57 protein-coding genes, 1 pseudogene and 1 riboswitch (2 of these 59 running past the window's edge) are annotated in these 54717 nt (G+C 71.7%); of the genes and pseudogenes, 25 read left to right on the top strand and 33 right to left on the bottom strand.

From position 1 onward, the window contains the following. Positions 1 to 1098, bottom strand: the 5' portion of a protein-coding gene (locus tag ABZ928_RS29795) for a PLP-dependent aminotransferase family protein (RefSeq protein ID WP_361525477.1). It extends 342 nt beyond the left edge of the window; the window shows 1098 of its 1440 coding nt (coding positions 1–1098); its start codon is at positions 1096 to 1098; its stop codon lies beyond the left edge, outside the window. On the opposite strand from ABZ928_RS29795, the pseudogene ABZ928_RS29790 reads away from it, so the two are divergent. Continuing rightward, positions 1089 to 1982 (top strand): annotated as a pseudogene (locus ABZ928_RS29790) (DMT family transporter); the annotation flags it as partial. The gene ABZ928_RS29795 and the pseudogene ABZ928_RS29790 sit on opposite strands and share 10 nt — an antisense overlap. Positions 1983 to 2015: 33 nt before the next feature. Here ABZ928_RS29790 and ABZ928_RS29785 read toward each other — a convergent pair. Continuing rightward, positions 2016 to 2846, bottom strand: coding sequence for an alpha/beta hydrolase (locus tag ABZ928_RS29785; RefSeq protein WP_361525474.1), 831 nt, complete (start codon positions 2844 to 2846; stop codon positions 2016 to 2018). Between the two features lie 139 nt (positions 2847 to 2985). Here ABZ928_RS29785 and ABZ928_RS29780 point away from each other — a divergent pair, with 139 nt between their 5' ends. Both ABZ928_RS29780 and ABZ928_RS29775 read left to right on the top strand, forming a co-directional pair. Next, positions 2986 to 3870 carry an RNA polymerase sigma-70 factor gene (locus tag ABZ928_RS29780; protein WP_361525471.1) on the top strand — a complete coding sequence of 295 codons (885 nt, stop codon included), beginning with the start codon at positions 2986 to 2988 and terminating at the stop codon, positions 3868 to 3870. A 259-nt stretch (positions 3871 to 4129) separates the two neighbouring features. After that, complete coding sequence (locus tag ABZ928_RS29775) at positions 4130 to 4891, top strand: GntR family transcriptional regulator (RefSeq protein WP_361525469.1); 762 nt, start codon at positions 4130 to 4132, stop codon at positions 4889 to 4891. A gap of 170 nt (positions 4892 to 5061) precedes the next feature. Here ABZ928_RS29775 and ABZ928_RS29770 read toward each other — a convergent pair whose 3' ends face one another. From ABZ928_RS29770 to ABZ928_RS29760, 3 genes are all read right to left on the bottom strand, one after another. Continuing rightward, positions 5062 to 6219: an ROK family protein gene (locus ABZ928_RS29770; RefSeq protein WP_361525466.1), complete on the bottom strand. Its 1158-nt coding sequence runs from the start codon at positions 6217 to 6219 to the stop codon at positions 5062 to 5064. Between the two features lie 99 nt (positions 6220 to 6318). Continuing rightward, positions 6319 to 6981, bottom strand: coding sequence for a response regulator transcription factor (locus tag ABZ928_RS29765; protein ID WP_361525463.1), 663 nt, complete (start codon positions 6979 to 6981; stop codon positions 6319 to 6321). Positions 6982 to 6995: 14 nt separating this feature from the next. Then, positions 6996 to 8165, bottom strand: coding sequence for a histidine kinase (locus tag ABZ928_RS29760; RefSeq protein ID WP_361525460.1), 1170 nt, complete (start codon positions 8163 to 8165; stop codon positions 6996 to 6998). Between the two features lie 108 nt (positions 8166 to 8273). Between ABZ928_RS29760 and ABZ928_RS29755 the strand changes: the two genes are divergently transcribed. Genes ABZ928_RS29755 through ABZ928_RS29745 form a run of 3 tightly spaced genes read left to right on the top strand, consistent with a single transcriptional unit; the run spans position 8274 to position 10403 of the window. Beyond that, the gene (locus ABZ928_RS29755; protein ID WP_361525457.1) at positions 8274 to 9194 is read left to right on the top strand and encodes an ABC transporter ATP-binding protein; all 921 of its coding nucleotides are present in this window, start codon (positions 8274 to 8276) and stop codon (positions 9192 to 9194) included. 1 nt (position 9195) lies between these two features. Then, positions 9196 to 9975: an ABC transporter permease gene (locus ABZ928_RS29750; protein ID WP_361525455.1), complete on the top strand. Its 780-nt coding sequence runs from the start codon at positions 9196 to 9198 to the stop codon at positions 9973 to 9975. 41 nt (positions 9976 to 10016) lie between these two features. Further along, positions 10017 to 10403: a hypothetical protein gene (locus tag ABZ928_RS29745; protein WP_361525452.1), complete on the top strand. Its 387-nt coding sequence runs from the start codon at positions 10017 to 10019 to the stop codon at positions 10401 to 10403. Positions 10404 to 10407: 4 nt separating this feature from the next. Here ABZ928_RS29745 and mug read toward each other — a convergent pair whose 3' ends face one another. From mug to ABZ928_RS29700, 9 genes are all read right to left on the bottom strand, one after another. Next, complete coding sequence (mug, locus tag ABZ928_RS29740; protein ID WP_361525862.1) at positions 10408 to 10953, bottom strand: G/U mismatch-specific DNA glycosylase; 546 nt, start codon at positions 10951 to 10953, stop codon at positions 10408 to 10410. Then, the gene (purB, locus tag ABZ928_RS29735; protein ID WP_361525450.1) at positions 10950 to 12392 is read right to left on the bottom strand and encodes an adenylosuccinate lyase; all 1443 of its coding nucleotides are present in this window, start codon (positions 12390 to 12392) and stop codon (positions 10950 to 10952) included. Before purB ends, mug begins: the two co-directional genes overlap by 4 nt. A 148-nt stretch (positions 12393 to 12540) precedes the next feature. Continuing rightward, the gene (locus tag ABZ928_RS29730) at positions 12541 to 13314 is read right to left on the bottom strand and encodes an SGNH/GDSL hydrolase family protein (protein WP_361525447.1); all 774 of its coding nucleotides are present in this window, start codon (positions 13312 to 13314) and stop codon (positions 12541 to 12543) included. 82 nt (positions 13315 to 13396) lie between these two features. Beyond that, positions 13397 to 14410 carry a hemolysin family protein gene (locus ABZ928_RS29725; protein WP_361525444.1) on the bottom strand — a complete coding sequence of 338 codons (1014 nt, stop codon included), beginning with the start codon at positions 14408 to 14410 and terminating at the stop codon, positions 13397 to 13399. After that, positions 14407 to 15750: a hemolysin family protein gene (locus tag ABZ928_RS29720; protein WP_361525441.1), complete on the bottom strand. Its 1344-nt coding sequence runs from the start codon at positions 15748 to 15750 to the stop codon at positions 14407 to 14409. Before ABZ928_RS29720 ends, ABZ928_RS29725 begins: the two co-directional genes overlap by 4 nt. A gap of 165 nt (positions 15751 to 15915) precedes the next feature. Next, the gene (locus ABZ928_RS29715; protein ID WP_361525438.1) at positions 15916 to 16341 is read right to left on the bottom strand and encodes a GNAT family N-acetyltransferase; all 426 of its coding nucleotides are present in this window, start codon (positions 16339 to 16341) and stop codon (positions 15916 to 15918) included. 56 nt (positions 16342 to 16397) lie between these two features. Beyond that, positions 16398 to 17255 (bottom strand): LLM class F420-dependent oxidoreductase, encoded by an 858-nt coding sequence (locus ABZ928_RS29710; RefSeq protein ID WP_361525435.1) that lies wholly within the window; start codon positions 17253 to 17255, stop codon positions 16398 to 16400. An 88-nt stretch (positions 17256 to 17343) separates the two neighbouring features. After that, positions 17344 to 19911 carry an FtsX-like permease family protein gene (locus tag ABZ928_RS29705; protein ID WP_361525433.1) on the bottom strand — a complete coding sequence of 856 codons (2568 nt, stop codon included), beginning with the start codon at positions 19909 to 19911 and terminating at the stop codon, positions 17344 to 17346. A 4-nt stretch (positions 19912 to 19915) separates the two neighbouring features. Further along, a complete protein-coding gene (locus ABZ928_RS29700) occupies positions 19916 to 20815 on the bottom strand; it encodes an ABC transporter ATP-binding protein (RefSeq protein WP_361525430.1) in 900 nt (299 codons plus the stop codon). A gap of 200 nt (positions 20816 to 21015) precedes the next feature. Between ABZ928_RS29700 and ABZ928_RS29695 the strand changes: the two genes are divergently transcribed. After that, entirely contained in the window at positions 21016 to 21243 is a 228-nt protein-coding gene (locus ABZ928_RS29695; protein ID WP_171146238.1) for an antitoxin, read from the top strand. 43 nt (positions 21244 to 21286) lie between these two features. Further along, positions 21287 to 21625 carry a fic family toxin-antitoxin system, toxin component gene (locus tag ABZ928_RS29690; RefSeq protein WP_361525859.1) on the top strand — a complete coding sequence of 113 codons (339 nt, stop codon included), beginning with the start codon at positions 21287 to 21289 and terminating at the stop codon, positions 21623 to 21625. Between the two features lie 26 nt (positions 21626 to 21651). Here ABZ928_RS29690 and ABZ928_RS29685 read toward each other — a convergent pair whose 3' ends face one another. Continuing rightward, positions 21652 to 22335, bottom strand: a complete 684-nt coding sequence (locus tag ABZ928_RS29685) for a class I SAM-dependent methyltransferase (RefSeq protein ID WP_361525427.1) — start codon at positions 22333 to 22335, stop codon at positions 21652 to 21654. 73 nt (positions 22336 to 22408) lie between these two features. Continuing rightward, the gene (locus ABZ928_RS29680) at positions 22409 to 23095 is read right to left on the bottom strand and encodes a triacylglycerol lipase (RefSeq protein ID WP_361525424.1); all 687 of its coding nucleotides are present in this window, start codon (positions 23093 to 23095) and stop codon (positions 22409 to 22411) included. A gap of 114 nt (positions 23096 to 23209) precedes the next feature. On the opposite strand from ABZ928_RS29680, the gene ABZ928_RS29675 reads away from it, so the two are divergent. Continuing rightward, entirely contained in the window at positions 23210 to 25780 is a 2571-nt protein-coding gene (locus ABZ928_RS29675) for a LuxR C-terminal-related transcriptional regulator (RefSeq protein ID WP_361525421.1), read from the top strand. Positions 25781 to 25842: 62 nt separating this feature from the next. Here the strand turns inward: ABZ928_RS29675 and bioD are convergent, their stop codons facing one another. Genes bioD through bioB form a run of 3 tightly spaced genes read right to left on the bottom strand, consistent with a single transcriptional unit; the run spans position 25843 to position 29030 of the window. Then, complete coding sequence (bioD, locus tag ABZ928_RS29670) at positions 25843 to 26559, bottom strand: dethiobiotin synthase (protein WP_361525418.1); 717 nt, start codon at positions 26557 to 26559, stop codon at positions 25843 to 25845. A gap of 1 nt (position 26560) precedes the next feature. Beyond that, positions 26561 to 27841 (bottom strand): adenosylmethionine--8-amino-7-oxononanoate transaminase, encoded by a 1281-nt coding sequence (locus ABZ928_RS29665; RefSeq protein WP_361525415.1) that lies wholly within the window; start codon positions 27839 to 27841, stop codon positions 26561 to 26563. Beyond that, on the bottom strand, positions 27834 to 29030 hold the full coding sequence (bioB, locus tag ABZ928_RS29660; RefSeq protein WP_361525412.1) for a biotin synthase BioB: 1197 nt from the start codon (positions 29028 to 29030) through the stop codon (positions 27834 to 27836). Before bioB ends, ABZ928_RS29665 begins: the two co-directional genes overlap by 8 nt. A gap of 146 nt (positions 29031 to 29176) precedes the next feature. Here bioB and ABZ928_RS29655 point away from each other — a divergent pair, with 146 nt between their 5' ends. Beyond that, positions 29177 to 30304, top strand: coding sequence for an 8-amino-7-oxononanoate synthase (locus ABZ928_RS29655; protein ID WP_361525409.1), 1128 nt, complete (start codon positions 29177 to 29179; stop codon positions 30302 to 30304). A 36-nt stretch (positions 30305 to 30340) separates the two neighbouring features. Here the strand turns inward: ABZ928_RS29655 and ABZ928_RS29650 are convergent, their stop codons facing one another. Both ABZ928_RS29650 and ABZ928_RS29645 read right to left on the bottom strand, forming a co-directional pair. Continuing rightward, positions 30341 to 30574 (bottom strand): DUF397 domain-containing protein, encoded by a 234-nt coding sequence (locus tag ABZ928_RS29650; protein ID WP_361525406.1) that lies wholly within the window; start codon positions 30572 to 30574, stop codon positions 30341 to 30343. 9 nt (positions 30575 to 30583) lie between these two features. Continuing rightward, complete coding sequence (locus ABZ928_RS29645) at positions 30584 to 31453, bottom strand: helix-turn-helix transcriptional regulator (protein WP_361525403.1); 870 nt, start codon at positions 31451 to 31453, stop codon at positions 30584 to 30586. 212 nt (positions 31454 to 31665) lie between these two features. Here ABZ928_RS29645 and ABZ928_RS29640 point away from each other — a divergent pair, with 212 nt between their 5' ends. After that, positions 31666 to 32124, top strand: a complete 459-nt coding sequence (locus ABZ928_RS29640; RefSeq protein ID WP_361525401.1) for an ATP-binding protein — start codon at positions 31666 to 31668, stop codon at positions 32122 to 32124. Positions 32125 to 32192: 68 nt separating this feature from the next. Here the strand turns inward: ABZ928_RS29640 and ABZ928_RS29635 are convergent, their stop codons facing one another. From ABZ928_RS29635 to ABZ928_RS29625, 3 genes are all read right to left on the bottom strand, one after another. Beyond that, positions 32193 to 32666 carry a C40 family peptidase gene (locus ABZ928_RS29635; RefSeq protein ID WP_361525398.1) on the bottom strand — a complete coding sequence of 158 codons (474 nt, stop codon included), beginning with the start codon at positions 32664 to 32666 and terminating at the stop codon, positions 32193 to 32195. A 3-nt stretch (positions 32667 to 32669) separates the two neighbouring features. Then, positions 32670 to 32882, bottom strand: a riboswitch (cyclic di-AMP (ydaO/yuaA leader). Between the two features lie 278 nt (positions 32883 to 33160). Further along, positions 33161 to 33475, bottom strand: coding sequence for a hypothetical protein (locus tag ABZ928_RS29630; protein ID WP_361525395.1), 315 nt, complete (start codon positions 33473 to 33475; stop codon positions 33161 to 33163). Positions 33476 to 33482: 7 nt separating this feature from the next. Next, the gene (locus ABZ928_RS29625; RefSeq protein ID WP_361525392.1) at positions 33483 to 34118 is read right to left on the bottom strand and encodes an ATP-dependent Clp protease proteolytic subunit; all 636 of its coding nucleotides are present in this window, start codon (positions 34116 to 34118) and stop codon (positions 33483 to 33485) included. A gap of 63 nt (positions 34119 to 34181) precedes the next feature. On the opposite strand from ABZ928_RS29625, the gene ABZ928_RS29620 reads away from it, so the two are divergent. Then, positions 34182 to 34487 carry a type II toxin-antitoxin system Phd/YefM family antitoxin gene (locus tag ABZ928_RS29620; protein WP_361525389.1) on the top strand — a complete coding sequence of 102 codons (306 nt, stop codon included), beginning with the start codon at positions 34182 to 34184 and terminating at the stop codon, positions 34485 to 34487. Positions 34488 to 34492: 5 nt separating this feature from the next. Here the strand turns inward: ABZ928_RS29620 and ABZ928_RS29615 are convergent, their stop codons facing one another. Next, entirely contained in the window at positions 34493 to 35482 is a 990-nt protein-coding gene (locus ABZ928_RS29615) for an ABC transporter permease (RefSeq protein WP_361525387.1), read from the bottom strand. 118 nt (positions 35483 to 35600) lie between these two features. On the opposite strand from ABZ928_RS29615, the gene ABZ928_RS29610 reads away from it, so the two are divergent. From ABZ928_RS29610 to ABZ928_RS29570, 9 genes are all read left to right on the top strand, one after another. Beyond that, entirely contained in the window at positions 35601 to 36248 is a 648-nt protein-coding gene (locus ABZ928_RS29610) for a TetR/AcrR family transcriptional regulator (RefSeq protein ID WP_361525385.1), read from the top strand. A 111-nt stretch (positions 36249 to 36359) separates the two neighbouring features. Next, entirely contained in the window at positions 36360 to 36662 is a 303-nt protein-coding gene (locus ABZ928_RS29605) for an urease subunit gamma (protein ID WP_010355509.1), read from the top strand. Positions 36663 to 36674: 12 nt separating this feature from the next. After that, positions 36675 to 36986, top strand: a complete 312-nt coding sequence (locus tag ABZ928_RS29600; protein ID WP_361525382.1) for an urease subunit beta — start codon at positions 36675 to 36677, stop codon at positions 36984 to 36986. Then, positions 36979 to 38700 (top strand): urease subunit alpha, encoded by a 1722-nt coding sequence (locus ABZ928_RS29595; protein ID WP_361525379.1) that lies wholly within the window; start codon positions 36979 to 36981, stop codon positions 38698 to 38700. Before ABZ928_RS29600 ends, ABZ928_RS29595 begins: the two co-directional genes overlap by 8 nt. A 15-nt stretch (positions 38701 to 38715) precedes the next feature. Beyond that, a complete protein-coding gene (locus tag ABZ928_RS29590; protein ID WP_361525376.1) occupies positions 38716 to 39390 on the top strand; it encodes an urease accessory UreF family protein in 675 nt (224 codons plus the stop codon). A gap of 179 nt (positions 39391 to 39569) precedes the next feature. Continuing rightward, positions 39570 to 40247, top strand: coding sequence for an urease accessory protein UreG (ureG, locus tag ABZ928_RS29585; protein ID WP_361525374.1), 678 nt, complete (start codon positions 39570 to 39572; stop codon positions 40245 to 40247). Continuing rightward, on the top strand, positions 40244 to 41017 hold the full coding sequence (locus ABZ928_RS29580) for an urease accessory protein UreD (protein ID WP_361525857.1): 774 nt from the start codon (positions 40244 to 40246) through the stop codon (positions 41015 to 41017). Before ureG ends, ABZ928_RS29580 begins: the two co-directional genes overlap by 4 nt. A gap of 30 nt (positions 41018 to 41047) precedes the next feature. Next, positions 41048 to 41482, top strand: a complete 435-nt coding sequence (locus ABZ928_RS29575) for a VOC family protein (protein ID WP_361525371.1) — start codon at positions 41048 to 41050, stop codon at positions 41480 to 41482. A gap of 131 nt (positions 41483 to 41613) precedes the next feature. Further along, positions 41614 to 43215: an alpha/beta hydrolase gene (locus ABZ928_RS29570; protein ID WP_361525369.1), complete on the top strand. Its 1602-nt coding sequence runs from the start codon at positions 41614 to 41616 to the stop codon at positions 43213 to 43215. Between the two features lie 69 nt (positions 43216 to 43284). Here ABZ928_RS29570 and ABZ928_RS29565 read toward each other — a convergent pair whose 3' ends face one another. From ABZ928_RS29565 to ABZ928_RS29545, 5 genes are all read right to left on the bottom strand, one after another. Beyond that, entirely contained in the window at positions 43285 to 44301 is a 1017-nt protein-coding gene (locus ABZ928_RS29565) for an NAD(P)-dependent oxidoreductase (RefSeq protein WP_361525855.1), read from the bottom strand. A 73-nt stretch (positions 44302 to 44374) separates the two neighbouring features. Next, on the bottom strand, positions 44375 to 45100 hold the full coding sequence (locus tag ABZ928_RS29560) for a lysophospholipid acyltransferase family protein (RefSeq protein WP_361525366.1): 726 nt from the start codon (positions 45098 to 45100) through the stop codon (positions 44375 to 44377). Between the two features lie 344 nt (positions 45101 to 45444). Further along, complete coding sequence (gene rocD / locus ABZ928_RS29555; protein ID WP_361525364.1) at positions 45445 to 46668, bottom strand: ornithine--oxo-acid transaminase; 1224 nt, start codon at positions 46666 to 46668, stop codon at positions 45445 to 45447. Then, positions 46665 to 47477 (bottom strand): dimethylargininase, encoded by an 813-nt coding sequence (ddaH, locus tag ABZ928_RS29550; protein ID WP_361525361.1) that lies wholly within the window; start codon positions 47475 to 47477, stop codon positions 46665 to 46667. The genes rocD and ddaH overlap by 4 nt, the downstream gene beginning before the upstream one ends. 171 nt (positions 47478 to 47648) lie before the next feature. After that, positions 47649 to 48140 carry an Lrp/AsnC family transcriptional regulator gene (locus ABZ928_RS29545; protein ID WP_361525359.1) on the bottom strand — a complete coding sequence of 164 codons (492 nt, stop codon included), beginning with the start codon at positions 48138 to 48140 and terminating at the stop codon, positions 47649 to 47651. Positions 48141 to 48240: 100 nt separating this feature from the next. Between ABZ928_RS29545 and ABZ928_RS29540 the strand changes: the two genes are divergently transcribed. The 4 genes from ABZ928_RS29540 to ABZ928_RS29525 are packed head-to-tail and all read left to right on the top strand — an operon-like array spanning position 48241 to position 52351. Then, positions 48241 to 49005 (top strand): LytTR family DNA-binding domain-containing protein, encoded by a 765-nt coding sequence (locus ABZ928_RS29540; protein WP_361525356.1) that lies wholly within the window; start codon positions 48241 to 48243, stop codon positions 49003 to 49005. Next, positions 49002 to 49373, top strand: a complete 372-nt coding sequence (locus ABZ928_RS29535) for a hypothetical protein (protein WP_361525353.1) — start codon at positions 49002 to 49004, stop codon at positions 49371 to 49373. Before ABZ928_RS29540 ends, ABZ928_RS29535 begins: the two co-directional genes overlap by 4 nt. A gap of 49 nt (positions 49374 to 49422) precedes the next feature. Beyond that, entirely contained in the window at positions 49423 to 51135 is a 1713-nt protein-coding gene (locus tag ABZ928_RS29530) for a cation acetate symporter (RefSeq protein WP_361525350.1), read from the top strand. 34 nt (positions 51136 to 51169) lie between these two features. Continuing rightward, positions 51170 to 52351, top strand: coding sequence for a histidine kinase (locus ABZ928_RS29525; RefSeq protein ID WP_361525348.1), 1182 nt, complete (start codon positions 51170 to 51172; stop codon positions 52349 to 52351). A 10-nt stretch (positions 52352 to 52361) separates the two neighbouring features. Here the strand turns inward: ABZ928_RS29525 and ABZ928_RS29520 are convergent, their stop codons facing one another. The 3 genes in view from ABZ928_RS29520 to ABZ928_RS29510 are tightly spaced (at most 28 nt apart) and all read right to left on the bottom strand, a layout consistent with a single transcriptional unit that may run on beyond the window. Further along, positions 52362 to 52538 carry a hypothetical protein gene (locus ABZ928_RS29520; RefSeq protein WP_289926507.1) on the bottom strand — a complete coding sequence of 59 codons (177 nt, stop codon included), beginning with the start codon at positions 52536 to 52538 and terminating at the stop codon, positions 52362 to 52364. 13 nt (positions 52539 to 52551) lie between these two features. Continuing rightward, positions 52552 to 54480 (bottom strand): protein kinase, encoded by a 1929-nt coding sequence (locus tag ABZ928_RS29515; protein WP_361525344.1) that lies wholly within the window; start codon positions 54478 to 54480, stop codon positions 52552 to 52554. Between the two features lie 28 nt (positions 54481 to 54508). Continuing rightward, positions 54509 to 54717, bottom strand: partial view of a PASTA domain-containing protein gene (locus ABZ928_RS29510; protein WP_361525341.1) — the final stretch only. Its footprint extends 1177 nt past the window's final position; only the last 209 of its 1386 coding nucleotides appear in the window; its start codon lies beyond the right edge, outside the window; the stop codon is at positions 54509 to 54511.

Here is a 54717-nt window from a genome sequence, read left to right as displayed (position 1 = left end):
GAACCGGGCGAACAGCGCCTGGTCGAGGGTGGGATGGCCGAGGTCCATGGTCCGCTTGCGCTCGATCACCTCGTCGGCGAGCGGCTCCGGCACCAGCAGCCAGCCCAGCCGCAGCCCCGGGGCGAGGGACTTGCTGACCGAGCCCGCGTAGGCCACCCGGTCCGGATCGAGGCCCTGGAGCGCGCCGACGGGGGCGCGGTCGTAGCGGAAGTCGCCGTCGTAGTCGTCCTCCAGGACGAACCCCTCCACCGACCTGGCCCAGTCGAGCAGTTCGGTGCGGCGGTGCGCGGAGTACGCGATCCCCGTCGGGTACTGGTGGGCGGGCGTCGTCACCACGGCCCGTACGCCCGACGCCCGCAGCGGTCCGACGGCGAGCCCCTCGTCGTCCAGCGGCAAGGGGACCGTGGTGACGCCGGCCGCGGTGTACAGGTCGTCGTGCTGCGGACTGCCCGGATCCTCGACCCCCACCTCGCGCAGCCCGCGCGCGTGGAGCGCGAAACCGAGCAGGGTCGTCGCCTGTGCCACCCCGGACACCACCACGATCCGCTCCGGATCGGCGACCACACCCCGGCGGCGCGCGAGCAGTTCGGCCAGCGCGGTTCGGAGCCGGGGCAGCCCGCGCGGATCGGGATAGCCGAGTTCGTGGTGCGGCAACTCCGCCAGCACCCCGCGCTGCGCGGCGGCCCAGGCGGCGCGTGGAAACAGCGACAGGTCGGGCGTGCCGGGCACGAAGTCGGCACCGGAGCCGGGGGTACGCGGCGCGAGATCACGCGCGCGTGGCCGCGCGGCCCGTACCGCACCCCCCACCCAGGTCCCCGCACCCCGGCCGCTGCGCAGATACCCCTCCGCCGTCAACTGCTCGTACGCCTCCGTGACCAGCCCGCGCGACACACCGAGGTCACCGGCCAGATCCCGGCTCGACGGCAACCGGGTCCCCGGCGCGAGCCGCCCGGACCGCACCGCCTCCCGCAGCGCCGCCTGCAACGAACGGCCACGCGTGCGTGCGGGCGCGGAGACGGCGGGAAGGAGCAGCTCCCAGGCGGCGGAACCGGCCCGATCCGTCGGCGGTTCCCGCCGATTGGTCTCCGATGACGTCATGGAAATGGACCTTAATGCGGACCGCCGCGCTTCCTAGCGTCGCTCCCATGAACGCCACCTCGACCCGCGGCACCCTCCTCGCCGCGCTCGCCTGCGTCCTCGTGGGCGCGTCCTTCACCGCCAACAGCGTCCTCGGCGACTACCCCTACGCGGGCGGCCAGTTCCTCCGCTACGGACTGGCCTGTCTGCTCCTCCTGCCGCTGGCCGGACGCGGCACGCCGGCCCGGCTGCGGGCCCTCACAACCGGCCAGTGGGCCCGCCTCGGGCTGCTCGCGGCCGTGGGCATGGTCGGCTTCAACTCGGCCGTCATCGCCGCGGAACGTACGGCGGAGCCCGCGGTCCCGGGTGTCTTCGTGGGCTGTGCCCCGCTCGCGGTGGCCGTTCTCGTCCCGCTCCTGGACGGTCGCCGACCCCAACGCGCGGTCCTGCGCGGGGCGTTGCTCGTGGCCGTCGGCGCCTTCGTGGTCCAGGGCTGGGGGCGTACGGACGGGGCGGGGCTCGCCTTCTCCGGGTGCGCGCTGGCCGGGGAGGTCGGGTTCGCGGTGCTCGCCGTGCCCGTACTGCGTCCCCTGGGCCCGCGGTTGCTGTCGGCGACGGTGTGCGGCATCGCCGCGATCGAGTCCCTCGCGGCCGGACTGCTCGTGGACGGCACCGGGTGGCTGCGGCAGCCCGACCGCACGGAGACCGCCGCGCTGCTGTGGCAGGCGGCGGTCGTCACGGTCGTCGGCTTCGTCTGCTGGTACATGGGCATGCAGCGGATCGGCGCGGAGCGCGCCACGCTCTTCTCCGGCCTCATCCCGGTCGCCGCCGCCTGCACCGCCCCGCTCGTCGGCACCGGCTCCTACGGCGTCGCCCAGGCTGTCGGAAGCGCCCTCGTCGGCGCCGGAGTCGCCCTCGGATCGGGCGCGTGGACCAGATCAGCGGCTGCCGTCGAGGATCACGCGCGCGACGAGCGCCGGGTCGTCGCTCATCGGGCAGTGACCGCAGCCGGGCAGCCGCACGAGACGCGCCTTGGGGATGATCCGCTTGGCCCGGACGCCCTGGCGGCGCAGCAGCAGCCGGTCCTTGGTGCCCCAGGCCACGGTGACCGGGACACCGGGGACGTCGTCGACGAACTGCACGGAGCCGCCCGCGCGGAGGGTCTCGGCGAAGCCTGTCGCGTTCACCAGGGCGAGCGTCTCGGCGACGACGGCCTCGGGTGAACGGCGGCCCGGGCGGGCGTAGATGGTGCTCGTCAGCGCGGTACGGCCGGCCGCCGACCGGGACAGCCGCTCGACCATCGGCAGCGGCATCCGCAGGGCTATGCCCCGCATCGCGAGGAGCACCGTGAAGGCGTAACGCTTCTCCGCCTCCGACCAGAACCCGGCGGGGGACAGCGCGGTGACGGACCGTACGAGGTTCTCCCGGCCCAGTTCCAGGGCGAGCAGGCCGCCGAGCGAGTTGCCCGCTACATGCGGACGGTCGAGCTTCAGCGCCTCGCAGAAGGCACCGAACACGGCGGTCGTGGTGGCGAGGTCGTAGGCGAGCCCGTCCGGCAGACCGGGGGAGGTGCCGAACCCGGGCAGGTCCACGGCGATCACCTCGCGCTCGGTCGCCAGGATGTCCACGACCGGGTCCCAGGCCTGCCGGTGATGACCGATGCCGTGCAGCAGGAGCAGCGGCTCTCCGCTGCCCACGCGCGCGTAGTCGACGGTCACGGTGCGCGGGCCCTGCGCAGAGGGCACCTCGAAGGAGACGGTGGCGGCCATGGGGGTGTGCTCCTCGTCTGGAACGTGCTGACGGACGGCGTAGACAGCTTGTCAGCAATTACTACCGACGGGTAGCCCCTGGATCCGGAAGTGCTCGAACCGCCTGGACAGCACCGGATGTCTCGGATGGGATGGATCCGTGACCACCGACACGCTGACCGACGAATTCGAAGAGCACCGCCCCGTCCTGCTGGGCGTCGCCTACCGCATGCTCGGGCGGGTGGCCGACGCGGAGGACGTCGTCCAGGAGGCCTGGCTGCGCTGGTCCGGCGCGGACCGCGGCGAGGTGCGCGAACCGCGCGGCTATCTGGTGCGCATCACGACTCGCCTCGCCATCGACCGCCTGCGCCAGGTCAAGGCGCGCAATGAGGCGTACGTCGGCCCCTGGCTCCCCGAGCCGTACGTCACCGACTTCGGGGACACCGTGCCGGACACCGCGGAGCGCGCCGTGCTCGCCGACTCCGTCTCGCTCGCCGTCCTGGTCGTGCTGGAGTCCTTGTCGCCCCTGGAGCGGGCGGTGTTCGTGCTCAGGGAGGCCTTCGGCTACCCGTTCGCGGACATCGCCGCCATGCTCGACCGCGGCGAGCCGGCGGTCCGTCAGCTCGCCGGACGCGCCCGCAAGCACGTCGAGGAACGCAAACCCCGCTACGAGGTCGACCCCGCCCAGCGCAAGGACCTGACCGAACGTTTCCTCGCCGCCGCCGAGGGAGGCGACCTCGAAGCGCTCATGTCGATGCTGGCCCCCGACGTCCGTCTCGTCGGCGACAGCGGCGGCAAGTCCCGCGCGCCGCTCCGCGTCCTGGAGACGGCCGACCACGTGGGCCGCTTCATGGTCGGCGTCGCCGAGAAGGGCGTCGCGGACATGTCCTACCGGTTCCTGGAACTCAACGGCGGCCCGGCGATCCTGATCCTGACGGGCGGCAAGCCCGACTCGGTCATCCAGGTCGACATCGCCGACGGCCGGATCCAGTCGGTCTACATCGTGCGCAACCCCGACAAGCTCGTGTCGCTGGCCGCCGGATAAGCCCCTCGGCGCCGCAGCCGCCGACATCCGGACGAAGCCCCCGTTTCGCGACGGGGGCTTTGCCGTCATGTCACGAAGATCCCCCTGTGCGAACGGCTCATGAACGCTCTGCGGCACCAGCCCTGTGCGTTGGGCAAGGGATCGAGGATTGGTCTTGACCAAGGGTGGGGGCCGCCCTATGGTCGCAGAGAAGTGAAACAACCTTTAATAAACAAGGGCGCTAAAACGCCGCCGGGCCACGGCGATTGCGGAGGACAGGGTGGGGACCACGCAGCTGGAAACGGTGCCGGAACCGAAGTACTGGCATCTCAAGACCGTGCTCACTGAGGCGCTGGACTCCGAGTTCTCGGTGGGCGAGATCCTGCCCAACGAACGCGACCTCGCCGCCCGGTTCGGCGTCGCTCGCGCCACGCTCCGCCAGGCCCTGGAACAGCTGGAACTGGAAGGCCGCCTGCAACGCCGCCGCGGTGTCGGCACGACCGTCGCCCCGCCCCGCGTGGGCGTCTCCGTCGGCACCGAGCAGCACATCTGGCCCGGCACCGCCACCGACGCCTGGCAGCCCGTCGACAGCAGCCTGGAGGTCCCGCCGACGACCGTCGCCGGTGCCCTGGAAACCGGCCAGGACCAGCCCGTGCACACCGTGCGCCGCTCCCGGATGACACACGGCCAGCCCGTAGCGGCGGAGCTCCTCTACATCCCGCAGTCGTCGGTGCCGGATCTCTCCGCCATAGACGCCCCCTCCGGGACGGCACGCGCGCGTGCCGTACTCCGCGAGTTGCAGCGCCTCGAACTGGAGGGCCAGGACAGCGCCGTCGAACTCGGCTCGGCCCGCGCGGACGACGCCAGGCAACTGGACCGCCTCCCGGGCGCCCCCGTCCTCGTCGTCACCACCCGCTTCTTCGCCGACGGCCGCACCGCGGCCCTCTCCGTCGCCACCTACCGAGCCGACACCTGCCGTCTGACCTTCGGCGACTCGGGCGGAGTGGAGATCCACGAGAACCCGGAACGCCAGGCGTCCTGACGGCCGCGAGACAGCAGGTCCAGCGCCCCCGGAGCAGATCAGGGGGCGCTGGACATGTGAACCCCGGTCGGCAGAAGCGCCCCGAAAGGGGCGCGGGGAACTGCGCGACCAGCCCCCGCGGCGCCGCAGACACACGACGCCATCTCCCCGCACCGCGTCTCGCGGAGAGCTCAGCGACGTGCCGTCACCGTGCCCTCCACCGCGAACAACTGCTCCTCCACATGGTCGAGCGCCAGCCGCAACGCACCCGTGGCCACAGCCGCCTCCCCGAGCAACGACAGCGTCACCCTCGGCGGCCGCAGACAGTACCGCGCCAACTCCCGCCGCAGCGGCTCCAGTACGTCGTCCAGCCCCGTCGCCCACCCGCCGATGACGACCAGTTCGGGATCGAGGGCCAGGGAGAGCGCGGCCACGTCGTGCACGAGCCGCTGGATGAACCGGTCGACCGCCGCGCGGGCCCGCTGATCGCCCTCACGGGCCTGCGCGAAGACCTCGGCGACGGCCTGCTCGTCCAGGGGATGCAGCGGTTCGTCCGTGGTGGACAGCAGCGTCTCGGGCGTCACCTCGCGCCCGAGCAGATGCAGCGCGCCGATCTCGCCGGCCGCCCCGCCGTACCCCCGGTGCAGCCGCCCGCCGATCAGCGCGCCCGCGCCCGGACTCAGCCCGGCCAGGACGAACACGATGTCGTCGGACTCGGTGGCGGCGCCCTTCCAGTGCTCGGCGACCGCCGCGGCGTTGGCGTCGTTCTCGACCAGTACCGGGCACTTGAAGGAGCGGCTCAGCCGCTCGCCCAGCCGCAGCCCCGTCCACTCGGGCAGCGCGGCGCACAGCCGCACCGTGCCGTCCGCCTCGACGATCCCCGGCGACGCGACTCCCACGGCCCGCAGCGAGTCGCGGGACACACCGGCCCGGCGCAGCAGTTCGGCCACCGCGGTGCGCAGCCGCTCCAGGCGCTCGTCGGCCGGCGCGGACTCGTCGACGTCCTTCGCGACGGCACCGAGAACCCGGCCGTCCAGGTCGGAGAGGAGCGCCGCGACCCGGTGCGACCCGATGTCGAGGCCCAGCAGATGCCCCGCCTCGGCCCGGAACCGGAAGCGCCGCGCGGGCCGCCCCTGCCGTCGTACGACGCTCTCGTCGGCCGCCTTCTCGACGACGTACCCCGCCTCGATGAGCCCCTCGACCACGCCCTCGACCGTCGGCCGGGACAGGCCGGTCACCCGGGTGATCTCGGTGAGTGTGGCGCAGTCGGTGGCGCGCAGCGCGTGCAGCACCACCGCGGAATTGATCCTTCGCAGCAGCGAGGGATCCCCGCCGGTCAGCCGCCCCAACGTCCGTCCTCCCAGCTCGTGCGCGTGTTGGCCGGATCGTACTCGTCGGGGCGGAGCCCGGCGAGTGCGGGGACGTCAGAGATCGCTTGCTGTCCCCGGTCAGCCCGGCGCCACGAACCCCGACTCGTACGCCGCGATCACCGCCTGGGTGCGGTCTCGCGCGCCCAGTTTCCCGAGTACGGCGCTGACGTGCGACTTCACCGTCTCCGTCCCGACCACCAGCCGCGCGGCGATCTCCGCGTTCGACAGCCCACGGGCCATCAGCCGCAGCACCTCGGCCTCACGCTCCGTCAGCTGAGCCCGCTCCATCACCGCGCGGGCAGCCCGATTCCCGCCACCCTCGCCGTACTCGGCGGCGAGCTGCCGCACCGACGCCGGGAACAGCAGCGACTCGCCCTCGGCGACCAGCCGTACCGCGTGGACGATCTCGGCCGGCCGGGCCCGCTTCAGCAGGAAGCCGTCGGCCCCGGCCCGCAGCGCCTCGTAGACGTACTCGTCGTTCTCGAACGTCGTCACCACGAGGATCTTCGGCGGCTCGTCGACCGTCCGCAGCACCGCGCGCGTGGCCTCGATCCCGTCCAGCAGCGGCATCCGTACGTCCATGGCGACCACGTCGGGCCGCAGCTGCCGCACCAGCGGGATCACCGCCGCCCCGTCGGCCGCCTCCCCGACGACCTCGATGTCGGGCTGCGCCTCCAGCACGGCCCGCAGACCCGCGCGTACGAGGGGTTCGTCGTCGACGAGGAGAACGGTGACCGGCATCCGGCCAGCGTAGATCAGCGCAACGGCAGTTCTGCGTGCACCTGCCAGGCACCCTGATCCGGCCCGGTGTGCGCCCGCCCGCCCAGCAGGGCCGCGCGCTCGCGTATGCCCCGCAGCCCGCTGCCTCTGCCGGGCCCGGCTATGTCGGCGGTGAGCGGATTGCGGACCTCCAGGAGGAGCATGCCCTCGGCCACCGTGACCCGGACCCGGACCGGGACGGCCCCCGCGTGCCGCAGCACATTGGTCAGCGACTCCTGGAGGATGCGGTAGCCCTCGCGGGAGACCGGGCCGGGGACGGTGTCGAGGGGGCCGGTCATGTCGACGTCGACCTTGGCGCCCGACACCCGCGCGGACTCCAGCAGCCGATCGGCGTCGGTCAGTGTCGGACGGCTGCTGACCGGGCGCTCCGACTCGCGCAGGATGCCGAGCACGCGTTCCAGGTCCTCCAGGGCCGCCCGGCCGGTCTCCTCGATGGCCTCCAGGGCGCGGTCCGTGAAGGCCGGGTCGGCCGCCGCCCGCGCCGCGCCCGCCTGGACGACGGCGACGGTGAGGGCATGGCCGATGGAGTCGTGCAGTTCCCGCGCGATACGGGTGCGCTCCAGCAGCTGCTCCGTGCGCTCCTCCATGGCGGCCAGGCGGTCGGCGGGGGAGGGGCCGAGGAGGCGGCGGGCGAGCGTGGTGATCAGGTGCCCCGAGCCGACCACGGTGGCCGCCAGGACAGCCAGCGCCGGGAGCACCAGCAGGGCGTGCCACCAGTGGTGGCCGTCGAGCAGGAACAGCACTCCGTCGCCGGCGTCGCCGCCGAACGGGGACAGCGTCAGGTCCACCGACGCCAGCAGGAGTTGGGCGGTGAACATCGAGGTCGCACAGCCCAGCAGCAGCCGTGCCTCCAGCCACAGGACCACTCGCCCCCGGTCGCTCCAGGACGCGGACGGCGCGACGACGATCTCGGCGCTCTCACTGTCGTGCCGGTGACCGGTCAGCAACAGCCTTGCCTGGAGCCCCTCCACGGTCCGCATCGCGGGCACCAGCCCGACGGGCACGAGCACCGCGCCCGCCACCACCCAGGTCCACCACGCCTCCTCGATGAACAGCCACATGGAAGGCCACACGATCGCGATGTACAGATGCAGCAGTCGTGTGTACGTCACCGCCCTACCGAACGGGCGCAGCAAGCGGGCCATCCCGTCATCGTGCCAGCCGCCACTGACAACGGACCTCCCCCGCCCGGGGGAGACGATCTCCACCCACGGGGGAGGACCCGCCCCCGTCGCACCGGCCAGGCTGCTGCCATGACCAGCATCGAAGTCCAGAACCTGACCAAGGAGTTCGGCACCAGGCGAGCCGTGGACGATCTGACCTTCACCGTCCTCCCCGGCCGCGTCACCGGCTTCCTCGGCCCCAACGGCGCCGGAAAGTCCACCACCATGCGGCTCGCGCTCGGCCTGGACCGGCCGACCTCCGGCACCGCCACGATCGGCGGCCGCGCCTACGCCACCCTCCACGAACCCCTGCGGCACGTGGGCGCCCTCCTCGACGCACAGGCGGCGCACGGTTCCCGCACCGGCCGGAACCACCTGCGCACGCTCGCGGCGAGCAACCGCATCCCCGACCGCCGTGTCGACGCACTGCTGGAGGAGACCGGCCTGGCGACGGTGGCGGGCCGCCGGGTGAAGACGTACTCCCTCGGCATGCGCCAGCGACTCGGCATCGCCGCCGCGCTCCTCGGAGACCCCGAGGTGGTCATGCTGGACGAGCCCTCGAACGGTCTCGACCCCGAAGGCATCATCTGGATCCGCCAGTTGCTGCGCCGCCTGGCGGGGGAGGGCCGTACGGTCCTGGTCTCCAGCCACCTCATGAACGAGACCGCGTCCTTCGCCGACCACCTCGTGGTCCTCGGCCGGGGCCGGCTCCTCGCGGACACACCGATGCGGGAGTTCATCCACGCACGCGTGCAGCCGAGCGTACGTATCCGCACCGCGGACCCCGCCGCCCTCAAGGCGGTCCTCGCCGAGCATGGGCACGACGCGGCCGAACACGAGGACGGGCACTGGCGAGTGCGCCACGCACGCGTGGACGACATCGGACGCCTCGCCTCCGCCGCGGGCGTCCCCCTCCTCGAACTGACCGCCGAGGAGGGCACCTTGGAGCAGGCCTATCTGGACCTGACCTCCGGCACCGCCGAGTTCACCGCACAGCCGCAGGAGGCCTGACATGTCGTCCGCACCCACCCCCCACTCCGCACCCACCCCCTACTCCGCCCGCACCCCCCACTTCGCACCCGCCCTCCACGCCGAGTGGCTGAAGATCCGCACCCTCCCCTCGCTCCTCGGCGCCCTGCTCGCGCTGTTCGCGGCCACCACGGCGTTCTCCGCCCTCGCCGGTGTCTCGGACACGTCCGACCCGGAGTTCGACCCGCTCTTCTTCGCGCTGTCCGGGGTCGCGCCCGGGCAGATCGCCGCGATCACCTTCGGCGCCATGGCGGTGTCGTCGGAGTTCCACGGGGGTGGCCTCCGACTGTCGCTCGCCGCGGTCCCGCAGCGGGGGCGCTGGTTCGCGGCCAAGCTGACGGCCGTCGCCGTGCCCGCGCTGGCCGCGGGACTCGTCACCGCCCTCGCCGCGCTCCTCGTCGCCAAGGCGGGACTCGGCGCCGCGGCGAGCGGCCTCACCGTCGGCGAGCAGGCGCGCGGCGTCGTGGGCTGCGGTGTCTACCTCACGCTCATGGCCTTGTTCGCGGCCGGTCTCGCGGCCCTGCTGCGCAGCGGGGTGGGCGCGCTGTCCCTGCTGATCCCGTTCATCCTCGTCGTCTCGTTCGTGATCGGCGATGTCCCCGGCGGCCTCACCGACTTCATGCCCGACCGGGCGGGACAAGTGGTCTTGTACCAGTCGTACGACGGCCCGCTGGGCCCGTGGTCCGGACTGGGCGTCACCGCGCTGTGGACGGCGGCGGCGGTCCTCGCGGGGGCGTGGAGCATACGGCGCAGGGACGCCTGACGGCACGCCAGTTGTCAGTGGGGCGGGGTTTACTGGATCACATGGACATCGCGAAGGACCTCGCCCTGATCGACCTGTTGTGCGCCCGGGACTTTCCCGGGGAGCACGAGCGCTACCACACGGCGTGGTTAGGTCCGGGGCACTGGCCGGACGTCAGCGACTGCTACGCCTACGAGGTCGCTCTGGTCGAAGGGCTGACACGGCGCCATGGAGAGGCGTCGCGCTGGGGGACCGTGACACTGGAGCAGCGCATCGAGCGGGGTGAGGCCATACCCGAACCCTGGGGGACGCTCACCGCCCTGGCGATCGATGTGCGTACGTGGATCGAGCCCGTCAGCGGTCGCCGGATCACCATCGCGGTCGCCGACCGGGACGGCGAGAGCGTGCCGCAGCCCTGGCTCGCCGTTACGGAGTCCGACCCGCCGTGACCCCTCAGGCCTCCGCCGCCACCCTCAACCGCCCGAACTCCTCGGCCATGGTCGCTGCCGTCCAATGGGCGTTCAGCCCACTGGGATTGGGCAGCACCCACACGCGCGTGTCCCCGATCGTCCGCTCCTGCGGACCCACCTGGGCCTTTTTGTCGTCGAACGCCGCCCGGTAGGCCGTCACCCCCACCACCGCCAGCCAGCGCGGCCGCAACCGCCCGACCTTCAGCGCCAGTTGCCGCCCGCCCTCGCGGTACTCCTCCGCGCTCAGCTCATCGGCCCGAGCCGTCGCTCGCGCCACGACGTTCGTGATGCCGAGCCCGTGGGACAGCAACTCACCCTGTTCCGACGGCTTCAGGAGGCGAGGCGTGAATCCGGACAGATGCAGCACCGGCCAGAAGCGGTTGCCGGGGCGGGCGAAGTGATGGCCCGTCGCGGCGGTCATGAGACCGGGATTGATGCCGCAGAACAGCACGCGGAGGCCGTCCGCGACGACGTCCGGTACCAGACGGTCGCGAGCGGCCTCCAGCTCGGCCTGGGTGAAGCGGGTCAGAGGATCGCTCCCGGGGCGTAACCCGCGGCCTCCGGGTGCTGCTTCGCGATCTCCTCGATGCGGCCGACGACGACACCGACCTGGTCGGCGGCGGCGCCCGTGAAGGACAGCTTGTCGGCCATCAGCGCGTCCAGCTGGGCGCGGTCGAGCGGGATGCGCTCGTCGGCGGCCAGCTTGTCGAGGAGCTCGTTGCGCTCGGCACCCTGCTCGCGCATGGCGAGCGCGGAGGCGACGGCGTTCTCCTTGATTGCCTCGTGCGCGACCTCACGGCCGACACCCGCGCGCACCGCGCCCATCAGGACCTTGGTCGTGGCGAGGAACGGCAGGTAGCGGTCCAGCTCACGGGCCACGACCGCCGGGAAGGCGCCGAACTCGTCGAGGACCGTCAGGAACGTCTCCAGCAGACCGTCGAGCGCGAAGAACGCGTCCGGCAGCGCGACCCGGCGCACCACCGAGCAGGACACGTCGCCCTCGTTCCACTGGTCGCCCGCCAGCTCGCCCGTCATCGAGGCGTAGCCGCGCAGGATGACCATGAGGCCGTTGACGCGCTCGCAGGACCGCGTGTTCATCTTGTGCGGCATCGCGGAGGAGCCGACCTGGCCCGGCTTGAAGCCCTCGGTCACCAGCTCGTGCCCGGCCATGAGCCGGATGGTCTTGGCGAGCGAGGACGGCGCGGCGGCGAGCTGCACCAGCGCGGTGACGACCTCGTAGTCGAGGGAGCGGGGGTAGACCTGGCCGACGGAGGTGAAGGCCTGCGAGAAGCCCAGGTGACCGGCGATCCGGTCCTCCAGGTCCGCCAGCTTCGCGGGGTCCCCGCCCAACAGGTCCAGCATGTCCTGCGCGGTGCCGACCGGGCCCTTGATGCCGCGCAGCGGGTAGCGGCCGAGCAGCTCCTCGACCCGCCCGTACGCCACCAGCAGCTCGTCGGCGGCGGTCGCGAAACGCTTGCCCAGCGTCGTGGCCTGCGCGGCGACGTTGTGGGAGCGGCCGGCCATGACCAGCTCGCCGTACTCCCCGGCCAGCTTGCCGAGACGCGCCAGCACGGCCACCGTACGGTCGCGCACCAGCTCCAGCGAGAGCCGGATCTGGAGCTGCTCCACGTTCTCGGTGAGGTCGCGCGAGGTCATGCCCTTGTGGACGTGCTCGTGCCCGGCGAGGTCGTTGAACTCCTCGATCCGCGCCTTCACATCGTGCCGGGTGACCTTCTCGCGCTCGGCGATCGAGGCCAGGTCGACGGTGTCGAGGACACGCTCGTAGTCGGCGATCGCCGCGTCCGGCACCTCGATACCGAGGTCCTTCTGGGCCCGCAGCACGGCGAGCCAGAGCTGGCGCTCCAGCTTCACCTTCTGCTCGGGGGACCAGAGCGTGGCGAGCTCGGCGGAGGCGTAGCGTCCGGCGAGGACGTTCGGGATGCGGGGCTTGGCGGGAGCGGAAGTCACGTAGACGGATTCTACTGGCGATTCGTGCAGGCCAGCGCCACGGGTACCTTCGGCGGATCGTACGAGACCTGGGTCACGCCGCGGACTCGGCCGCCTGAAGGCGCTCGCCCCACGCCAGCCCTACGCCCGCCCCGCACCCGTCCCTCGGTCACCCCTCGTACGGCAGCAGCTCCGGCCGCTTCGCCGGCCGCCCGTCCCCGCTGGACCGCCCCGTCAGGCGCCGTCCGATCCACGGCAGCAGATGCTGCTTGGCGAACCGCACGTCCTCGATCCGCCGTGCGACCCACTTCGGCGGCACCGTGGCCGCCATCGGCGTACGCCACTCCGTGTCCTCGGGGTCGTAGCCCAGGGTCTGCCACACCGCTTCGGCGACCCGGCGATGCCCCTCGGCCGTCAGGTGCAGCCGGTCCACGTCCCACAGCCGCGGATCGCTCAGCGAGGGCGCCCCGTACAGGTCGACGACGACCGCGCCGTGCTTCTCGGCCAGCTCGTCGACGCAGAGGAACAGCTCTTCCATGCGCGGCCGGAAGCGCTCCAGGACCGGTCCCTGCCGGCCCGGGCTGCGCATCAGCACGAGCTGTCCGCAGGACGGGGCGAGCCGTTCCACCGCCTCGGTCAGCAGATCGCGCACCCGGCCCATGTCGCACTTGGGCCGCAGGGTGTCGTTCAGCCCGCCCACCAGGGTGATGACGTCGGGCCGCATGGCCACGGCCACGTCGACCTGCTCCTCGACGATCTGCTGGATCAGCTTGCCGCGCACCGCGAGGTTGGCGTACCGGAAGCCGGGCGTCACGGCGGCCATCCGGCCGGCCAGGACATCGGCCCAGCCCCGGTAGGTGCCGTCCGGGAGCAGGTCCGACATGCCCTCGGTGAAGGAGTCGCCGAGCGCGACGAGGCTGGTGTGTGTGGGGTTCTTCTGCATGGCGGAGGAAATGCTATCCCGTTCACATACCCGGCAGTCGGTCAGCCTCCAGGGGGTCCAGCTCCGGCAGCCCCCTGGCCCCTCACGCCCGCTGCCCGAACAGCTCCCGCAGCACGTCCTCCATCGTCACCAGCCCCGCCAGCCGCCCGTCGTCGCCCAGCACCGCCGCGACATGCGTACGGCTGCCGCGCATCGCCGTCAGGACGTCGTCCATCGGCGTGCTCTCCCGTACGCGCGCGATGGGCCGCATGTCCCGCACCTGGAACGGCAGATCGCGCGGGGAGGCGTCCAGCGCGTCCTTGACGTGGAGATAGCCGAGGATGCGCCGCCCGTCGTCCACCACCGGGAAGCGGGAGAAGCCGGACTCCGCCGACAGCCGCTCCAGCTGTTCCGGAGTGACGCCCACGCGCGCGTAGACGACGCGTTCCAGTGGGAGGACGACATCGCGCACCGGTCGGCGGCCCAGTTCTAGGGCGTCGTGGAGCCGCTCCCGGGTGCGGTCGTCGATCAGGCCCGCCTCGTCGGAGTCCATCACCAGACGGGCCAGCTCGGCGTCCGAGAAGGTCGCCGTGACCTCGTCCTTGGTCTCGACCCGCAACAGCTTGAGCAGGGCGTTCGCGAAGGCGTTGATCGCGAAGATCACCGGGCGCAGGCCCCGGGAGAGGGTGACCAGCGGCGGCCCGAGCACCAGCGCGCTGCGCACCGGCTCCGCGAGCGCGATGTTCTTCGGCACCATCTCGCCGAGCAGCATGTGCAGATACGTCGCCGCGGTCAGCGCGATCACGAAGGACACCGCGTGTCCGGCGCTCGTCGGCACGCCCAGCGCGTGGAACACCGGCTCCAGCAGATGCGCGATCGCCGGCTCGGCGACCACGCCCAGGATCAGCGTGCACAGGGTGATGCCGAGCTGCGCGGCGGCCATCAGCGCCGACACGTGCTCCAGACCCCACAGCACGCTCTTGGCGCGCCGGTCGCCCTCCTCGGCATGCGGCTCGATCTGGGAACGACGTACGGAGATCAGTGCGAATTCCGCGCCGACGAAGAAGGCGTTGACGACGAGGGTCGCCAGGCCGATCAGCAACTGGATCGCGGTCACTTTCCGGCCTCCCCGTCGAGCGAATCGGACACGTCGTCAAGCGGCGCGTGCAACAGGACGCGCGCGGCCCGCCGGCCGGACGCGTCCACGACGTCGAGGCGCCAGCCGACGACCTCCACGGTGTCGCCGACCGCCGGGATCCGGCCCAGCTCGGTCGCCACGAGCCCGGCCAGCGTCTCGTACGGCCCGTCCGGTGCCCTGAGGCCCACGCGCGCGAGCTGGTCGACGCGGGCCGAGCCGTCGGCGGAGTACAGGGCGCGGCCGTCGTCGTCGCTGCCCGCGGGGGCCAGATCGGGCGTCTCGTGCGGGTCGTGCTCGTCGCGGACCTCGCCGACGACCTCCTCGACGATGTCCTCCAGGGTGGCCACTCCGGCCGTACCGCCGTACTCGTCGATCACCACGGCCATGGTGCGCTTGCCGGACAGCCGGTCCAGGAGCCGGTCCACGGTCAGGGACTCGGGGACGAGCAGCGGCTCGCGCATCAGCTCGGCCACGGGGACGCGGGCCCTGCGCTCGGCCGGGACCGCCAGGACGTCCTTGATGTGCGCGGTGCCCACGACCGAGTCGAGGTTGCCGCGGTAGACCGGGAACCGGGACAGGCCCGTCGCGCGCGTGGCGTTCGCGACGTCCTCGCAGGTCGCCTGGACGTCGAGGGCGATGACCTGGACGCGCGGCGTCATCACGTTCTCCGCGGTGAGGTCGGCGAGGTTCAGGGTCCGTACGAAGAGTTCGGCGGTGTCCGCCTCCAGCGCGCCCTCCTTGGCGGAGTGCCGGGCCAGGGCGGCGAGTTCCTGCGGACCGCGCGCGGCGGCCAGCTCCTCCGTCGGCTCGACGCCGAAGAGGCGCACGATGCGGTTCGCCGTGTTGTTGAGGTGCGTGATGAAGGGCCGGAACGCGGCGCTGAACCAGCGCTGCGCGTTGCCCACCCGCTTCGCCACGGCCAGCGGCGAGGAGATCGCCCAGTTCTTCGGCACCAGCTCGCCGACGACCATCAGGACGACGGTCGACAGCGCCGTACCGAGCACGAGGGCGACCGACGAGGCGGCGGACCGGGAGATGCCGAGCGACTCCAGCGGACCGGCGATCAGCTTGGCGATCGACGGCTCGGCGAGCATGCCGACCACCAGGTTGGTGACGGTGATGCCGAGCTGGGCCCCGGACAGCTGGAAGGTCAGATTCCGTACGGCCTTCAGGGCGCCCGAGGCACCCCGCTCGCCGCGCTCCACGGCCCGCTCCAGGGCGCCCCGCTCGACCGTGGTCAAGGAGAACTCCGCGGCGACGAAGGCACCGCAGGCCAGCGAGAGCAGGATCGCCACGAGCAGGAGGAGCACTTCGGTCATCGGGTCACCTCCGTCCCATGATCGGACAGGGCGGGGAGGAACGCGCGATCTCGCGTACTACTGGGAGGCTCGCCCATGGGCGGACGCTCACACCTTTCATTGGAGGACCGAGTGATCCCCCAATGGTAAAGGATCGGCAAAGGGGTCGGGTCGGCAGGTCCCCGATCAGCCGGCCAGCGGCTTCACCCAGCGCCGCCACTTCTCCTCGGGCTCGTACCCTGCGGCCCGCCACGCGGCCTGCCCGCTCTCGTTGCGCACCAGCACCATCGCGTCTCCCCGCCGGCCGCCCAGCCGTACGAACCGCTCCTCCGCCGCCGCGAGCAGTGCCGTACCGATGCCCTGCCGCCGCCGCTCCGGGTGCACCGCCAGCCGGTACAGATGGCAGCGCCAGCCGTCGAAGCCCGCGATCACCGTGCCCACCAGCTCACCGTCCCGTTCGGCCAGGATCAGTGCCTCGGGGTCGCGCGCCACGAGGCGCTCCACGCCGTCGCGGTCGTCGCTGATGCTCGTGCCCTCGGCGGCGGTCTTCCAGAAGGCCAGTACGGCGTCGAGGTCTGCGGGCGTGGCGGCTCGAATGTGCGGTTCAGTCATACGGCGATCCCATCACCCCTGCTGCGCCGGTACGGCGAATTCCAGCATGCGGACGGTCACCTGCCGCCCAGCTCCGCGACGACCGGCGCGAACGCCTCCATGTACGGCTCCAGGACGGTCAGATAGGTGAAGCCGTACCGTTCGCGCAGCGCCAGTACCTTCGCGGTGATCTCCTCCTGGGGGCCGATCAGGAGGATGGGGAGGTCCAGTGCCTGCTCCGCGGTCGTGTCCGGCACCCGGTCCACGAGCGGTGCCACGGCGGCCGCGGGGTCGTCGGTGACGACCACCATCTGGATCAGGAGGTTCAGCTCGGCCGCCTCCTTGCGGCCCGCCGCCAGCTCCTTGTAGCGGGCGAGGCGTGCCTCGAAGACCTCGCCGGCGATCGGCACCAGCTTTCCCTCGGTGTTTCCCGGCACCAGGGACGCGCCCGTGAACGCGGCGATGTCCGCGTGTTCGGCGGCGAGCCCGAGCATTCGTTCGCCGTTGCCGCCGAGCAGCAGGGGCACCTCGGAGTCGAGCAGTCGGTCCAGCTCCTCCACCGTGCGCTGAAGATGATCCACGCGCGCGCGTGGCGAGCCGAACGGCAGCCCCGCCGCGTCGTGCTCCGCCTGTACGTAGCCGGTGCCGAGGCCGAGTTCGAGGCGGCCGTCCGTCAGCGCGTGCGTCGTCTCCACCTCGCGGGCGAGCAACACCGGGTTCCAGAAACCCGCGTTGAGGACGAACGTGCCGAGCCGCGGCCGTTCCGTCACCGCGGCCGCCGCGACCAGGGCCGGGAAGGGGGCGGGCATGCCGAGATGGTCGGGGACCAGGATGACGTCGTACCCGAGTTCCTCGGCCCGGCGGCTCTTGGCCCGCCACTCGTCGGCGGGCGCGGGGTCGATGAGGTTGACACCGAAGCGGAACGGACGCGGCATGAACTCTCCCCAACTCTCAACGGAGACGGCTGACTTGAGATTCATTCCGATTCCATCACCCTCACCCCGACGGCCGCCACCGCCCCCGTCACTCGTGCGCGATCGCCGCCAGCACATTCATCCGCGACGCCCGCAGCGCAGGCAGCAGCGCCGCCACGACCCCCACCACCGCCGAGCCGACCACGACCGCGACGATCGTGCCCCAGGGGATGGCCAGCGCCGACATGCCCTGCAACGCCAGCACCTGCTGCACGCACACGCCCCACACCAAGCCCAGCGCCAGTCCGAGGACCGCGCCGAACACGGCGATCACCACCGACTCCAGGCGGATCATCCGCCGGAGCTGGCGCCGGGCGAGCCCGATCGCGCGCAGCAGTCCGATCTCCCGGGTGCGCTCCACGACCGACAGGGCGAGGGTGTTGACGACGCCGAGCACCGCGATGACGATCGCGAGGCCGAGCAGCGCGTACACGAGGTAGAGCAGGACGGCGATCTGGTCGTGGATCAGATCCTTGTAGTCGGCGAGGTCACGCACCTGGACCTGCGGATAAGGATCGAGCGTCTTCTCCAGGTGCGTGCGCAGGTCGTCCGGGTTCGTGCCCGAGGCGGCGTTGACGTACAGCGCGGAATCCTGGCCCCCCGGCGCGTACCGCTGAAGTGTCTCCAGGCCGAAGTAGATGCCGCCCTGCGCCCCGAAGCCCTCGGCGGCGTCCTGGTCGGTGAGGGCGCCGACCTTCAGCTGGGCCGTCTTGCGGGTCTGGAACTCGACGGGGAGGGTGTCGCCGAGCCGTACGCCGTGGTCGTGCGCGAAGTCGGTGTCCATGGCGACGCTGCCGGGGGCGAGCGCCGCGGCCGTGTCGCCCTGCGCGTAGGTGATGTGGGCGACCTCGTCGAGCTGCGGGTCGTAGGCCGCCGCGGCCGTCTCCACCCGGTCGCCGTCCGGCAGCCGTACCGCGATCGTCGCGAACTGCGAACGGACCACCAGGCCCACGCCGTCGGTGTCGCGGACCTTGTCCGTGACCTCTTCGGGGAAGGGCACGAAGTTGCTGTTCTGGATGACGAAGTCGGCGCCCAGCGTGTCGTCGATCTGCTGGTCGAAGGACTTGGTCATGGAGGCGCTGGCCACGGACATCCCGCCGACCAGGGCGAGCCCCACCATCAGCGCGGCCGCGGTGGCGCCGGTGCGGCGGGGGTTGCGCAGGGCGTTGCGCTGGCTCATCCGGCCGATCGAGCCGAACAGCGCGGGGAACGCCCCGCCGAGGACCCGGATCACGGGGCGCACCAGCAGCGGTCCGGCGATCACGGTGCCGATCAGGGTCAGGACGACACCGAGACCCAGCAGGGACGCCGAGGACGAGGTGTCCGAGGAGAGCACACAGCCCACGAGGGCCGCCGCGCCGGCCCCGAAGACGATGCCGCCCACCAGGGCGCGCACCTTCAACGGCCGTCCCACGCCCGCGATCTCGGCGTCCGCCAGCGCCGCCATCGGCGAGACGGTGGCCGCGCGGCGGGCCGGCAGATACGCCGCGACGAAGGTGACGCCCACGCCGACGACGTACGCCGCCACCGGGGTGCCCCAACCGATCACCATCTCACTGGACTTGATGTTCATACCGAGCGTGTTCATCAGCGCGATGAGCCCGGCGGCGAGTCCGATGCCGGTCGCGAGTCCCAGCGTCGAGCCGACCACGCCGAGCAGCATCGCCTCGGTCAGCACCGAACGGCGGACCTGGCGGCGGTCGGCGCCCAGGGCGCGCAACAGGCCCAGTTCGCGGGTGCGTTGGGCGATCAGCATCGAGAACGTGTTGACGATGAGGAAGACGCCGACGAGCACGGCGATCCCGGCGAAGCCGAGCATGACGTACTTGATGACGTCGAGGAATCCGCCGAGTTGCTCGACGTCCGACTTGGCCTGCTCGTCCGCGGTGCGGATCTCGTAGTCGCCGGTGCCGATCGCGGCGGCGATCCGCTGCTTCAACTGGGCGTCGCTCACGCCGTCTTCGGCGTCGACGGAGATGCTGGTGGCCGCCTTCGGGTCGCCGAGGAGCTCGGACTGCGCGGCCGCGGTGTCGAGGAAGAGCAGGGTCGCGCCGGGGTTGGTCGTGGTGAAGGTGACGATGCCGACGACCTCGACCTTGAAGGTGCCCTGCGGCCCGATGACGCGGAGCGTGTCCCCGACGCGTACGTCCTTGCGGTCCGCGGACTCCGAGTCGAGCAGCGCCTCACCGGGACCGTGCGGGGCGCGCCCGGACGTGAGCTCCACGGGGCTGCGCGGGCCGGGGCTCCAGTCGGTGCCGATCGTGGGGGCGCCGGTGGTCGAGCCCACCGGGTCGTTCTTGGAGTTCGCGACGGTGATGTTCTGGACCTCGGCGTCCACGCGCGCGGACGCGACCCCGTCGACCTTCGCCACCTGGTCCGCGAGCGCCGCGGGGATGGTGGCCGTCATGCCGGAGGGGATCGACTCGTCGAGCTCCTCGCGCGGACTGACCGTGACGTCCGGGGCGGTGGAGGCGAAGAGGCGGTCGAAGGTGTGGCTGAGGGTGTCCGAGAAGATCAGACTGCCCGCGACGAACGCCACGGACAGGACGACGGCCAGCGCGGACAGCAGCAGCCGTCCCTTGTGGGCGAGGAAGCTGCGGAGGGTCGCCTTGAGCACGGCCTCAGTCCTCGTTGGTCGAGTCGGTGGAGCTGGACGGGCTGGACGGGTCGGACGGGCTGGACGTGTCGGGTGTGCCGGACGTCTCGGGCGCTGTGCCGGACGCGCCGGGTGGACCGTCGTACTGCCCGCGGATCACATCGAACCGCTTCATCCGTTCCAGCACCGCCTCCGCCGAAGGCCGCTCCATCTCGTCGACGATCCGCCCGTCCCCGAGGAAGAGCACCAGGTCGGAGTGGGCGGCGGCGCCGGGGTCGTGGGTGACCATGACGACGGTCTGCCCCAGCTCGTCCACGGCCTCCCGCAGGAAGCCGAGCACCTCCAGACCGGCCCGCGAGTCCAGGTTGCCGGTGGGCTCGTCCGCGAAGATCAGCTCGGGCCGGGAGGCCAGCGCCCGGGCGCACGCCACGCGCTGCTGCTGGCCGCCGGAGAGCTGGGCGGGCCGGTGCTTCAGCCGGTCCCGCAGCCCCAGGGTGTCGATGACCTGGTCCAGCCACTTCTCGTCGGGCTTCTTGCCCGCGATGTCCATGGGCAGGGTGATGTTCTCGGCCGCATTCAGCGTCGGGATCAGGTTGAACGACTGGAACATGAACCCGATCCGGTCCCGGCGCAGCCGTGTCAGCTCGCGCTCCTTGAGGCCGGTGATCTCGGTGTCGCCGAGCCAGACCTGACCGGCCGACACGGTGTCGAGCCCGGCCAGGCAGTGCATCAGCGTGGACTTCCCGGATCCCGACGGCCCCATCACGGCGGTGAAGCGCCCGCGCGCGATCTCCACGTCCACCGAGTCGAGGGCGAGCACCGCCGTCTCGCCCGAGCCGTACGCCTTGGTCAGCCCGCGGGCGCGGGCCGCGACACCGTCGGCCGACGCATGGCCCGGGGCGTGCTCCGCAGCAGGTGTGGACAAGACTGCCTCCTCGCTCGCGTGGACGTACCGAGTCCCTTGTCCGGCCGAGGGTAGTGTGACCCCGCCCACACCCGGTATCCCCCTTGAGTGCGGGGCCGTCTCCACCCCAGGTCGGGCCCCTGATACCGGTGTAAGGGGCAATCTCCACCCCCGGGCGGACCCTCTTGCCGGTGCTAGCGGTTCGGCGCTAGCGTCGAGGTATGGCGAAGACCCAGCTGAACGTACGGGTGGACGAGGGCACCGCCCGCGCGGCTCGCGAACGCGCCCTGGCCCGCGGCATGAGCGTCAACCGCTACATCGAAGAGCTGGTCAAACAGGACACCGGCGAGGTCGGCCACACCTTCGTGGAGGCCGCCGCCGACTTCATGAAGCAGTACGAGAGCGTGTTCGCCGAGGAGTTCGGCGCCGAGCGCGAGGGACGTCGCTGACCTCTTGAGCGACAACCTGAGAATCGACCTCGCCTGGCTCCTCATGCTCGCCGAACAGAAGACCCCCGGAGACCCCCAGGTCACCGACTGGGGCGCCCTCGTCGCCGCCGTCGCACGGCACGAGGCCGAGATATTCGACGTGCCCGTCTACGACAGCCCGCACGCCCGCGCCGCCGCCCTGCTCCAACTCCTGATCCATGTACCGGCGTTGGAGCGCTCCAACGCCCTGTACGCGTCCTCCGTCGCCTACGCCTACCTCGTCGCCAGCGGCCTCAAGGTCGTCACCTCGCCCGAACAGGTCCGTGAACTGGCCCGGCTGGTCAAGAGCGGTGAGGCGTCCGTGCACGACATCGCCGAGGAACTGCGCCAGTGGAGCCTGTGAGGGAACCACGCCGGTGAGCCTGTGCGTCAGGGCTCGGCGGGCCGCCAGGCGGTGCCCAGCACACAGTAGGAGGCAGGCGTCCGGGGCCCCGTCTCCGGCATCAACACCTGCCGGTACGGCCCGAGTTCGAAGCCCGCGGCCCTGATCGAGGCGACCGGGTCCCGGAAGACATGGCAGCCCCCGCTCAGCGGCGGCCACACCGTCCGGTCAAGGGTCCGCTGGGTGAACCGCATCGCCGGGCCACCGCCCCGGCCGTGCTCGAAGAACCGCAGGACACCGCCGGGCCGCAGCACCCGCCGCATCTCCGCGAGGGCGCGGGGCGCATCGCGGACACTGCACAGCACCAGCGAGAGCACCACCGCGTCGAAGGCCTCGCTCTTGACCGGCAGCGCCTCGGCCGCACCCGGCACCACATCGACGGGCACCTCGGCGCGCAGAGCGGCGTCCATCGCCAACTGGCGTAGCCGCCGCTCGGGTTCGATCGCCACGACCTCGGCGACCGTGCTCGGATAGTGGGCGAAGTTCAGACCGTTGCCCGCGCCGATCTCGATCACCCGCCCGGACACTCCGGCGAGCAGCCGGTCGCGCATGCCGCCCATGCCCCAGCGGGTCTCGGCGGCCACACTGAAGCGGGCGTAGTAGCGGGCGAACAGCGGATGGTGCACGGGATCGCGCGACACTTTGCCTGTGCCGGCGGACCGTAGCGGCATGGCGACCTCCCGAACAGGACGGGCCCTACCCTGATTGTCCCCCGGCGCGCGTCCCGCGCACCCTCCGCGCGCGTTACGCGACGAAGTCGCGGACCTGCTCGTACACGCCGTAGTCGTTGTTCATGTCGGTGTGCGAGATGCACCCGACCTCGACGTTGGTCGCCCCGCTCAGGATCGCGGTGGTGTCCGGGGTGAGCGCGTCGTCGCAGTTCGACCAGTAGCTGGCGTAACTGACGCTGCCCGGTGTCTCGTCACCGGAGTTGAGCGAGGTCAGGAACGAACTGCCGGTGTACATCTCGGCACACGACGTGTACAGCCACGAGCACCAGGAAGCGGTCGTCGTGCCGTGGTTGACGCCGGCCGTCGAGACGAAGTCGTCCACGTACGACGTCCCGCCGAGATTCTTGAGGTAGTAGCGGGAGTTGAGCGCGCCCATGGAGTGCACGACCAGGTCGACCTTCGAGGCGCCGGTCGAGGAGAGCACGGACTTGATGTAGGTGGAGAGCTGGCTCGCGGTGGTGACGTTCGACTTGGACCAGTCGTACGAGAACGCGTACAGCTCCGAGGACGTGTAGCCGTCCGCCTTGAAGTCGGCGATCCAGTCGTCCCAGCTGCTCGCGTCACTGCTCAAGCCGTGCACGAAGACGATCGGATTGTGGGTCGCGGCCTGAGCAGGGGCCGCGGAGAGCGGAAGTGCCAGAAGGAGCGACGAGACGACGGCCGAGACGGCCGCTGAGATGCGACGCGCGGAGCGCTGCATGATGCCTCCTGATACGGGTGGGGTTGTCAGGAGTGTCAGCGGGGTCTACGCGCGCCGCATCGGCGAAATCGCCGGTCTTTACGTGTCAATTAACTCGCCAGTAACGTCGTTGGTGTGCTGACTCCTGTAACCCCGCCGCCCCTTGAGGGCGCTCCCCCCACGGCGTTGCTGCCGGAAGGCGTCCGGGTGCGGCTGCTCCATGCGGTGTACGGCGATCCGCGCGCCGCCGCCGAAGCCGTACGGCTGCTCGGCGCACGCCGGTCGGCCGGCCTGGACCCGCTTCCGGCCGAACCGGGGGAGCTGGCTCCGGAGTTGCTGCGGGCGCACCGGGCGGAGATCCGGAGACTGCCGGACGACACCCGGCTGCTGCTCCTGCTCGCCGCGGCCGACCAGTACCCGGTCGCCACCCACGCCTTCCCGCGCGCGGTCGCGGCCGCCCGTCTCGACACCCGGCCACTGGAGGCCGCCGAGGCGGCGGGGCTCGCGCACACCACGGCCTCCGGGGTCGTCTTCCGTGACGCGTGGACGCGGATCGCGGCGTACGAGACGGGATCCGCGGCGGACCGGCGCGACATCCACCGGCTGCTGGCCCGGGTCCTGCGCGCCCCGGGCGAAACGTCTCTGCGCTCCTGGCACCGCGGCGCGGGAGCCCTCGGCCCCAGCGCCCGCCTGGCCGCCGAACTCGGCGCCGCCGCCACGAAGTCCCGCGACGCCGGCCGCCTCCCCCTGGCCCGCGCCCTCGCCGAACGCGCCTCCGAACTCTCCCCCGACCCCTCCCGACGAGCCGCCCTCCTCTCCCGAGCCGCGGCCTACGCCTGGCAGTCGGGCGACGGCGACCGGGCCCGCCGCCTGGCCGCACTGTCCGACGACGACGCCCTGACCGGGGTACTGGCGCTGCGCGCGGGGAACGCGACGGAGGCGTTCGACGCGCTGCTGACGGCGGCGGTCATGGATGAGGAGGGGGAGGGTGCGGCACGGGGAGAGGGGGGTGGCGGCGGGCTTGGGGTCGATGACGCAGGGGAGACACGGGGCCGAGGCGTCGGTTCTGCCGCCGGTGCGAGTTCTGATGCGGCCGACGTTTCGGCGGGGCGGTTCGGGCGCGCGGGGTCTTCCGTGGGCCTTGGCCCGGATGTGGGTGACGCACCGGCGCGGCAGGTGCAAGGCCCTGAGTTTGCCGTCGGCGCGAGCCCTGACGCGGCGGACGCATCCGCGAAGCGGGCTCGGGGCGTAGGGCGTGCCGTCGGCGCGCTCCCGACCCCCGCACCCGGCTCGACCCAGCCGCGACCGCCGAGCCGGACGGCCGCCCCCGCCCCTCCGTCCCCCGGCCCCTCGACCTCCACTGCACGCCCCCGCCCCGCCACCCTCGACGTCCCCGACCCCGCCCTCCATCTCCTCGCCCGTGCCACCGAAGCCGCCATCTACACCGGTGACCTGCGTCGATGTAGGGACGCGGCGTTGGTGGCGCGGCGGTTGGGGGTGGTGCCGCCGGGCACGCTCGGGGGGCTGGCGGCGGCGTTCGAGGGGAGGTACGAGGACGCGCGGGATCTGCTGGCGGCGGCGGCCGGGCGGTGTGGGCCCGGGGGCGACCCCACCTTGCTGATCCATGCCGGGATCGCCGCGCTCATGCTGGGCGACCACACCCGTGCCACCGCGGCGACGGCTCGCGCGGCCGCCTCGGCCCGGGTGCGCGGCGCGACGGTCGCCGTGGCGCAGGCGATGGAGTTCCGTGCCTACGCGGACTTCTGGACCGGACGCCCACGCGCCGGGGAGGCCGCCGCCACGGACGCCCTCTGGCAGGCGCACGCCACCGGCCAGGACAACGGGGCGTGTCATCTTCAGGCCGCCCTCGCGATGTTCGCGGCGCTCACCGGCGACGCCGAGGTCTGCCGTGAACGCGCCGCGACCGCACGGTCGTACGCCCTCGCCCATGGTCTGGGGCTGCCCGCCGCGCTCGCCCAGTGGGCGCTCGCCTATCTCGACCTCAGCAGCGGCAAGTTCGCCGCCGCGGCGGCCCGGCTGCGCGCGCTCGCCGGGTTCGGGCCGGGCCACGGGCACCGGGCGATCCGGCACCTGGCCACCCCGCACTATGTGGAGGCGGCCGTCCGGACCGGTGACACCCGGGTCGCCAAGGTCGCCCACGCCGACTACCACCGCTGGGCCAGCGCCGTCCGCAGCCCCGACGACCTCGCCCTCAGCGCCCGCTGCCGAGCCCTCCTCGCCCCCGGCGCCGAAGCGGTCGACCACTACCGCGGCGCCCTCGACCTGCACGCCCGCGGCACCCGCGACTTCGAACGCGCCCGCACAGAGCTGCTGTTCGGCAGCGCGCTGCGCCGCCTGCGGCACCGTACGGAGGCCCGCGACCGTCTCCACAGCGCCCTGGAAGCCTTCGAACACTTCGGCGCCCCGCACTGCGCGGCCCAGGCCCGAGCCGAACTCCGCGCCCTGGGCGCCCCCGCGACGCCCTCCCAGGGCACGAACGACGACCTCACCACCCGTCTCACGGCCCAGCAGCTCATGGTCGCCCGCATGGCCGCCGACGGGGCCACCAACCGGGAGATCGCCACCCGCCTCGCCCTCAGCCCGCGCACCATCGACCACCATCTGCGGGGAGTCTTCTCGCGGTTGGGGATCAGGTCGCGGATCGAGCTGGTGCGGTTGCTGGGGGAGGAGGGAGAGGGGATGTGATGACGCGCGGATCGCGGATGTTCCACGGAGGGACGGCCCGCGCGGACGCCGGCCGTATCCGATCAGCCCGCCTCGCGCTCCCTGAACTCCTCCGCGTCCCACGCCCCGTTCAGTCGTCGCGTCACCCAACCCGGCGCCGCCGCACGGAAGTCGGCGGGCGAGAGTGCCCCCGCGCCCGCCGGCAGCGCCCCAAGAAGCGGCGCCCCCGCCACCTCCGGCAGATCCGCCAGATTGCAACGCGAGGCCAGATCGGGGGAGTCGGGCCAGCTGCCGATCACCACACCGAGCAACTCAAGCCCCCGCACCCGCAGTTCACGCGCCGTCAGCTCGGTCGTGTTCAGTGTGCCGAGGCCCGCCGACGCCACCACCAGCACCGGTGCGGCGAGGAGTTCCGCCACGTCGGCCAGGGTGCCGCCCGCGTCGTCGAAGCGCACGAGGAGACCGCCCGCCCCCTCGACCAGTACCAGGTCGTGCTCGGCGGCCAGCTTGGCGGCGGCCTCGGCGACGTCCCGCGGCCGCACTGGGGCGAGCCCCGCCCGGCGCGCCGCCGTCGCGGGGGCCAACGGCTCGGGATAGCGGGCGACTTCGGCGGCCGTCACCGCGCCCGCGAGCCGCGACACCTCCTGCGCGTCCCCGGGCTCGTCCGGCCGTACGCCGGTCTGCGCCGCCTTGAGCACGGCCACCGACCGGCCCGCCGCCACGGCCGCCGCGGCGACCGCCGCGGTCGCGACGGTCTTGCCGACCTCCGTGCCCGTACCCGTGATCACCAGGACCGACATGTCATCCCTCCCGCGCCGCGGCGCACACCGCACGCGCGATCCGTGCCACGTCCGCGTCACCCGTGACATACGGCGGCATCGTGTAGACGAGGTCGCGGAACGGCCGCAGCCATACGCCCTCGCGCACGGCCGCGGCGGTCGCCGCGCTCATGTCCACGGCGTGGTCGAGCTGGACCACGCCGATCGCGCCGAGGACCCGTACGTCCTTCACACCCGGCAGTTCCAGGGCCGGCGCCAGACCGTCCCGCAGCCCCGCCTCGATCCGCTTGACCTCCGCGAGCCAGTCCTGCCCGAGCAGCAGCTCGATCGAGGCACAGGCCACGGCTGCGGCGAGCGGATTGCCCATGAACGTCGGGCCGTGCGCGAGCACCGGGACCTCGCCCCGGGAGATGCCGTCGGCCACCCCCGATGTGCACAGCGTCGCCGCCATCGTCAGATAACCGCCGGTCAGCGCCTTGCCCACGCACATCACATCCGGCGTCACCGCCGCGTGCTCCGCCGCGAACAGCGCCCCGGTGCGCCCGAAGCCGGTCGCGATCTCGTCGAACACCAGCAGCACGTCGTGCGCGTCGCACGCCTCCCGCAGCACCCGCAGATACGCGGGGGAGTGGAACCGCATCCCGCCCGCACCCTGCACCACCGGCTCCACGATCACCGCGGCCAGCTCATCGGCGTGCCGCTCGATCGTGGCGCGCAGCTGCTCGGCGTACGACTCCTCGTACTCGGCCGGCGGAGCGTCCACGAACACCTGGCGCGGCAGCACCCCGCTCCACAGCTCGTGCATCCCGCCCTCGGGGTCGCACACCGACATGGGCTGCCAGGTGTCACCGTGGTAGCCGCCGCGCCAGGTCAGCAGGCGCTGTTTCCGGCCGCGCCCCAGCGAGCGCCAGTACTGAAGGCACATCTTCACCGCGACCTCGACCGACACCGACCCGGAGTCGGCGAGGAACACATGCTCCAGGCCCTCGGGAGACATGTCGACAAGGTGCTTCGCCAGCCGTACGGCGGGCTCGTGCGTGAGCCCGCCGAACATCACATGGCTCATCCGCCCGAGCTGCTCGTGCGCGGCCTCGTTGAGGACGGGGTGGTTGTAGCCGTGGATCGCCGACCACCAGGACGACATCCCGTCGACCAGCTCGCCCGAGCCGTCCGCCAACCGCAGCCGGACCCCGCTCGCCGACTCCACGACCAACGGCTCCTGCCGCCCCGGCATCGGCCCGTACGGATGCCAGACATGCCGCCGGTCGAGCTCGAGCAGCTCGGACACGGGCAGGTCAGGCATTGGGCGCGAGATCCGTTCCGGCACCACGACGGCGTACGGCGACCAGGTCCGTACGCGGCTCGCTCGCCGCCGGAGTCACGGCCGGCTCGGGCGCCGCACCGCACACGGACCCGCACCCGGCGCCCTCGTGCGAGCCGCAGCCCGCGCTCGCGTGCGACCCGCACCCGCCCGCCGCTGCCACGTCGACCCGGTGCTGGGGCAGCGTCACCTCGCCCGCGCCCTCCACCTCGAACCCGGCGTCCGCGATCATCTCCAGGTCGGCCTTGCCCGCCTGGCCCTCGGAGGTCAGGTAGTCGCCGAGGAAGATCGAGTTGGCGAGGTTCAGGGCCAGGGGCTGCATCGTGCGCAGATGGACCTCACGGCCGCCCGCGATCCGCACCTCGACGTCCGGGCAGACGAAGCGGACCATCGCCAGGATGCGCAGACAGCGCTGCGGGGTGAGGTTCCACTCCTTGGCCAGCGGGGTGCCCTCGAAGGGGATCAGGAAGTTGACCGGCACCGAGTCCGGGTCCAGCTCACGCAGCGAGAACACCACGTCGATCAGGTCCTCGTCCGACTCGCCCATGCCCGCGATCAGGCCCGAGCAGGCCGACAGACCCGCCGCGTGCGCCTTCTGCACGGTGTCCACGCGGTCGGCGTAGGTGTGCGTGGTCGTGATCTCCCCGTACGTCGCCTCGGACGTGTTGAGGTTGTGGTTGTAGGCGTCGGCGCCCGCCTCGCGCAGCCGCTCGGCCTGGCCGTCGGAGAGCAGGCCCAGGCAGGCGCACACCTCGACGCCCTCGTTCTGGTCCTTGATCGCCTTGATGGTGCCCGCGACCCGGTCCACGTCCCGGTCCGTCGGCCCGCGCCCGGACGCCACCAGGCAGACCCGCTTGGCGCCGCCCGCCAGACCCGCGGCGGCCGCCTGGGAAGCCTCGTCGGGCTTGAGCCAGGTGTACTTCAGGATCCCGGCCTCGGAGCCCAGGCGCTGCGAGCAGTAGGAGCAGTCCTCGGGGCACAGCCCGGACTTGAGGTTGACGAGGTAGTTCAGTTTCACCCGTCGGCCGAACCAGTGGCGGCGCACCTTTCCGGCCGCGGCCACCACATCGAGCAGGTCGTCGTCGGAGGTGGCGAGGACGGCGAGTGCTTCGTCGCGGGTCGGCAGCTCGCGCCGAAGCCCCTTGTCCACCAGCGTGTTCAGCAGGTCCATGGGTCCTGATCCTGTCCTACGGACCCGTCCCGGGCCAAGGAGAGTTCGTACAACAGCTGCCATTCGCTGTGTGGGTATTGCCACACAGTGGGTGCCCGGATCGGGCACTAGTGTCTGTTCGCTGCCTACAAAACCCCGGAGGACCCATGGCGTTCGGCTGGATCGACGAGCAGGCGCTGCTGCGCCGCCGCGCCGGGCTCGTACGGACCCTGCGGCCCCGTCCCGCCGACTCGCCGCTCCTCGACCTGGCGAGCAACGACTACCTGGGTCTGGCCCGCCACCCCGAGGTCGTCGAGGGGGCCGCGCGGGCCGCCCGGACCTGGGGCGGAGGCGCCACCGGGTCCCGGCTCGTCACCGGCACCACCGAGCTTCACACCGAGCTGGAACGCGAGCTGGCCGAATACAGCGGTCATGAAGCGGCTCTCGTCTTTTCCTCCGGGTACGCCGCCAACCTCGCCGCGGTCACCGCGCTCGCCCCGCACGGCTCGCTGATCGTCTCCGACGCCGGGAACCACGCCTCGCTCATCGACGGCTGCCGGCTGGCCCGGGGCACGACCCAGGTCGTCGGGCACGCCGACCCGGACGCCGTGCGCAAGGCGCTGCACACGCACGACGGTCCCGCGGTCGTCGTATCCGACACGGTCTTCTCCGTGGACGGCGACGCCGCCCCGCTCGCCGGGCTCGCCGAGGCATGCCGGGAGCACGGCGCGGGCCTGCTGGTCGACGACGCCCACGGCCTCGGCGTACTCGGCGACGGCGGCCGCGGCGCCCCGTACGCGGCGGGGCTCGCGGGCGCCGACGACGTCGTCGTGACGGTCACGCTGTCCAAGTCGCTCGGCAGCCAGGGCGGCGCCGTGCTCGGCCCCGCCCGGGTCATCGACCACCTCGTCAACGCGGCCCGGACCTTCATCTTCGACACCGGGCTCGCCCCCGCCGCGGCGGGAGCGGCCCTCGCCGCACTGAACCTGCTGCGCCGCGAGCCGGAACGCGCGGCGCGCGCCCGGACCGTGGCCGCCGAACTGCACGCACGGCTGACCGCCGCGGGGCACGAGGCGGTACGCCCCGACGCCGCGGTGGTCTCCGTGCGCGCTCCGTCCCCGGATCAGGCCGTGCGGTGGGCGGCGGACTGCCGTACCGCGGGTCTCGCCGTGGGCTGCTTCCGGCCCCCTTCCGTGCCCGACGGCATCTCACGGCTCAGGCTGACCGCCCGCGCGGACCTCTCCGAGGCGCAGATCGAACGCGCTGTACAGGTGATCGGTGAGACACGACCATGAGTCGGCGTGACACGGCCGTGCTTCGGACGGAGTGGCTCAGAACGCGGCCGTGAACCCCGCCCAGCTCTCGGGGGAGAAGAGCAGCGCGGGTCCGGACGGGTTCTTGGAGTCGCGCACGGCGAGCAGACCGGCCTGGGGGCCGGTCAGCGGCCGAGCCGTCTCCACACAGTTGTTCGCACCGGTGCTGTAGCTGCTGCGCAGCCATCGCACGACGTGCAGATCCGTACTGGAATCGGTACTGGAAGGTACGTTCCGAGGCATTGCGGACATGGTGCCTCCTTACGCGCCGTCACCTATCCCGGCGATGTAATCCAACGAGTCCTCGGGCGAAAGGGCGTGGATCTGAAGGGTGTTGAAGGCCTCCGTGTAGGCCTGGAGGTCTTCTTTCCGTTCGAGGTAGAGGCTACTCGTCATGTGGTCGAGAACAACCACGTCCAGATCAGATGTGCTCGGAAAAGAGAAGATTACGAAAGGCCCGGTGATGCCGATGTGCGCTCCCGCGGCGAACGGCAGCACCTGAAGCCTCACTTGGGGCAGCCGCGCCGCCTCGATCAGTCTCCGCAGCTGCCGCGCCATCGTCGCGGGCCCGCCGATCTCCCGGCGCAGCACCGCCTCGTCCAGCACCGCGCTCAGCTCCAACGGCGGCTGGGCCCGCAGTACGTCCTGCCTGGCCAGCCGCACCTCGACCAGCGCGTCCAGTCTGTCGTCGGTGTCCGCGTCGAGCCCGCCCACCGCGGCCCGGGTCACCGCGCGCGCGTACTCCGGTGTCTGCAACAGCCCCGGCACCACCGAGGTCTCCAGCGTGCGCATCGCGCTCGCCTGGGACTCCAGACTGATGAAGTCGCGGTACGTCGTCGGCAGTACCCCGCGGTACTGGTGCCACCAGTGGTGCCGTCCGCCCCCTTCGTCGGACCCCGCCAACACCAGCAGCAGCTCACGCAGTTGGCCGTCGCGCACCTCGTAGACGTCCAGGAGTAACCGCACATCGGCCGGTTTCACTCCGCTCGCGCCCGTCTCGATCCGGCTCACCTTGGACTGGTGCCAGCCCGCCAGCCGGGCCGCCTCACCACTGGTGAGCCCCGCACCCGTGCGCAACGCACGCAGTTCGGCGCCCAGTTTCCGGCGGCGTACCGCGGGACCGTGCTGCATGGGCTACTCCTTACTCCTTACGGGCCGCTCAAATACGGTTTTCCGTCGGAGAGTTCACCGCTTCGAGCGACAGATATATGCATATCTTGGTGGATCGGCACCGTGACGGGCCTGGTAATGGCAGTCTGGCGGCGAAGCACCAGTCCGGGACCGTACTCGAACCATCCGCTCCGTGTCGGACTGCGGTCCCGTGGGAAAGGGACGACGTCGCCATGGCAGACCATCTGGAAGCATCCGTCACTCTGCCGAGCGATCCCGCCTCGGTCTCCGCGGCCCGCACCTATGTCATCGGCACCCTGGCGGAATGGGGTCTGCCGGCGGACACCGAGGTGGCGGAGACGATCCGGCTCATCGTCTCCGAACTCGCCACCAACGCCGTACAGCACACCTTCGGGCAGTCACCCACCTTCACGGTGGACATCCATCTCGACCGTGACGAACAACTGCGCATCGGCGTCACCGACAGCCACCCCCGCTTCCCCAAACGCCTGCCGGCCGCTGTCCAGCAGGACAACGGCCGAGGCATGGTCATCATTCGGTGGCTCACCGCCGAGTGCGGCGGAAAACTGAGAGTGCGGCCCACGCGCGAGGGGGGCAAGACGGTTTCCATCGAACTGCCTTGGACCGTCCCGGCGGAGCCGGTGTCAGCGGCGGGGCAGCAGGAACCGTAGGCGGGGCGCTACGGCGGCCCCGCGAGGGTGGCGGCGGGTCAGGTCGCCGTCACCCCCGCGGGATCGGGTCACTTGACCCGGCCGTACCAGACGCTCTTCGTCCAGATCTTCTCCAGCTTCACGACCTCCCCGGTCTTCGGGGAGTGCCAGATCTTCCCCTTCCCCGCGTAAATACCGACGTGGTACACGTTCGACCCCGAGTGGAAGAACACGAGGTCTCCGGCCTTGCGGCTGCCGGAGGAGATGTGGCGGGTCTTGTTGTACTGCTGGGCCGCCGTACGAGGCAGTTTTTTGCCGGCCTTCTTGTACGAGTAGAGCGTGAGCCCCGAGCAGTCGAAGCGGTGCGGCCCCGCGGCGCCGTACTTGTACGGGGAGCCCTTTTTGGAGGCCGCTACCTGGAGTGCCTTCGTCGCCGGTGTCGCGGCCTCGGCATCGGACGCGAGGCCCGGGACCACGAGGGAGCCGCCCACTGCGGCGAGGGTGAGAGCCGAAGCCGTACCGGCTCGGGCCATCAGCGACGGGACACGATTGAGCGCAGTCATGCGCAACCCTTCGTCAGCCGCCTGTGAAGGATGACCTGTCGGATTCGGGCTGGCGAAGTTGCCCGGCCGCAAACTGCGGCTTCACCCCAAGGGCTGCTCGGAACGGCCGATGAAGGCTGCTCCGGCGACCCGTCGTGCTTGGGTCCTCCACTCCTGCCGATCCACTCCTGTCGACTCGGTCATCCGGGCGGCGGCAGGACTCGGCGTCCACCCGGACCGCCCCGCCGCTGTGGCGGGGGCTTGTCGTCAGACAGGGATCTTCACGCACTCAATGCCGAAAAACCCAATGGAATCGGGGATTTGTGTTGTTACTCACCACTCACCCGTTCGGGTGGACACTCGTCTGTTCGAGGGACTGTCCAGGGGTCCGAGGACGCCCGGACCAGCATCGGAGGCACTCATTCCGGACTCGGGCTACGCGCGTCGCGCAAGCCTGACGGCCCAGTCGAAGGAGAGGCGTCTACTCCGAATGGGGGTACGTCATTTGGTCCGTTTCAACCCCGGTCCGGACACTGCGGCGGCAGGGCGACCCGCGCGGTGCGCCGCTCGCCGTCGAGCACCCGCAGCGCCTGCGCCAGGGTCGCGGCGTGCACCTCGGTCTCGCCGCGCTGATGCATCGTCGCCAGCGCGTCGCGCAGTGCGGCCGCCTTGGCCACGAGCGCCTGGGCGGCCCGCAGTCCGCGGTAGGTGTCGCCGTGGTGCGCCGGGTTGATACGGCCCAGCAGATCGACCACGTCGAGATAACGGTCGATCAACTCGCCCTCGGCGCGCGTCAGGGCGGGCAGCGGTGGGAGTTCGGGTGGGAGCACCGGCCCCTCACCGCCCGGTGGGCGGCGCGGCGGTGGCCTTCCGGCTGGGGATGATCCGGTCCACCAGCCCGTACTCCACGGCCTCTTGGGCGTCCATGATCTTGTCCCGCTCGATGTCCGCGGTGACTTGCTCGTGGCTGCGCCCGGTGTGCCGTACGAGCATCTCCTCCAGGCGGTGGCGGATGCGCCCCAACTCCTCGGCCTGGATGGCCAGATCGCTGGCCTGTCCCTCCACCGGCTCGGGCAGCGACGGCTGATGGATCATCACGCGCGCGCCCGGCAGGGCGAACCGCTTGCCCGGGGTGCCCGCCGCGAGCAGCACCGCGGCCGCCGAACCGGCCTGCCCCAGGCAGATCGTCTCCACGTCGCAGCGGATGTACTGCATCGTGTCGTACACCGCCGACATCGCGCTGTACGAGCCGCCGGGGGAATTGATGTAGAGGGAGATGTCCCGGTCCGGGTCCTGGTACTCGAGGTGCATGAACTGCGCCATCACATCGTTCGCCGAGACATCGTCGACCGGCGTCCCGAGGAAGACGATCCGCTCCTCCAGCAGCTTCGAGTAGGGATCCATCGTCTTCTGCCCGAAGCTCGTGCGTTCCGTGAACTCGGGCAGGACATGGCGGGCGGTCGGTCGGGTCATGGGTACCCCTCCTTCTGCGTCTGTAAAAAATGTACAGGATGTACGTGACGTTAGAATGGGGGCATGGCCTACGAGATTCCGGTGACGCAAGCCAGGGCTGAGCTCGCCGATCTGATCAACCGTGTGGTGTACGGCGGTGAGCGCGTTGTCGTGACCCGCCACGGAAAGCCCCTCGTCGCCCTTGTCTCCGCCGCCGACCTGGAACGACTGGAGAAGCTCGCGGAGCCGGCCGAGCTCGCCGAGCCCGCCGTGCTCGCCGAGGAGCAGGTGATCAGCGCGGTCTCCACGGTCCGAGAGGTCGCGTCCGCTCCCCGCGAACAGCAGCGGTTCGGTATCGCCGCGCACCATCGGGGGCATGGCGCGTCCTGAGCCCGTCAGCCGACGGGGGCGAGCTCCCGTTGCCCGGGCGCGGGCTCGACGCTCGCCTTGCGCGCCTTGAGCGCGTTCCCCAGGAGTACGGCCCCCAGTCCCAGCGCCGCCCACCACGTGAGGGTCAGTGCGGGTCCGGTCGCCGCCGCGCCGTCGAAGTAGGCCACCGAACGGGTCAGGGTCGCGCCGGCGCCCGGGGGCAGCCACTGGCCGATCGTGCCGACCGGCTCGGGCAGCATCCGCGGGGCCGAGGCCGCGCCGGAGAACGGGTTGCCGAACAGCATGATCACGCCCGCGGTGATTCCCACGCCGGCGGTGCCGAGGAGCGCGGCGAGCCCGGCGACGGCGCCGCTCACGGCCAGCGTCGTGAGCCCGAACACCCCCGCCTCCGCCCACCAGTTGCCCGTGAGGATCCCGAGCCAGCTGTCCCCGATCCCGGCGGCGGCCACGCCGACCAGCGCGGAGGCACCGAGCAGGGCGGTCACGGCACGGCTTCCGCGCAGCCCGCTCAGCGTCACCACCGCGCCCGCCGCCATACCCGCCAGCGCGAGCGGCAGCACGCTCGCGCTGAGCGCGGCGCCGCGCGGGTCCGTGGCCGGGGCGGCCACCACATCGACCGTCTTGACCTGTGCGTTCTGGGCGACCGCCTGCTGAAGCAGTTGGGCGACGACCGGGCTCGCGGCGGACGCGGTGAGCAGTTCCGGGCCCTGAGTGGTGGCCACGACCGCCCCGTATACGGTCCGGTTCTCGATGGCGTCGCGGGCGGCGGCCTCGTCGGCGTAGTGGTGGATCTCGAACGCGCCTTCGTGCCGCGCCAGTTCCTTCTCCATCCGGGCGGTCGCGGCGGCGGGCCCGGCGACGCCGAGCGGCAGGTCGCGGGGTGCGGTGCGGGCGGCGGGCCAGGCGAAGGCCCAGAGGGCGAGGGCCGCGATGACCGGGACGAGCACGACGACCGCGATGACGCGGCGGGCGTTCCCGGTGGGGGCGGTGGACATGGTGATTCCCTTCTGTGTGCCGATTAAAAGAGAAGGATCGTTCGTTTTACGTGTGCCACCACCGTCCTGCCGTCGCCCTTACTTGTCAAGAAGGAACGTTCGTTTTACGTTGGTGACCATGGCCCGTGTATCCCAGGAACACCTCGACGCCCGCCGCCGGCAGATCCTCGACGGCGCCGCGGTCTGCTTCGCGCGCAACGGCTTCCACGCCACCTCCATGCAGGACGTGCTCAAGGAGGTCGATCTGTCGGCCGGGGCCGTGTACCGCTACTTCAGCGGCAAGGAGGAGCTCATCGGCGCGATCGTCGAGGAGGTGCTCGGCCAGGTCCGCGACGGTTTCGAGGAGGCGGCCCTGAGCAGCCCGCCCCCGACGCCCGACCTTCTCGTGGCGAAGGTGCTCGGCCGGGTCCTCGCCACCAAGGAGTCCCTGACCGTGGACGGGCGGCCCGCGTTCCCGCGGCTGGTCGTGCAGGTGTGGACGGAGACCCTCCGCAACGACGACCTCGCGGGCGTACTCCGGGACGGCTACGGCGCGGTGCGGCAGACCTGGGCCCGGATCGTCGAGGCCTACCAGGACGCCGGGATGATGCGGCCGGACGTGGCCGCGGACGACGTGGCCCGCACGATGATGGCCACGGCCATGGGCTTCCTCGCCCAGCAGGCGCTGTTCGGGCCCGCGCCGACCGGGATCCTCCAGGACGGACTGCGGGGGCTGATGAGCGTGCGGGATCTTCCCGGCACAACCGATGGATCACAGCTCGGTTAACTTGCTTGAAATGCGGTCCAACTAGCCTGCCGCCACGCCACCAGGGACTTTGCCCTGGGGCTGCGGCAGCCGGACCCCGCACGGTCCGGAGCGAGGACTGTGAGGTGGGACGTGCAACTGACCCCGCACGAGCAAGAGAGGCTGCTCATCCATGTGGCGGCCGACGTCGCCGAGAAGCGCCGGGCCCGCGGGCTCAAGCTGAACCACCCCGAGGCGGTCGCCCTCATCACCTCGCACATTCTCGAGGGCGCGCGTGACGGCCGTACGGTCGCCGAACTCATGGCCTCCGGGCGCAAGCTGCTCACCCGGGACGACGTCATGGAGGGCATCCCCGAGATGATCCACGACGTCCAGGTCGAGGCGACCTTCCCGGACGGCACCAAGCTCGTCACCGTCCACGACCCGATCGTCTGACGGGGGGCTGCCGTGATTCCCGGAGAGATCCTTTTCGCCGAAGGCTCGATCGTCTACAACGAGGGCCGTGAGGTCACCCGCCTCACCGTCCTCAACGCCGCCGACCGGCCCGTCCAGGTCGGCTCCCACTACCACTTCGCCGAGGCCAACCCCGGCCTGGAGTTCGACCGCGCCGCCGCGCGCGGCAAGCGGCTCAACGTCGCCGCCGGCACCGCCGTACGCTTCGAACCCGGGATCCCCGTCGACGTAGAACTCGTCCCGCTCGCCGGTGCCCGGATCGTGCCCGGTCTGCGCGGGGAGACCGGAGGTGCCCTCGATGCCTGAGATCTCGCGTGCCGCGTACGCCGACCTGTTCGGCCCGACGACCGGCGACCGCATCCGGCTCGCCGACACCGATCTGATCGTCGAGATCGAGGAGGATCGTTCCGGCGGTCCCGGACTCGCCGGTGACGAGGCGGTGTTCGGCGGCGGCAAGGTGATCCGTGAGTCCATGGGCCAGGCGCGTGCTACGCGCGCAGACGGCACCCCGGACACCGTCATCACGGGCGCGGTCATCATCGACCACTGGGGGATCATCAAGGCCGACGTGGGCATCCGCGACGGCCGGATCACCGCCATCGGCAAGGCCGGCAACCCCGACACCATGGACGGCGTCCACCCGGACCTGGTCCTCGGCCCCGAGACCGAGGTCATCGCGGGCAACGGACGGATCCTGACGGCCGGCGCGGTCGACGCGCACGTCCACTTCATCTGTCCGCAGATCGCCGACGAGGCGCTGTCCGCGGGGGTGACGACCCTGGTGGGCGGCGGTACCGGTCCCGCCGAGGGCTCCAAGGCCACGACCGTGACGCCCGGTCCCTGGCACCTCGCCCGGATGATGGCGGCGATGGAGCAGTACCCGCTCAACATCGGCTTCCTCGGCAAGGGCAACACCGTCTCGCACGAGGCGATGCTGTCCCAGATCCGGGGCGGGGCACTCGGGCTGAAGCTCCACGAGGACTGGGGGTCCACCCCCGCCGTCATCGACGCCTCGCTGACGGTGGCGGACCAGACGGGCGTCCAGGTCGCCATCCACACCGACACGCTGAACGAGGCCGGGTTCGTCGGTGACACCCTCGCCGCGATCGCCGGGCGGGGCATCCACGCCTACCACACCGAGGGTGCGGGCGGCGGGCACGCGCCGGACATCATGACCGTCGTCTCCGAGGCGCACGTCCTGCCCAGCTCGACCAACCCGACCCGGCCGTTCACCGTCAACACCGCCGAGGAACACCTCGACATGCTGATGGTGTGCCACCACCTCAACCCGGCGGTGCCCGAGGACCTGGCCTTCGCCGAGTCCCGGATCCGGCCGACCACGATCGGCGCGGAGGACATCCTCCACGACCTCGGCGCCATCTCGATCATCTCGTCGGACGCCCAGGCCATGGGGCGCTGCGGTGAGGTCATCATGCGGACCTGGCAGACGGCGCACGTCATGAAGCGGAAGCGGGGGGCCCTGCCGGGGGACGGGCGGGCCGACAACCACCGGGTGCGGCGGTACATCGCCAAGTACACGATCAACCCGGCGATCGCGCAGGGTCTCGCCCGCGAGGTCGGCTCGGTGGAGACCGGCAAGCTCGCCGACCTCGTGCTGTGGGAGCCCGCGTTCTTCGGGGTCAAGCCGCATCTCGTCGTCAAGGGCGGGCAGATCGCCTACGCGCAGATGGGCGACGCGAACGCGTCGATCCCGACGCCGCAGCCGATCCTGCCGCGTCCGATGTACGGCGCGATCGGACGGGCGCCCGCCGCCAACTCGTTCAACTTCGTCGCCCCGCTCGCCATCGAGGACGGACTGCCGGAGCGGTTGCAGCTCGGCAAGCGGTTCGTCGCCATCGAGTCGACTCGTGGGGTGACCAAGGCGGACATGCGGGAGAACGACGCGCGTCCCCGGGTGCAGGTCGATCCGGACAGCTTCGCCGTGCACATCGACGGGGAGCTCGTCGAGGCCACGCCCGCGGCCGAACTGCCGCTGGCTCAGCGTTACTTCCTGTTCTGATGGGGCGGGGCTGCGATGTCTAGGGCCGCACTTCTCGTCCTGGCCGACGGCCGCTTTCCCGCCGGGGGGCATGCGCACTCCGGCGGGGCGGAGGCGGCCGTCAAGGCGGGGCGGGTCACCGGGGCCTCGAGTCTGGAGGAGTTCTGCCGGGGGCGGTTGCACACGGCGGGGCTGGTGTCCGCCGCGCTGGCCGCGTCCGCCGTACTCGGGGTGTCTCCCGTGGAGTTGGACGCGGCGGCGGATGCCCGTACGCCGTCGCCGGCGCTGCGGGTCGCCGCGCGGAAGTTGGGGCGGCAGTTGATGCGGGCGGCGCGGGCGACGTGGCCGTCGGGTGAACTGGACGCTCTTGCTAGGGAGTTTCCCAAAGGGGCCCATCAGCCGGTGGTGTTGGGGGTCGCGGCTCGGGCCGCGGGGCTTGAGGCCGTGGACGCGGCTTACTGTGCGGCGTACGAGAGTGTGAGTGGGGCGGCTTCGGCGACGGTGCGGTTGCTGAGTCTGGATCCGTTCGATGCGACGGGGGTGTTGGCTCGGTTGGCGCCTGAGGTGGATCGGGTGGCTGATCGGGCTGTGGAGGCGGCTCGGGAGGTCGCGGTGGTGGGGGTGGGTGCGCTGCCGGCTGCGTCCGCGCCGTTGCTGGAGATCTCTGCGGAGCACCATTCCGGGTGGCCCGTCCGGCTGTTCGCTTCCTAGTTTCCTCGCCCCCGCGTGGGGCTCCGCCACTTCGACCCCGACCGCCCTGGGGGCTCCGCCCCCAGACCCCCGTCGGCCCCGAAAGGGCCTCGTCCTCAAACGCCGGACGGGCTGAAATTACCTGGACCGGCGTCCAGAAGCGACGCCGGACCGGCTGAAAACATCAAGGAGCCGCCATCATGCATCTCGACCACTCCCACTCCGGGCCCGCCGCCGTCAGTGCCGATGCTCACCGGCCCGACGGGTCCCGTCGCGCCCTGCGGATCGGGCTCGGGGGGCCCGTCGGGTCCGGGAAGACCGCTACCGTCGCCGCGCTCTGCCGGGCGCTGCGGGATGAGCTGGCCCTTGCCGTCGTCACGAATGACATCTACACGCGCGAGGACGCCGAGTTCCTGCTGCGGGAGGCCGTGCTGCCGCCCGAGCGGATCACCGCTGTGGAGACGGGGGCGTGTCCGCACACCGCGATCCGGGACGACATCTCGGCGAATCTCGAAGCGGTGGAGGATCTGGAGGACGAGGTCGGGCCGTTGGATCTGGTGCTCGTGGAGAGTGGTGGGGACAATCTCACCGCCACCTTCTCCAAGGGGCTCGTCGACGCGCAGATCTTTGTCATCGATGTCGCGGGTGGGGACGACATCCCGCGGAAGGGCGGTCCCGGTGTGACCACCGCCGATCTGCTCGTCGTCAACAAGACCGACCTCGCTCCCTACGTCGGCTCGGACCTCGCGCGGATGGCGGCGGACGCCAAGGCGCAGCGGGCCGAGCTGCCGGTCGTGTTCCAGTCGCTGCGGTCCGAGGCCGGAGTCACGGACGTCGCCGCCTGGGTGCGCGCGCAGCTCGCCGCGTGGACGGCATGACCGCGGGCGTGACGGGCGTACGGGCCACCGCGCGGATCGAGGCGCGGGAGGACGGACGCGGTGGTACGTCGTTGCCCGTGCTGGAGGGGGACGGGCCGCTGGCGTTGCGCCGGACGCGGGGGAGCGGTGCCGAGGCGCGGGTGATGCTCGTCGGGGCGATGAGCGGGCCGCTCGGCGGGGACCACTTCACGGTCGGGGCGGAGGTGGCCAGAGGTGCTGTGCTGCGCGTCGGGTCGGCCGCGGCCACCATCGCGCTGCCCGGACAGCACAAGGGCGAGGCCCGTTACGACGTACGCCTCACCGTCGCCGACGGGGGCGAACTGCGGTGGCTGCCCGAGCAGTTGATCTCCGCGCGGGGGAGCGATCTGTACGTCACCACGCGGGCCGAGGTAGGAGCTGCCGGGCGGCTGGTGCTGCGGGAGGAGCAGGTCCTCGGGCGGGCCGGTGAGGAGCCGGGGCGGCTCACGAGCCGGCTGGTGCTGTCGGTCGGGGGGCGGACCGTTCTCGATCAGGAGCTTGCCTGTGGGCCCGGGGCGCCGGGCGGGTGGGACGGGCCCGCCGTGCTCGGGGGGCATCGGGCGGTCGGGCAACTTGTCGTAGTACGGCCGGAGTTCGAGGATCGGCCCGTCGTCGCGCGGGCGATCGGCGAGGGTGCCGTCGTCGTGCCGCTCGCCGGGCCCGCCGCGCTGGTGACGGCCGTGACGGCCGACGCGCTGCGGTTGCGGCGGCTGCTGGACGAGGCTCTCGGCTCGCTCGAAACCGGGGAGTGAGCGGCCCGCCCCCTTTGCTATGGTGCGCCGATGTCAACGATCAAGCAGGTCCAGATCACCTTCGACTGCGCCGAACCCGAGCGCGTGGCGCGCTTCTGGTGCGAGGTGCTCGGGTATGTCGTCCCTCCGCCGCCAGAGGGGTTCGCCTCATGGGGCGAGTACGACCGCACGCTGCCCGCCGACCGGCAGGGCGCGTCCTTCGCCTGCGGTGATCCCTCCGGGGTCGGGCCGCGGCTGTACTTCCAGCGGGTGCCCGAAGGGAAGGTCGTCAAGAACCGGGTCCATCTCGATGTGCGGGTCGGCACCGGGCTCGTGGGCGAGGAGCGGCTGGCCGCGCTCCAGGCCGAGCGGGAGCGGCTGGAAGCACTCGGCGCCTCGTGCGTGCAGGTGCTGAAGGCCGATGAGTTCAACGAGTCGTGCATCTCGATGCAGGACGTCGAGGGCAACGAGTTCTGCCTCGACTGACCCCCGGGTCCCTCAGCGAACGCCTCTCTCCGTTTATCGGATTGGCAAAGAAGGGCGACCGGCCCTGTTCACAGGACGCGCACAGCCGCGAGGATCCCCGTACTCATCAACGACGTACGGGGAGGTCGCACTTGAGGGCCAAGAGAACGACTAGGCGGACCGCTGCGTTCGGTTCCGCCGGAGTGCTGGTCACGGCGACCCTGATAGCCGGGGCCGTCACGGCGCCCACCGCCAACGCGAGTGCGGAGAGCCGGCACGGCCAGGACCGTGAGGCGCGCGGCGCTGCCATCGCCGCCGCCAGGGCCGAGAAGGCCGGGATCGACTGGCAGGACTGTCCCGCCGACTGGGGGCTGGAGAAGCCCATCCAGTGCGGCTGGGTCACCGTCCCGCTCGACTACGCCAAGCCCGACGGCAAGCAGATCAAGATCGCCGTGGACCACATCGGCAACACCGGGACCCCCGCCGAGCGCCAGGGCGCGCTCGTCTACAACCCCGGCGGACCGGGCGGCTCGGGCCTGCGCTTCCCGCGCCGGGTCGTCACCAAGGCTCCCGTGTGGGTCAACGTCTCCAAGGCGTACGACTTCGTGGGCTTCGACCCGCGCGGCGTCGGCCACTCGGCGCCCATCTCCTGCATCGACCCGCAGGAGTTCGTGAAGGCGCCCAAGATGGACCCGGTGCCCGACTCCGAGGCCGACAAGCGCGCCCAGCGCAAGCTGGCCCGTGAGTACGCCGAGGGCTGCTACGAGCGCAGCGGCGAGATGCTGCCGCACATGACCACGCCGAACAGCGCACGCGACCTGGACGTCATCCGGGCCGCGCTCGGCGAGAAGAAGCTCAACTTCCTCGGCGTCTCCTACGGCACGTACTTCGGCGCCGTCTACGGCACGCTGTTCCCGGGCCACGTGCGCCGCATGGTCGTCGACAGCGTCGTCAACCCGTCGCGGGAGAAGATCTGGTACGAGGCCAACCTCGACCAGGACGTCGCCTTCGAGATGCGCTGGAACGACTGGCAGGACTGGGTCGCCGCCAACGACGCCGCCTTCCACCTCGGCACCACGCGCGCCGAAGTCCAGGCGAAGTGGCTGGAGTTGCGGGCCACCGCCAAGAAGAGCCCCATCGGCGGGGTCGTGGGCCCGGCCGAGCTGATCGGCTTCTTCCAGAGCGCGCCGTACTACGACTCCGCGTGGGTCTCCACCGCCACCGTGCTCAGCAAGTACTTCGCCGGTGACACCCAGGCCGTCGTCGACGCCGCCGCGCCCGACCTGACCGACACCGCGGGCAACATCGCCTCGGAGAACGGCAACGCCGTCTACACGGCTGTCGAGTGCACCGACGCCAAGTGGCCCACCAGCTGGAAGAAGTGGGACCGCGACAACACCCGGCTGCACAAGGACTACCCGTTCCTCACCTGGGCCAACGCCTGGCTGAACCTGCCATGCGCCACCTGGCCGGTCAAGCAGCAGACGCCGGTGAACGTGAAGACCGGCAAGGGTCTGCCCGGTGTGCTGATCGTCCAGTCCGAGCGTGACGCCGCCACCCCGTACGAGGGCGCGGTCGAACTGCACAAGCGGTTCGCGGGCTCCCGTCTGATCACCGAGAAGAACGCGGGCTCCCACGGTGTGACCAGCCTGGTCAACCCGTGCATCAACGAGCGGGTGGACGCCTACCTGCTCAGCGGCAAGCTCGACGCCTCCGACGTCACGTGCGGCCCGCACGCGACACCGAAGCCGTAGCCGTAGCCGTACAGCAACTCCGGAGGGGCGGCCCGCAGTTGGGCCGCCCCTCCTTCATTCCGCCATCTGTCATGCCGTCAGCCAGGCGTCCTCCGCCGTGTAGTCGAAGAGGTCGCGGCCGTACGACTGGAGCATCTTCGGGTAGGCGTCCTGCCAGTCCCGCCCCGCCAGCTGCGCCTCGATCGAGGCGACCGTGTCGGCCAGCCGGTCCGCGTACCGCACCACCGGCCGGTACCCCAACTCCCGTTCCGCGGCGGACATGTCGCAGACGACGGGCACCGGAACCGACCACGGGGTGTCCCCGACGCCGGGCGCGGGCGGCGGTCCCTCGACGAGTACGTCCTCCGCCGCCACGCCCATCACCGCGTCGACGGCCCGCGCGATCTCCGCCACCGTGGGCACGTCCGGATCAACGGCGTTGAGAACACGCGTGCCCGGCCGTGCCGCCGCCAGCCGGATCAGCTCGGCGATGTTGTGGACGCTCGCCGGGTGGAACCGGCTCTCGCCGCCGTAGGCGAGGACGCGCCGGGTGCGGCCGTCGAGGTTGCGCTTGACGAAGTACAGCTCGCGCGGCGTGCGGCAGTGCGGCCCGTGGACGGCCCCGGCGCGCAGCAGCGTGGTCGGCAACTGCTCGTCGGCGGCAAGGAGTTCACGCTCCAGGGAGACCTTGCGGGTGCTGTACGACTCCTCGCCCGGCCGCACCGTCCGCTGGTCCTCGGTGATCGGCACCGGGTACTCGGGAAAGCCGTCCGGCTCGTCCTGCGTGTCGAAGTTACGGCCCTTGTCGTCCTCGTACACCGCCACGCTGGAGATCACGACGGCGGAGCCCACGCGACCGGCGAGCGAGGTCAACTGCCGTGCGTGCACCGGCCCGTAGGCGACCACGTCGACGAGGACATCGCACCCCTCGCCCACCGCGGCGGCCAGCGCGGCGTCGTCCTCCCGGTCGGCCCGCGCGACCCGCACCTCCCCGGGCCAGCCCTCGTCCCGGTCGCCGCCTCGCGAGACCGCCGTCACCTCCCAGCCGTCCCGGGCGAGCGCGTTCACCGCCACCCTGCCGATCTGTCCCGTCGCTCCGATCACCACAGCACGTCGTGTCATGAGGCGACGCTACGACGGCCGGGCCGACCCGCGCAGGGGGCTCTGCCCAGAGCAGAGTTCACCCCAGCGGCATACGCGGGAACCGCCGCTCCTTTTCCGCCTTGGCCTCGGCCTCCTGCGCCTTCGCCACGGCCGCGTACTCGTCCACGTACTCCTGGCCCGAGAGGTTGAGGATGGCGTAGATGATCTCGTCGGTGATCGCGCGCAGGATCGCCTTCTCGTTCTCCATGCCCGCGTAGCGGGAGAAGTCGAGGGGCTTGCCGAAGCGGATGACGACGGGGTGGATGTTGGGGATGACCTTGCCGGGCGGCTGCGCCTCGAAGGTGCCGATCATCGCGCACGGGATGACGGGCACCCCGGCCTTCAGCGCCATCACCGCGACACCGACCTTGCCCTTGTAGAGCCGCCCGTCGTGCGAGCGCGTGCCCTCCGGATAGATGCCGAGCAGCTCGCCCTTGCTCAGCACGCCGAGGCCCTCGCGGATGGCGGCCTGGCCCGCCTCCTTGCCGGTGCGGTCGACGGGGATCTGTCCGGCGCTGCGGAAGAAGAACGCGGTGAGCCGGCCCCTGAGGCCGGGGCCCGTGAAGTACTCCTTCTTCGCGAGGAAGGTGATCCGCCGCTTCAGGATCGCGGGCATGAGGAAGTGGTCCGAGAAGGACAGATGGTTGCCGGCGACGATGGCCGCGCCGTCCGCCGGTACGTGCTCAAGTCCCTCGATGCGGGGCCGGAAGCCCAGTCTCAGCAGGGGTCCCAGCAACACGTATTTGAGCAGGTAGTAGAACAAGAGGGACGCTCCTCACTCCGGCAAATCGGTTCAACCGCCGCGTTCCAGCAGGTCAACCGGCGTGTCGTGGGGGTGCCAGTGTAAGTGCATGCGGGTTCGCGGGGAACGGGGTTCGCGGGTGGGGAGGACCGCGGGAACAGACTGGTGGGGCGAGGGGACGGGTGGCAACCCGATCGGGCGGCTTGACGGATTCCCGAGCATGGGTGGCGGAGACGTGGCTCTTGCGTCTCCGACCAGCGCTGATATGGCAGCGTGCGGCTCGCCTGGCGCGGCAGGGTACGGCTCCCCGGACACGGAGAGAGCGCGGCTCCCCGGTTGGGGAACCGCACCCTCCGGGCGACCGGTCAGCCGCGCCTCAGTACCTTCTCCAACGCCACCAGCGCGCCGTCGAGTTCGTCCTCCGTGATGGTCAGCGGCGGCGCGAGCCGGATCGTCGAGCCGTGGGTGTCCTTCACCAACACGCCCTCGCCCAGCAGCCGTTCACTGATCTCGCGCCCGGTGCCGACCGCCGGGTCGACGTCCACGCCCGCCCACAGCCCGCGGGCTCGGAAGCCGACCACGCCCTCGCCGACCAGCTCGGAGAGGCCGACCCGCAGCAGCACGCCCAACTCGGCTGCCCTGCGCTGGAATTCACCCGTCTCCAGGAGCTCGATGACGGCCGTGCCGACCGCCGCGGCGAGCGGGTTGCCGCCGAACGTGGAGCCGTGCTCGCCCGGCCGCAGCACGCCCAGCACCTCCCGGCTCGCCACCACCGCCGACACCGGGACGATGCCGCCGCCCAGCGCCTTGCCCAGCAGCAGCACGTCCGGGACGACCGACTCGTGGTTGACGGCGAGGGTGCGGCCGGTGCGGCCGAGGCCCGACTGGATCTCGTCCGCGATGAACAGACAGTTCTCGCGCCGGGTCAGTTCGCGCACCCCGGTGAGATAGCCCTCGTCCGGGATCACGACGCCCGCCTCGCCCTGGATGGGCTCCAGGAGGACCGCCGCCGTCGTGTCGTCGACCGCCGCCTCCAGGGCCGCCAGGTCGTTGTACGGCACGATCCGGAAGCCCGGGGTGTAGGGGCCGAAGCCCTGGCGGGCCGTCTCGTCCGTGGAGAACGACACGATCGTCGTCGTACGCCCGTGGAAGTTCTCCGCCGCGACCACGATGGTCGCCTGGTCCGCGGGGACGCCCTTCACCTCGTACGCCCACTTGCGGGCCACCTTGATGCCGCTCTCGACCGCCTCGGCGCCCGTGTTCATCGGCAGCACCATGTCGAGGCCGGTCAACTCCGCGAGACGCTCGGCGAATTGGGCCAGCTGGTCGTTGTGGAAGGCCCGGGAGGTGAGTGTCAGGCGGTCCAGCTGGCGGTGGGCCGCGTCGATCAGTGCCGGGTGGCGGTGGCCGAAGTTGAGGGCCGAGTAGCCCGCCAGCATGTCCAGATAGCGGCGGCCCTCGACGTCCTCCACCCAGGTGCCGTCGGCGCGGGCGACGACCACGGGCAGGGGGTGGTAGTTGTGCGCGAGGACCGGTTCCTCGGCGCGGATCAGTTCGGCGGAGGTGCGCGAGGTCACGGGAGCGGTCATGAACGGATCTCCTGGGTGCAGCACTTGATGCCGCCGCCGGCCTTGTGGAACTCGGACAGGTCGACGGGGACGGGGGTGTAGCCGTGCTCGTCGAGACGCGCGGCCAGGGCCTCGGCCTGCGGCGCGATGAAGACATGACGGCCGTCGGACACCGAGTTGAGGCCCCACGCCATCGCGTCGTCACGGGTCGCGAGGACCGCGTCCGGGTAGAGCCGCTTGAGCACCTCACGGCTCCCGGGGGAGAACGCCTCCGGGTAGTAGACGACGTTGTGGTCGTCGAGCACGAACAGCGCGGTGTCCAGGTGGTAGAAGTGCGGGTCCACCAGCGTCAGGCTGATCACCGGGTGGCCGAAGAACTCCTGCACCTCGCGGTGCGCCTCCCGGTCCGTGCGGAACCCGGTGCCGGCCAGCACGTACCGGCCCGTCCAGACCAGGTCGCCCTCGCCCTCGCAGATCGACTCGGGGCGGTGGACGTCGTAGCCCGCCTTCTTGAACCACAGGTCGTAGTGCGGGGACTCGGGGCGCCGCTCGGGCGCGCGGAACAGGGCGCCGAGGACCCGGCCGTCGATGACGACCGCCGAGTTCGCGGCGAACACCATGTCCGGGAGACCGGGGACCGGCTCCACGGCCTCGACGTCGTGACCATGGGCCCGGTAGGCGCCGATCAGCGCCTGCCACTGTTCCTGGGCCAGGTCCACGTCGACATGGGTGTCGGGATGCATCCAGGGGTTGATCGCGTACTGCACGGCGAAGTGTCTGGGTTCGCAGACGAGGAAACGCCGACGGCGCGGCACACGGGACTCGGACACAGAGGGGTTCCTCCGCTTCCTGGAGTGTCGACTGAGGGTTGACACCAAGGTAGGAAGTGACGGTCACACCCGACAAGCAACGAGAATTGCGTGTCCGCGCAGGAATGCTGCGTCTTTCGCCGGTTCCGCGCAGCTCTGATGCGCGACTCCGGGACCTCGACCGGGCCTCGACTAGGACTCGACCGGCGCGGGCTGACTCGCCCCCGCCTCCGGGCTCTCCGGGATCAGATGCGACAGCACCATCACACTGATCGTCTTGCGGATGAACGGCTCGATCCGGATCCGCTCCAGCACCTCCTCGAAGTGCTCCACGTCCCGCGCCCGCACATGCAGCAGCGCGTCCGCGCCGCCCGTCACCGTCATCGCCGCGGTGATCTCCGGATGGTTGCGCACCACCTCCGCGAGCCGCCGCGGCGGCGCCGCGCCCTCGCAGTACACCTCGACGTACGCCTCCGTGCGCCAGCCCAGCGCCGACGGCTGGACGGTGGCCGTGAACCCGGTGATCACGCCGGTCTCGCGCAACCGGTCCACGCGCCGCTTGACCGCCGTCGAGGACAGCCCCACGGCCGTGCCGATCTCGGCGAAGCTCGTCCTGGCGTTCGCCATCAGAGCGGTGATGATCTTCCGGTCGAGCTCGTCGAACGGAGCGGGCGCGCTGTGCATGTCGGCACTGTATCCAGCGGAAACCCGGCGGGGAGCCAGCGGGAACATCCGTACCCCGGCACGTGTGCAGACGTGCGAATTCCTCCTACACTCCGGGTTCATGCTGCGCGCCCTGGCTGTCGACGACGAACGCCCCTCGCTGGAGGAGTTGCTCTACCTCCTCAACGCCGACCCCCGGGTCGGCACCGCGGAGGGCGCCGGCGACGCGACCGAGGCACTGCGCCGTATCAACCGGGCCCTGGAGTCGGGGCCCGGTGGTCCCGAGGCCATCGACGTCGTCTTCCTCGACATCAACATGCCGGGCCTCGACGGCCTGGACCTGGCCCGGCTGCTCACCGGGTTCGCCCAGCCGCCGCTGGTCGTCTTCGTCACCGCCCACGAGGACTTCGCCGTCCAGGCCTTCGACCTCAAGGCCGTCGACTACGTCCTCAAGCCCGTCCGCAAGGAGCGGCTGGCCGAGGCGGTGCGCCGGGCCGCCGAACTCCGGGCAGCGGAACTCCGGGACGCCGCCCCGCGCATCCCCGTCAGCGAGCCGGACCCCGATCACATACCCGTGGAACTGGGGGGCGTGACCCGTTTCGTCAACGTCGAGGACATCACCCACGTCGAGGCCCAGGGCGACTACGCCCGTCTGCACACCACCAAGGGCAGCCACCTCGTCCGCATCCCCCTGTCCACGCTGGAGGAGCGCTGGCGCTCCCGCGGCTTCGTCCGCATCCACCGCCGCCACCTGGTCGCCCTGCGCCACATCGGCGAACTCCGCCTCGACGCCGGGACCGTGAGCGTCCTCGTCGGTGCCGAGGAACTCCAGGTCAGCCGCCGCCACGCCCGCGAACTGCGGGACCTGCTGATGAGGAGGCCATGACGGTGCCACCGAACCAGAGCCCCGCCGAACGCCGCGTCGTCGTCACCGGCCCGCCCCGCCGCACCCGCAGCGCCCCCGGCTACTACCGCCCCCGCACCGAGATCGACGAACAGACCACCCTCGGCCACACCTACGTCCGCTCCCTCATGCGCTCCCAACTCCGCGCCGCCTTCACGGTGTTCGCGGTCCTCGGCCTCCTCGTCGGCCCCCTGCCCCTGCTCTTCGCCGCGATGCCGGACGCCCGCCGCCTGGAATGGGCGGTCCTCGGCTTCGGCCTGTACGCCCCGCTGGTGCTGCTGGCCCGCTGGTACGTCCGCAGAGCGGAACGCAACGAACGCGACTTCGTGCGCCTCGTAGAGGACCGATGAGGCGCGAGAACCGGACGGGGCGTGAGAACCGGACGGGGCGCGAGAACCGATGAACTCCAGCTACGCCGTCCCCGCCGTCGCCCTCGTCGTCATCGCGACCGTCCTCGTCGGCGCCTTCGGCCTGCGCATCTCCCGCACCACCTCCGACTTCTACGTCGCCTCCCGCACCGTCGGCCCCCGCCTCAACGCGGCCGCCATCAGCGGCGAGTACCTCTCCGCCGCCTCCTTCCTCGGCATCGCGGGCCTGGTCCTGGTCCAGGGCCCCGACATGCTCTGGTATCCGGTCGGCTACACCGCCGGCTACCTCGTCCTGCTGCTCTTCGTCGCCGCCCCGCTGCGCCGCTCCGGCGCCTACACGCTCCCCGACTTCGCCGAGGACCGGCTCGCATCCCAGGCGGTACGGCGCCTCGCGGCGGCCTTCGTCGTCGGCGTCGGCTGGCTGTATCTGCTGCCCCAACTCCAGGGCGCCGGACTGACGTTGACGGTACTGACCGGGGCACCCGACGAGATCGGGGGAGTGATCGTCGCCGTCGTCGTGGTCGCGACGGTCGCCGCCGGCGGCATGCGCAGCATCACCTTCGTGCAGGCCTTCCAGTACTGGCTCAAGCTCACCGCCCTCCTCGTCCCCGCCCTCTTCCTGATCCTCGCCTGGCAGGGCGACGGCGCCCCCAGCCACGCCTTCGAGGAACCGGCGACCTTCCGCGAACAGCGCGTCGTCCGCGTCGACGACAGCCTCGACCTGAAGCTGGACCGCCCGCTGACGGTCACGGTCGACGGCGCGGTCGACGGCCGCGTCCACCAGGACACCGAACTCCGCCTCCCGGCCGGCACCCACCGCATCGACGCGGGCACCCGCCTCACCTTCCCCGCGGGCGCCGCCGTCCCCGAGGCCGACCGCGGCGAGAACAGCAGCCTCTCGCCCTCCCAGGCCGAGACCCGCGGCGAACGCCCGCTGTACGCCACCTACGGCCTGATCCTCGCGACCTTCCTCGGCACCATGGGCCTGCCGCACGTCGTGGTCCGCTTCTACACCAGCCCGCACGGCGTCGCCGCCCGCCGCACCACCGTCGCGGTCCTCGCCCTGATCGGCGCCTTCTACCTGCTGCCGCCCGTCTACGGCGCGCTGGGCCGCCTGTACGCCCCCGAACTCACCCTCACCTCGGACGCCGACGCCGCCGTCCTGCTGCTGCCCGACCGGATGATCGGCGGCCTCGGCGGCGACCTCCTCGGCGCGCTGGTCGCCGGAGGAGCGTTCGCGGCGTTCCTGTCGACCGCCTCGGGCCTGACGATGGCAGTGGCGGGCGTCCTCACCCAGGACGTCCTCCCGTCGCGCGGCGTACGGCACTTCAGGCTCGGCACGGTCCTCGCCATGGCCGTACCGCTCGCCGCGAGCGTCCTCGTCGGCAGCCTCCCGGTCGCCGACGCGGTCGGGCTCGCCTTCGCCGTCTCGGCGTCCTCCTTCTGCCCGCTCCTCGTCCTCGGCATCTGGTGGCGCCGCCTGACCCCGCCAGGTGCCGCCGCCGGGATGCTGGTGGGCGGCGGCTCCGCGCTGGTCGCGGTCGCCGCGACGATGGCCGGCTTCCCCGGCGCGGGCGCCCTGCACGCCCTGCTCGCCTGGCCGGCCCTCTGGTCGGTGCCGCTGGCCTTCCTCACCATGGTCCTGGTGTCCCTGGCCACCCCGGGCCGGGTCCCGGCCGGTACGGCGGCGATCCTGGCGCGGTTCCATCTGCCGGAGGAGCTGCGGGCGGAGGTGAAGGCATGAGGGCATCCGTGAACGGCCTGACAGGGGTGGGCACATGAGCGGTTTCCTCGCCGGTCTCTGCGTCGCCGTCCTCCCCCTCCTCGCCGCGGGGTTCTGGCTCGGCCGCCGCACCGCGCGCCCCGAGAGCCTGCGCGGTCTCGGCACCCCCGTCGAGCACGCCACCTTCGAGACCCTGCACACCGCCTCCCTCGCCGCACCGCCGCTCAGGGCGGGCCTGACCGAGGAGACGGCACGCAAGTCGGCCCGCCGGCTGCGCACCCTCCTCGGCACCGACGCGCTCTGCCTGACCGACCAGAAGGACGTCCTGGTCTGGGACGGCATCGGCGGCCACCACCGCGCCGAGATCATGGAGCGGCTCGCCGGCCCCCTGGAGTCGGGCCGCGGCGAGGCCTTCCCGCTGACCTGCGACCACCTCGACTGCACGGTCCGCTGGGCGGTCGTGGCACCCCTGACGGTCGACGACCGGGTGCATGGCGCCCTCGTCGCCTTCGCCGCGCACGAGTCCGCCGTCCTCGTGCGCGCCGCCGGAGAGGTCGCCCGCTGGATCTCCGTACAACTCGAACTCGCCGACCTCGACCGCTCCCGCACCCGCCTCATCGAAGCCGAGATCAAGGCACTGCGCGCCCAGATCTCCCCCCACTTCATCTTCAACTCGCTCGCGGTGATCGCCTCGTTCGTCCGCACCGACCCCGAGCGAGCCCGCGAACTCCTCCTGGAATTCGCCGACTTCACCCGCTACTCGTTCCGCAGACACGGCGACTTCACCACCCTCGCCGACGAACTCCACGCCATCGACCACTACTTGGCGCTGGTCCGGGCCCGCTTCGGCGACCGCCTCTCCGTCACCCTCCAGATCGCCCCCGAGGTCCTCCCGGTCACCCTGCCCTTCCTCTGCCTTCAGCCGCTCGTCGAGAACGCCGTCAAACACGGCCTGGAGGGCAAGGCGGACAAGTGCCACATCCAGATCACGGCCCAGGACGCCGGCGCCGAGGCCCTCGTCGTCATCGAGGACGACGGCGCGGGAATGGACCCCGCCGTGCTGCGCCGCATCCTCGCCGGCGAGGTCAGCCCCTCGGGCGGCATCGGTCTGTCCAACGTCGACGACCGGCTCCGCCAGGTGTACGGCGACGAGTACGGCCTCGTCATCGAGACCGCCATGGGCGCGGGCATGAAGGTCGTCGCCCGGCTGCCGAAGTACCAGCCGGGCGTGCACTAGAGCGGCCGCCTCACGTACTGCGGGTCACGACCATCCCGAGCGTGATCAGACCCAGCACGACCCAGCCGAACCACAGCCAGCCGTTGCTGCCGAGCGCCACCGTGTAGGCGGTCACCACGACCAGACCGCCGACGGTGAGCACCCCCATCGTCCTGGTCGAGCCATCTGTGGAACCGGAACCGGGCATCGCAACACCCTCCTCAGGATTCGTCCCCCTCCATGGTGCCCCCGTTCTGCTTCCGGACGGTGCAGACGACGAAATGAGTGCCCGACTTCCAGGCCCCCTCGCTCGTCCAGGACCCCGCCCGGTAGACCGACGGATCGAAGCCGTAGTCCTGCGGCGACACGTCCCGCCCGCACGCCACGTCCGACTCGGTGCGCGCCTCGTCCTGCGTGACGTCCGGGGCCAACCGGGTGAATCCGAGCACCTCCTCGTCGTGCGGCTGCCCGCAGGAGACCAGCCGGGCGTCCCGGTTGGAGCGCACCTCCAGACAGTCCCGCTTCTGCATGGTCGCGGTGTCCGCGAACCCGCTGCCGAGCTTGCGATGCCCGCCGAGCGGCCCGTACACCGGCCCGTGCGCACCCAGCACCAGACACGCGGTGCGCCTTCCGGCGGCCTCGAACCCCTTGTCGGTCGGTACGACGGCGAGGCTCCGCACGTCCGCGAGCTTCCCGCGCAGATCCTTGGTCCGCTCCTCGCACTGCCCGGGCCCCTGCGCACGCGCCTCGGTGGCGGACGCGGCCATCACGAAGGCCATCACCTGCCCGTCCGGCGGCCCCACCGCGCAGCCGGGCGTCAGCGCGACCCGGGGCGTGCCCCTGAAGGGCGCCTCGCCGGTCCAGTCGACGGTCACGCAGTCACCGTCCTTGAGCGGCTCGACGAGCCCGACCGCGTCGCCGTACGGCAGCTTCGACCCGGACCCGGACCCAGCCCCGGACCCCGTTCCGGGGCTCGCGCTGTTGCCGCCGCCCGCGTCACCACCCGGCGGCTGCTGGGCCACGGCGTACCAGACACCGCCCCCGGCCAGGCCAAGCCCCAGCAGCAGGGCGAGCACGGAGTGCAGGGCCCGGGGGCGGCGCCGGCGCCGGCTTCCCCCGCCGGAGGAGGTGACGAGAGGCGTGCCGGGCGGCGGACCGAAGCCCTCCGGGGCGACCGGCGGCGGGGGCACGGAGGTGGGTGTGGGCGTGGACGGCGGGGCGGGCTGGGCCCACGGCGGCTGTGAGCCGAGATCCGTCTGCGTCCGGGCGTACGACGACGGCTGCGGCGTGACGATCTGCGACAGCGCCACCTCCGCCTCCGCCGCCGGGATCCGCACCCCGGGATCCTTGATCAGCATCGCTTCGAGCACCGGCCCCAGGGCACCCGCCCGCACCGGCGGCCGCGGTTCCTCCATGACGATCGCGCTGATCTCCGCGAGGTGCGACTCGCGCTCGAACGGACTGCGGCCCTCGACCCCGTGATAGAGCGTGCAGCCCAGCGAGAACAGATCCGCGGCCGGGGTGGGCGGCCCGCCCGTGGCCCGCTCCGGCGCCAGATAGCCCGCGGTGCCCACCAGCACGGACGTCAGCGTGTACCGCGTCTCCCCGGCGTCCGGCTGCACGGAGATGCCGTAGTCGGTGAGCAGGATCCGCCCGTACGGCGACCCGGTGCGGTCCGGCGCCAGCAGGATGTTCGCCGGCTTCACGTCCCGGTGCATGACGCCCTGCTGGTGCCCGGCGGTCAGCGCGTCCAGCACGGCCAGACCGATCCGGGCGCACTCCGCCGGGGCCAGCGGACCGCGCCGGGCGACCAGCTCGCGCAGGTCCACCGCGCCCGCCACGTACTCCATGACGATCCACGGCAGCCCCTCGTGGTCCAGCACGTCATGCACGGTGACCACATGCGGATGACCGCGCAGCCCCGCCGCGTGCCGGGCCTCCGCACGGGCCCGCGCCACCCGCGCCTCCCGCTCGTGACCGGCCTCGGCCCCGTCCCGGAACACGATCTCCTTGAGCGCGACCTCGCAGGCGAGTCTCTGGTCGTGAGCGAGCCACACATGGCCCATGCCACCGCTGCCGAGCTGGTTCAGCAGCAGATAGCGGCCGGCGATGACCCGGCCCACTCCCGATGTCGATGGTCCTGAAGGCATCCGGTGACTCCCGGGGTCTGCGGGGACGCTATGCGGCGGCGCTTGCGGTGGGCTCCTCGGTCGCCGTCTCGCTGCTGGGCGGCGCGCTGGTGGTGACCGGAGGCGGTGGCGCACTGGACGTCGTCGGCGGCGGTGCGCTGGTCGTGGTGGGCGGCGGTGCGCTGGTGATGGTCGGTGGTGGAGCGCTGGTCGTCGTCGGTGGGGCCGACGTGCTGGGCGGGGCTGAGGACGTCGTCG

This window comes from Streptomyces sp. NPDC046909 (genome assembly GCF_040644695.1).
Taxonomy (GTDB): Bacteria; Actinomycetota; Actinomycetes; order Streptomycetales; family Streptomycetaceae; genus Streptomyces.
Note: the sequence above shows the minus strand (reverse complement) of the source record. Positions and strands in the feature narration are given on the sequence as shown.

What these genes read in the sequence shown, in the direction of transcription:
- ABZ928_RS29785 (WP_361525474.1), bottom strand. Translation starts at nt 2,846, where the DNA reads ATGGCCGCCACCGTCTCCTTCGAGGTGCCCTCTGCGCAGGGCCCGCGC.
- ABZ928_RS29765 (WP_361525463.1), bottom strand. Translation starts at nt 6,981, where the DNA reads ATGCCGGTCACCGTTCTCCTCGTCGACGACGAACCCCTCGTACGCGCG.
- ABZ928_RS29760 (WP_361525460.1), bottom strand. Translation starts at nt 8,165, where the DNA reads ATGGCCCGCTTGCTGCGCCCGTTCGGTAGGGCGGTGACGTACACACGA.
- ABZ928_RS29755 (WP_361525457.1), top strand. Translation starts at nt 8,274, where the DNA reads ATGACCAGCATCGAAGTCCAGAACCTGACCAAGGAGTTCGGCACCAGG.
- ABZ928_RS29750 (WP_361525455.1), top strand. Translation starts at nt 9,196, where the DNA reads ATGTCGTCCGCACCCACCCCCCACTCCGCACCCACCCCCTACTCCGCC.
- ABZ928_RS29745 (WP_361525452.1), top strand. Translation starts at nt 10,017, where the DNA reads ATGGACATCGCGAAGGACCTCGCCCTGATCGACCTGTTGTGCGCCCGG.
- ABZ928_RS29730 (WP_361525447.1), bottom strand. Translation starts at nt 13,314, where the DNA reads ATGCAGAAGAACCCCACACACACCAGCCTCGTCGCGCTCGGCGACTCC.
- ABZ928_RS29720 (WP_361525441.1), bottom strand. Translation starts at nt 15,750, where the DNA reads ATGACCGAAGTGCTCCTCCTGCTCGTGGCGATCCTGCTCTCGCTGGCC.
- ABZ928_RS29715 (WP_361525438.1), bottom strand. Translation starts at nt 16,341, where the DNA reads ATGACTGAACCGCACATTCGAGCCGCCACGCCCGCAGACCTCGACGCC.
- ABZ928_RS29710 (WP_361525435.1), bottom strand. Translation starts at nt 17,255, where the DNA reads ATGCCGCGTCCGTTCCGCTTCGGTGTCAACCTCATCGACCCCGCGCCC.
- ABZ928_RS29695 (WP_171146238.1), top strand. Translation starts at nt 21,016, where the DNA reads ATGGCGAAGACCCAGCTGAACGTACGGGTGGACGAGGGCACCGCCCGC.
- ABZ928_RS29690 (WP_361525859.1), top strand. Translation starts at nt 21,287, where the DNA reads ATGCTCGCCGAACAGAAGACCCCCGGAGACCCCCAGGTCACCGACTGG.
- ABZ928_RS29685 (WP_361525427.1), bottom strand. Translation starts at nt 22,335, where the DNA reads ATGCCGCTACGGTCCGCCGGCACAGGCAAAGTGTCGCGCGATCCCGTG.
- ABZ928_RS29680 (WP_361525424.1), bottom strand. Translation starts at nt 23,095, where the DNA reads ATGCAGCGCTCCGCGCGTCGCATCTCAGCGGCCGTCTCGGCCGTCGTC.
- bioD (WP_361525418.1), bottom strand. Translation starts at nt 26,559, where the DNA reads ATGTCGGTCCTGGTGATCACGGGTACGGGCACGGAGGTCGGCAAGACC.
- ABZ928_RS29665 (WP_361525415.1), bottom strand. Translation starts at nt 27,841, where the DNA reads ATGCCTGACCTGCCCGTGTCCGAGCTGCTCGAGCTCGACCGGCGGCAT.
- bioB (WP_361525412.1), bottom strand. Translation starts at nt 29,030, where the DNA reads ATGGACCTGCTGAACACGCTGGTGGACAAGGGGCTTCGGCGCGAGCTG.
- ABZ928_RS29655 (WP_361525409.1), top strand. Translation starts at nt 29,177, where the DNA reads ATGGCGTTCGGCTGGATCGACGAGCAGGCGCTGCTGCGCCGCCGCGCC.
- ABZ928_RS29650 (WP_361525406.1), bottom strand. Translation starts at nt 30,574, where the DNA reads ATGTCCGCAATGCCTCGGAACGTACCTTCCAGTACCGATTCCAGTACG.
- ABZ928_RS29645 (WP_361525403.1), bottom strand. Translation starts at nt 31,453, where the DNA reads ATGCAGCACGGTCCCGCGGTACGCCGCCGGAAACTGGGCGCCGAACTG.
- ABZ928_RS29640 (WP_361525401.1), top strand. Translation starts at nt 31,666, where the DNA reads ATGGCAGACCATCTGGAAGCATCCGTCACTCTGCCGAGCGATCCCGCC.
- ABZ928_RS29635 (WP_361525398.1), bottom strand. Translation starts at nt 32,666, where the DNA reads ATGACTGCGCTCAATCGTGTCCCGTCGCTGATGGCCCGAGCCGGTACG.
- ABZ928_RS29625 (WP_361525392.1), bottom strand. Translation starts at nt 34,118, where the DNA reads ATGACCCGACCGACCGCCCGCCATGTCCTGCCCGAGTTCACGGAACGC.
- ABZ928_RS29620 (WP_361525389.1), top strand. Translation starts at nt 34,182, where the DNA reads ATGGCCTACGAGATTCCGGTGACGCAAGCCAGGGCTGAGCTCGCCGAT.
- ABZ928_RS29615 (WP_361525387.1), bottom strand. Translation starts at nt 35,482, where the DNA reads ATGTCCACCGCCCCCACCGGGAACGCCCGCCGCGTCATCGCGGTCGTC.
- ABZ928_RS29610 (WP_361525385.1), top strand. Translation starts at nt 35,601, where the DNA reads ATGGCCCGTGTATCCCAGGAACACCTCGACGCCCGCCGCCGGCAGATC.
- ABZ928_RS29595 (WP_361525379.1), top strand. Translation starts at nt 36,979, where the DNA reads ATGCCTGAGATCTCGCGTGCCGCGTACGCCGACCTGTTCGGCCCGACG.
- ABZ928_RS29590 (WP_361525376.1), top strand. Translation starts at nt 38,716, where the DNA reads ATGTCTAGGGCCGCACTTCTCGTCCTGGCCGACGGCCGCTTTCCCGCC.
- ureG (WP_361525374.1), top strand. Translation starts at nt 39,570, where the DNA reads ATGCATCTCGACCACTCCCACTCCGGGCCCGCCGCCGTCAGTGCCGAT.
- ABZ928_RS29580 (WP_361525857.1), top strand. Translation starts at nt 40,244, where the DNA reads ATGACCGCGGGCGTGACGGGCGTACGGGCCACCGCGCGGATCGAGGCG.
- ABZ928_RS29575 (WP_361525371.1), top strand. Translation starts at nt 41,048, where the DNA reads ATGTCAACGATCAAGCAGGTCCAGATCACCTTCGACTGCGCCGAACCC.
- rocD (WP_361525364.1), bottom strand. Translation starts at nt 46,668, where the DNA reads ATGACCGCTCCCGTGACCTCGCGCACCTCCGCCGAACTGATCCGCGCC.
- ABZ928_RS29545 (WP_361525359.1), bottom strand. Translation starts at nt 48,140, where the DNA reads ATGCACAGCGCGCCCGCTCCGTTCGACGAGCTCGACCGGAAGATCATC.
- ABZ928_RS29540 (WP_361525356.1), top strand. Translation starts at nt 48,241, where the DNA reads ATGCTGCGCGCCCTGGCTGTCGACGACGAACGCCCCTCGCTGGAGGAG.
- ABZ928_RS29535 (WP_361525353.1), top strand. Translation starts at nt 49,002, where the DNA reads ATGACGGTGCCACCGAACCAGAGCCCCGCCGAACGCCGCGTCGTCGTC.
- ABZ928_RS29530 (WP_361525350.1), top strand. Translation starts at nt 49,423, where the DNA reads ATGAACTCCAGCTACGCCGTCCCCGCCGTCGCCCTCGTCGTCATCGCG.
- ABZ928_RS29525 (WP_361525348.1), top strand. Translation starts at nt 51,170, where the DNA reads ATGAGCGGTTTCCTCGCCGGTCTCTGCGTCGCCGTCCTCCCCCTCCTC.
- ABZ928_RS29520 (WP_289926507.1), bottom strand. Translation starts at nt 52,538, where the DNA reads ATGCCCGGTTCCGGTTCCACAGATGGCTCGACCAGGACGATGGGGGTG.
- ABZ928_RS29515 (WP_361525344.1), bottom strand. Translation starts at nt 54,480, where the DNA reads ATGCCTTCAGGACCATCGACATCGGGAGTGGGCCGGGTCATCGCCGGC.